At 42.2% G+C, this 57,671-nt stretch carries 55 protein-coding genes, 2 tRNA genes and 1 pseudogene (1 of these 58 running past the window's edge); 44 read left to right on the forward strand and 14 right to left on the reverse strand.

Annotation, left to right across the window (positions count from 1 at the left end):
- Positions 1-51: 51 nt before the first annotated feature.
- Positions 52-125 (forward strand) — tRNA-Pro (locus FBF73_RS02460).
- A 42-nt stretch (positions 126-167) separates the two neighbouring features.
- Here the strand turns inward: FBF73_RS02460 and FBF73_RS02465 are convergent.
- Positions 168-314: pseudogene (locus FBF73_RS02465) on the reverse strand (transposase); the annotation flags it as partial.
- A 315-nt stretch (positions 315-629) separates the two neighbouring features.
- On the opposite strand from FBF73_RS02465, the gene FBF73_RS02470 reads away from it, so the two are divergent.
- The 6 genes from FBF73_RS02470 to pepC all read left to right on the forward strand — a co-directional run bounded on the left by FBF73_RS02470 (position 630) and on the right by pepC (position 9,087).
- On the forward strand, positions 630-5,021 hold the full coding sequence (locus tag FBF73_RS02470; protein ID WP_136936879.1) for a PolC-type DNA polymerase III: 4,392 nt from the start codon (positions 630-632) through the stop codon (positions 5,019-5,021).
- A gap of 18 nt (positions 5,022-5,039) precedes the next feature.
- Positions 5,040-5,192 carry a hypothetical protein gene (locus FBF73_RS02475; RefSeq protein ID WP_033679623.1) on the forward strand — a complete coding sequence of 51 codons (153 nt, stop codon included), beginning with the start codon at positions 5,040-5,042 and terminating at the stop codon, positions 5,190-5,192.
- A 20-nt stretch (positions 5,193-5,212) separates the two neighbouring features.
- Positions 5,213-6,454, forward strand: coding sequence for an aminopeptidase (locus FBF73_RS02480; RefSeq protein ID WP_136936880.1), 1,242 nt, complete (start codon positions 5,213-5,215; stop codon positions 6,452-6,454).
- Between the two features lie 9 nt (positions 6,455-6,463).
- Positions 6,464-6,694, forward strand: coding sequence for a GlsB/YeaQ/YmgE family stress response membrane protein (locus tag FBF73_RS02485; protein ID WP_000901572.1), 231 nt, complete (start codon positions 6,464-6,466; stop codon positions 6,692-6,694).
- A 223-nt stretch (positions 6,695-6,917) separates the two neighbouring features.
- Complete coding sequence (locus FBF73_RS02495) at positions 6,918-7,640, forward strand: pseudouridine synthase (protein ID WP_136936882.1); 723 nt, start codon at positions 6,918-6,920, stop codon at positions 7,638-7,640.
- 112 nt (positions 7,641-7,752) lie between these two features.
- Positions 7,753-9,087: an aminopeptidase C gene (gene pepC, locus FBF73_RS02505; RefSeq protein WP_136936883.1), complete on the forward strand. Its 1,335-nt coding sequence runs from the start codon at positions 7,753-7,755 to the stop codon at positions 9,085-9,087.
- A gap of 159 nt (positions 9,088-9,246) precedes the next feature.
- Here pepC and FBF73_RS02510 read toward each other — a convergent pair whose 3' ends face one another.
- The 5 genes from FBF73_RS02510 to FBF73_RS02530 all read right to left on the reverse strand — a co-directional run bounded on the left by FBF73_RS02510 (position 9,247) and on the right by FBF73_RS02530 (position 14,352).
- Entirely contained in the window at positions 9,247-10,158 is a 912-nt protein-coding gene (locus FBF73_RS02510; RefSeq protein WP_136936884.1) for a PTS system mannose/fructose/sorbose family transporter subunit IID, read from the reverse strand.
- Between the two features lie 14 nt (positions 10,159-10,172).
- Positions 10,173-10,985 (reverse strand): PTS mannose/fructose/sorbose transporter subunit IIC, encoded by an 813-nt coding sequence (locus FBF73_RS02515; RefSeq protein ID WP_136936885.1) that lies wholly within the window; start codon positions 10,983-10,985, stop codon positions 10,173-10,175.
- Positions 10,986-11,059: 74 nt separating this feature from the next.
- Positions 11,060-12,049 carry a PTS sugar transporter subunit IIB gene (locus tag FBF73_RS02520; protein ID WP_125411342.1) on the reverse strand — a complete coding sequence of 330 codons (990 nt, stop codon included), beginning with the start codon at positions 12,047-12,049 and terminating at the stop codon, positions 11,060-11,062.
- 246 nt (positions 12,050-12,295) lie between these two features.
- Positions 12,296-13,315, reverse strand: coding sequence for an alcohol dehydrogenase AdhP (adhP, locus tag FBF73_RS02525; RefSeq protein ID WP_102210849.1), 1,020 nt, complete (start codon positions 13,313-13,315; stop codon positions 12,296-12,298).
- Positions 13,316-13,539: 224 nt separating this feature from the next.
- Positions 13,540-14,352, reverse strand: coding sequence for a Cof-type HAD-IIB family hydrolase (locus tag FBF73_RS02530; RefSeq protein ID WP_136936886.1), 813 nt, complete (start codon positions 14,350-14,352; stop codon positions 13,540-13,542).
- Between the two features lie 189 nt (positions 14,353-14,541).
- Here FBF73_RS02530 and FBF73_RS02535 point away from each other — a divergent pair, with 189 nt between their 5' ends.
- The 6 genes from FBF73_RS02535 to folK all read left to right on the forward strand — a co-directional run bounded on the left by FBF73_RS02535 (position 14,542) and on the right by folK (position 20,617).
- On the forward strand, positions 14,542-15,960 hold the full coding sequence (locus FBF73_RS02535) for an NCS2 family permease (RefSeq protein WP_084923165.1): 1,419 nt from the start codon (positions 14,542-14,544) through the stop codon (positions 15,958-15,960).
- Between the two features lie 52 nt (positions 15,961-16,012).
- Positions 16,013-16,720 (forward strand): CPBP family intramembrane glutamic endopeptidase, encoded by a 708-nt coding sequence (locus FBF73_RS02540; protein ID WP_169435160.1) that lies wholly within the window; start codon positions 16,013-16,015, stop codon positions 16,718-16,720.
- 93 nt (positions 16,721-16,813) lie between these two features.
- Entirely contained in the window at positions 16,814-17,788 is a 975-nt protein-coding gene (gene folP, locus FBF73_RS02545) for a dihydropteroate synthase (RefSeq protein WP_169435161.1), read from the forward strand.
- A gap of 1 nt (position 17,789) precedes the next feature.
- A complete protein-coding gene (locus FBF73_RS02550; RefSeq protein ID WP_136936888.1) occupies positions 17,790-19,112 on the forward strand; it encodes a bifunctional folylpolyglutamate synthase/dihydrofolate synthase in 1,323 nt (440 codons plus the stop codon).
- On the forward strand, positions 19,093-19,647 hold the full coding sequence (gene folE, locus FBF73_RS02555) for a GTP cyclohydrolase I FolE (RefSeq protein ID WP_050199387.1): 555 nt from the start codon (positions 19,093-19,095) through the stop codon (positions 19,645-19,647). Before FBF73_RS02550 ends, folE begins: the two co-directional genes overlap by 20 nt.
- Positions 19,648-19,804: 157 nt before the next feature.
- A complete protein-coding gene (gene folK, locus FBF73_RS02560) occupies positions 19,805-20,617 on the forward strand; it encodes a 2-amino-4-hydroxy-6-hydroxymethyldihydropteridine diphosphokinase (RefSeq protein WP_136936889.1) in 813 nt (270 codons plus the stop codon).
- Between the two features lie 160 nt (positions 20,618-20,777).
- Here folK and FBF73_RS02565 read toward each other — a convergent pair whose 3' ends face one another.
- Positions 20,778-21,095 (reverse strand): DUF960 domain-containing protein, encoded by a 318-nt coding sequence (locus tag FBF73_RS02565; RefSeq protein WP_000886035.1) that lies wholly within the window; start codon positions 21,093-21,095, stop codon positions 20,778-20,780.
- A gap of 237 nt (positions 21,096-21,332) precedes the next feature.
- Here FBF73_RS02565 and ccpA point away from each other — a divergent pair, with 237 nt between their 5' ends.
- Positions 21,333-22,343 (forward strand): catabolite control protein A, encoded by a 1,011-nt coding sequence (ccpA, locus tag FBF73_RS02570; RefSeq protein ID WP_001090628.1) that lies wholly within the window; start codon positions 21,333-21,335, stop codon positions 22,341-22,343.
- Between the two features lie 61 nt (positions 22,344-22,404).
- Entirely contained in the window at positions 22,405-22,551 is a 147-nt protein-coding gene (locus tag FBF73_RS10080) for a hypothetical protein (protein WP_169435159.1), read from the forward strand.
- Here the strand turns inward: FBF73_RS10080 and FBF73_RS02575 are convergent.
- Positions 22,548-23,510 (reverse strand): asparaginase, encoded by a 963-nt coding sequence (locus FBF73_RS02575; RefSeq protein WP_136936890.1) that lies wholly within the window; start codon positions 23,508-23,510, stop codon positions 22,548-22,550. The genes FBF73_RS10080 and FBF73_RS02575 overlap by 4 nt on opposite strands.
- Before the next feature lie 65 nt (positions 23,511-23,575).
- Between FBF73_RS02575 and FBF73_RS02580 the strand changes: the two genes are divergently transcribed.
- Positions 23,576-24,967, forward strand: coding sequence for a Cof-type HAD-IIB family hydrolase (locus FBF73_RS02580; protein WP_136936891.1), 1,392 nt, complete (start codon positions 23,576-23,578; stop codon positions 24,965-24,967).
- 146 nt (positions 24,968-25,113) lie between these two features.
- Here the strand turns inward: FBF73_RS02580 and FBF73_RS02585 are convergent, their stop codons facing one another.
- The gene (locus FBF73_RS02585; RefSeq protein ID WP_136936892.1) at positions 25,114-25,566 is read right to left on the reverse strand and encodes a universal stress protein; all 453 of its coding nucleotides are present in this window, start codon (positions 25,564-25,566) and stop codon (positions 25,114-25,116) included.
- A gap of 161 nt (positions 25,567-25,727) precedes the next feature.
- Here FBF73_RS02585 and FBF73_RS02590 point away from each other — a divergent pair, with 161 nt between their 5' ends.
- Positions 25,728-26,021, forward strand: coding sequence for a hypothetical protein (locus FBF73_RS02590; RefSeq protein WP_169435162.1), 294 nt, complete (start codon positions 25,728-25,730; stop codon positions 26,019-26,021).
- A 156-nt stretch (positions 26,022-26,177) separates the two neighbouring features.
- Positions 26,178-27,392 carry a pyridoxal phosphate-dependent aminotransferase gene (locus tag FBF73_RS02595; RefSeq protein WP_000666462.1) on the forward strand — a complete coding sequence of 405 codons (1,215 nt, stop codon included), beginning with the start codon at positions 26,178-26,180 and terminating at the stop codon, positions 27,390-27,392.
- A 270-nt stretch (positions 27,393-27,662) separates the two neighbouring features.
- Here FBF73_RS02595 and FBF73_RS02600 read toward each other — a convergent pair whose 3' ends face one another.
- Positions 27,663-28,829, reverse strand: a complete 1,167-nt coding sequence (locus FBF73_RS02600) for an IS30 family transposase (RefSeq protein WP_136936893.1) — start codon at positions 28,827-28,829, stop codon at positions 27,663-27,665.
- A gap of 250 nt (positions 28,830-29,079) precedes the next feature.
- Here FBF73_RS02600 and rpmH point away from each other — a divergent pair, with 250 nt between their 5' ends.
- The gene (rpmH, locus tag FBF73_RS02605; RefSeq protein ID WP_000831905.1) at positions 29,080-29,214 is read left to right on the forward strand and encodes a 50S ribosomal protein L34; all 135 of its coding nucleotides are present in this window, start codon (positions 29,080-29,082) and stop codon (positions 29,212-29,214) included.
- Positions 29,215-29,350: 136 nt separating this feature from the next.
- Positions 29,351-31,315 (forward strand): peptide ABC transporter substrate-binding protein, encoded by a 1,965-nt coding sequence (locus FBF73_RS02610; RefSeq protein WP_136936894.1) that lies wholly within the window; start codon positions 29,351-29,353, stop codon positions 31,313-31,315.
- A gap of 242 nt (positions 31,316-31,557) precedes the next feature.
- On the opposite strand, the gene FBF73_RS02615 is transcribed toward FBF73_RS02610, so the two are convergent.
- On the reverse strand, positions 31,558-33,402 hold the full coding sequence (locus FBF73_RS02615; RefSeq protein ID WP_136936895.1) for an APC family permease: 1,845 nt from the start codon (positions 33,400-33,402) through the stop codon (positions 31,558-31,560).
- Between the two features lie 157 nt (positions 33,403-33,559).
- Between FBF73_RS02615 and FBF73_RS02620 the strand changes: the two genes are divergently transcribed.
- The 11 genes from FBF73_RS02620 (at position 33,560) to pflA (ending at position 43,367) form a co-directional block, all read left to right on the forward strand.
- On the forward strand, positions 33,560-34,333 hold the full coding sequence (locus FBF73_RS02620; RefSeq protein ID WP_136936896.1) for a TatD family hydrolase: 774 nt from the start codon (positions 33,560-33,562) through the stop codon (positions 34,331-34,333).
- Positions 34,333-34,899, forward strand: coding sequence for a ribonuclease M5 (gene rnmV, locus FBF73_RS02625; protein WP_136936897.1), 567 nt, complete (start codon positions 34,333-34,335; stop codon positions 34,897-34,899). Before FBF73_RS02620 ends, rnmV begins: the two co-directional genes overlap by 1 nt.
- A 64-nt stretch (positions 34,900-34,963) precedes the next feature.
- Positions 34,964-35,836: a 16S rRNA (adenine(1518)-N(6)/adenine(1519)-N(6))-dimethyltransferase RsmA gene (gene rsmA, locus FBF73_RS02630; RefSeq protein WP_004255823.1), complete on the forward strand. Its 873-nt coding sequence runs from the start codon at positions 34,964-34,966 to the stop codon at positions 35,834-35,836.
- A 1-nt stretch (position 35,837) separates the two neighbouring features.
- Positions 35,838-36,716 carry a ribosome small subunit-dependent GTPase A gene (gene rsgA / locus FBF73_RS02635; RefSeq protein WP_136936898.1) on the forward strand — a complete coding sequence of 293 codons (879 nt, stop codon included), beginning with the start codon at positions 35,838-35,840 and terminating at the stop codon, positions 36,714-36,716.
- Between the two features lie 10 nt (positions 36,717-36,726).
- Complete coding sequence (gene rpe, locus FBF73_RS02640) at positions 36,727-37,383, forward strand: ribulose-phosphate 3-epimerase (protein WP_124788247.1); 657 nt, start codon at positions 36,727-36,729, stop codon at positions 37,381-37,383.
- Positions 37,346-38,008: a thiamine diphosphokinase gene (locus FBF73_RS02645; protein WP_124788248.1), complete on the forward strand. Its 663-nt coding sequence runs from the start codon at positions 37,346-37,348 to the stop codon at positions 38,006-38,008. Before rpe ends, FBF73_RS02645 begins: the two co-directional genes overlap by 38 nt.
- Before the next feature lies 1 nt (position 38,009).
- Positions 38,010-39,266 (forward strand): DNA recombination protein RmuC, encoded by a 1,257-nt coding sequence (gene rmuC / locus FBF73_RS02650; RefSeq protein WP_169435163.1) that lies wholly within the window; start codon positions 38,010-38,012, stop codon positions 39,264-39,266.
- Entirely contained in the window at positions 39,256-40,197 is a 942-nt protein-coding gene (locus FBF73_RS02655) for a 3'-5' exoribonuclease YhaM family protein (protein WP_101782481.1), read from the forward strand. The genes rmuC and FBF73_RS02655 overlap by 11 nt, the downstream gene beginning before the upstream one ends.
- 105 nt (positions 40,198-40,302) lie before the next feature.
- Positions 40,303-41,130, forward strand: a complete 828-nt coding sequence (gene purR / locus FBF73_RS02660; RefSeq protein ID WP_136936900.1) for a pur operon repressor — start codon at positions 40,303-40,305, stop codon at positions 41,128-41,130.
- A 66-nt stretch (positions 41,131-41,196) separates the two neighbouring features.
- A complete protein-coding gene (locus tag FBF73_RS02665) occupies positions 41,197-42,447 on the forward strand; it encodes a diaminopimelate decarboxylase (protein ID WP_136936901.1) in 1,251 nt (416 codons plus the stop codon).
- 125 nt (positions 42,448-42,572) lie between these two features.
- A complete protein-coding gene (pflA, locus tag FBF73_RS02670) occupies positions 42,573-43,367 on the forward strand; it encodes a pyruvate formate-lyase-activating protein (RefSeq protein WP_001288286.1) in 795 nt (264 codons plus the stop codon).
- A 180-nt stretch (positions 43,368-43,547) separates the two neighbouring features.
- Here the strand turns inward: pflA and yidC are convergent, their stop codons facing one another.
- The gene (gene yidC / locus FBF73_RS02675; protein ID WP_136936902.1) at positions 43,548-44,474 is read right to left on the reverse strand and encodes a membrane protein insertase YidC; all 927 of its coding nucleotides are present in this window, start codon (positions 44,472-44,474) and stop codon (positions 43,548-43,550) included.
- A 77-nt stretch (positions 44,475-44,551) separates the two neighbouring features.
- On the reverse strand, positions 44,552-44,830 hold the full coding sequence (locus FBF73_RS02680) for an acylphosphatase (protein ID WP_001174612.1): 279 nt from the start codon (positions 44,828-44,830) through the stop codon (positions 44,552-44,554).
- Between the two features lie 33 nt (positions 44,831-44,863).
- Between FBF73_RS02680 and FBF73_RS02685 the strand changes: the two genes are divergently transcribed.
- From FBF73_RS02685 to FBF73_RS02740, 11 genes are all read left to right on the forward strand, one after another.
- Positions 44,864-45,604, forward strand: coding sequence for a TrmH family RNA methyltransferase (locus tag FBF73_RS02685; protein ID WP_136936903.1), 741 nt, complete (start codon positions 44,864-44,866; stop codon positions 45,602-45,604).
- Positions 45,605-45,658: 54 nt separating this feature from the next.
- Positions 45,659-46,342 (forward strand): Bax inhibitor-1/YccA family protein, encoded by a 684-nt coding sequence (locus FBF73_RS02690; RefSeq protein WP_136936904.1) that lies wholly within the window; start codon positions 45,659-45,661, stop codon positions 46,340-46,342.
- Positions 46,343-46,453: 111 nt separating this feature from the next.
- Positions 46,454-47,446 carry an aspartate--ammonia ligase gene (gene asnA / locus FBF73_RS02700; RefSeq protein ID WP_045612763.1) on the forward strand — a complete coding sequence of 331 codons (993 nt, stop codon included), beginning with the start codon at positions 46,454-46,456 and terminating at the stop codon, positions 47,444-47,446.
- A 64-nt stretch (positions 47,447-47,510) separates the two neighbouring features.
- Positions 47,511-48,050: a 16S rRNA (guanine(966)-N(2))-methyltransferase RsmD gene (rsmD, locus tag FBF73_RS02705; RefSeq protein ID WP_124788155.1), complete on the forward strand. Its 540-nt coding sequence runs from the start codon at positions 47,511-47,513 to the stop codon at positions 48,048-48,050.
- Positions 48,040-48,528: a pantetheine-phosphate adenylyltransferase gene (gene coaD, locus FBF73_RS02710; RefSeq protein ID WP_136936905.1), complete on the forward strand. Its 489-nt coding sequence runs from the start codon at positions 48,040-48,042 to the stop codon at positions 48,526-48,528. Before rsmD ends, coaD begins: the two co-directional genes overlap by 11 nt.
- Positions 48,512-49,549: a SepM family pheromone-processing serine protease gene (locus tag FBF73_RS02715; protein ID WP_124788153.1), complete on the forward strand. Its 1,038-nt coding sequence runs from the start codon at positions 48,512-48,514 to the stop codon at positions 49,547-49,549. Before coaD ends, FBF73_RS02715 begins: the two co-directional genes overlap by 17 nt.
- A 57-nt stretch (positions 49,550-49,606) precedes the next feature.
- Positions 49,607-49,837 (forward strand): DUF1146 family protein, encoded by a 231-nt coding sequence (locus FBF73_RS02720; RefSeq protein ID WP_023943444.1) that lies wholly within the window; start codon positions 49,607-49,609, stop codon positions 49,835-49,837.
- Between the two features lie 23 nt (positions 49,838-49,860).
- Positions 49,861-51,144 (forward strand): UDP-N-acetylglucosamine 1-carboxyvinyltransferase, encoded by a 1,284-nt coding sequence (murA, locus tag FBF73_RS02725; RefSeq protein WP_136936906.1) that lies wholly within the window; start codon positions 49,861-49,863, stop codon positions 51,142-51,144.
- A complete protein-coding gene (locus tag FBF73_RS02730) occupies positions 51,137-51,325 on the forward strand; it encodes a DNA-directed RNA polymerase subunit beta (protein ID WP_004241151.1) in 189 nt (62 codons plus the stop codon). Before murA ends, FBF73_RS02730 begins: the two co-directional genes overlap by 8 nt.
- Positions 51,326-51,363: 38 nt before the next feature.
- Positions 51,364-52,188 (forward strand): DNA-entry nuclease EndA, encoded by an 825-nt coding sequence (gene endA, locus FBF73_RS02735; RefSeq protein ID WP_136936907.1) that lies wholly within the window; start codon positions 51,364-51,366, stop codon positions 52,186-52,188.
- A 267-nt stretch (positions 52,189-52,455) separates the two neighbouring features.
- Positions 52,456-53,787 carry a hemolysin family protein gene (locus FBF73_RS02740; RefSeq protein ID WP_136936908.1) on the forward strand — a complete coding sequence of 444 codons (1,332 nt, stop codon included), beginning with the start codon at positions 52,456-52,458 and terminating at the stop codon, positions 53,785-53,787.
- Between the two features lie 188 nt (positions 53,788-53,975).
- Here the strand turns inward: FBF73_RS02740 and FBF73_RS02750 are convergent.
- Positions 53,976-54,046: transfer RNA gene (locus FBF73_RS02750), tRNA-Cys, on the reverse strand.
- Positions 54,047-54,351: 305 nt separating this feature from the next.
- Between FBF73_RS02750 and FBF73_RS02755 the strand changes: the two genes are divergently transcribed.
- Together FBF73_RS02755 and FBF73_RS02760 are read left to right on the forward strand one after the other, a co-directional pair.
- The gene (locus FBF73_RS02755; protein ID WP_136936910.1) at positions 54,352-56,331 is read left to right on the forward strand and encodes a peptide ABC transporter substrate-binding protein; all 1,980 of its coding nucleotides are present in this window, start codon (positions 54,352-54,354) and stop codon (positions 56,329-56,331) included.
- A gap of 66 nt (positions 56,332-56,397) precedes the next feature.
- Positions 56,398-57,671 carry the 5' portion of an ABC transporter permease gene (locus FBF73_RS02760; RefSeq protein ID WP_124788148.1) on the forward strand. It continues 223 nt past the right edge of the window, so 1,274 of the gene's 1,497 nt are visible here — the first part of the coding sequence; the start codon lies at positions 56,398-56,400; its stop codon lies beyond the right edge, outside the window.

Genomic DNA, 57,671 nt, shown 5'->3' on the forward strand with positions numbered 1-57,671 from the left:
ATCAGGCGGTTAGAGGTTCGACTCCTCTAGGGTGCATTTTTCTTTTTAACTCGGGAAGTAGCTCAGCTTGGTAGAGTACTTGGTTTGGGACCAAGGTGTCGCAGGTTCGAATCCTGTCTTCCCGATTAATTGTAGCTCTTTGTTAACTGTAGTGGGTTGAAGAAAAGCTAAGCTAGAGAAAGGACGAGTTTCGTCCTTTCTTTTTTGATGTTCAGAGCGATAAAAATCCGTTTTTTGAAGTTTTCAAAGTTTCGAAAAACAAAGGCATTGCGCTTGATAAGTTTGATGAGATTATTGGTAGCTTCCAATTTAGAGATGATTTCTTTGTGTGCAATCCTATTAATAACACCGATAATTTGAGATTAGTATCTTCAATGTCAAGCAGTTTCGTGATAAAATGTAATAGTTCCATATGAATCTTTCTAATGAGTAGTCTAGTCGCTTTTCATTATAGATTTTTTGGAACTATTTTCTATACCTAAATTGGCCCTATAATATTTATAGGGGATTTACCCACTATAAATATTATAGAGTCATTTGTTAAAAGTAGCAGTCTTTAAGGAAAGATACTAGCTATATATTTTTTCTAAATATGGTAAAATAGTAGAAGAATAATGTGAGGAAAATGAATGTCAAACAGTTTTGAAATTTTGATGAATCAACTGGGGATGCCTGCTGAAATGAGACAGACCCCTGCTTTATCACAGGCTGATATTGAGCGAGTTGTGGTTCATAAAATTAGTAAGGTATGGGAGTTTCATTTCGTATTTTCTAATATTTTACCGATTGAAATCTTTTTAGAATTAAAGAAGGGTTTGAGTGAGGAATTTTCTAAGACAGGCAATAAAGCTGTTTTCGAAATCAAGGCTCTGTCTCAAGAATTTTCAAATCAACTCTTACAAGCCTATTATAGAGAGGCTTTTTCTGAAGGGCCGTGTGCTAGTCAAGGCTTTAAATCTCTTTATCAGAATTTGCAAGTTCGTGCTGAGGGCAATCAACTCTTTATTGAAGGCTCTGAGGCGATCGATAAGGAACATTTTAAGAAGAATCATCTTCCTAATTTAGCGAAACAACTTGAAAAGTTTGGTTTTCCAACTTTTAACTGTCAGGTGGAGAAGAATGATGTGCTGACTCAAGAGCAGGAAGAAGCCTTTCATGCTGAAAATGAGCAGATTGTTCAAGCTGCCAATGAGGAAGCGCTCCGTGCTATGGAGCAACTGGAACAGATGGCGCCACCTCCAGCGGAAGAGAAACCAACCTTTGATTTTCAAGCCAAAAAAGCTGCGGCTAAGCCAAAGCTAGATAAGGCGGAGATTACTCCTATGATCGAAGTGACGACGGAGGAAAATCGTCTGGTCTTTGAAGGGGTTGTTTTTGATGTGGAGCAAAAAGTGACCAGAACAGGTCGTGTTTTAATCAACTTTAAAATGACGGACTACACTTCAAGTTTTTCTATGCAAAAGTGGGTTAAAAATGAGGAAGAGGCTCAGAAATTTGATCTCATCAAGAAGAATTCTTGGCTCCGAGTTCGTGGGAATGTAGAGATGAATAACTTCACACGCGATTTGACAATGAATGTGCAGGATGTGCAGGAGGTTGTTCACTATGAGCGGAAGGATTTGATGCCAGAAGGTGAGCGTCGGGTTGAGTTTCATGCTCATACTAACATGTCGACCATGGATGCTTTGCCAGAAGTAGAGGAAATCGTTGCGACAGCTGCTAAGTGGGGACACAAGGCGGTTGCCATCACCGACCATGGAAATGTTCAATCTTTCCCACACGGCTATAAGGCGGCTAAGAAAGCGGGGATCCAGCTGATCTATGGTATGGAAGCCAATATCGTGGAGGACCGCGTTCCTATCGTTTATAACGAAGTGGAGATGGACTTGTCAGAAGCAACCTATGTGGTCTTTGACGTGGAAACGACGGGGCTATCAGCCATCTATAATGACTTGATTCAGGTTGCGGCTTCTAAGATGTACAAGGGCAATGTTATTGCTGAATTTGATGAATTTATCAATCCTGGACATCCCTTGTCAGCCTTTACTACTGAGTTGACTGGTATTACAGATGATCATGTAAAAAATGCCAAACCACTGGAACAAGTTTTGCAAGAATTCCAAGAATTTTGTAAAGACACGGTACTAGTTGCCCACAATGCGACCTTTGACGTTGGCTTTATGAATGCCAATTATGAGCGTCATGGTCTGCCAAAGATTAGTCAGCCAGTTATTGATACGCTGGAGTTTGCTAGAAATCTCTACCCTGAGTATAAACGTCATGGTTTGGGCCCTTTGACTAAGCGTTTCGGTGTGGCACTGGAACACCATCACATGGCCAATTACGATGCGGAAGCTACAGGTCGCCTGCTTTTCATCTTTATCAAAGAGGTGGCAGAAAAACATGGTGTGACCGATCTAGCTAGACTTAATATTGATTTGATTAGTCCAGATTCTTATAAAAAAGCTCGGATTAAGCATGCGACCATTTATGTCAAGAATCAAGTGGGGCTAAAAAATATCTTTAAGCTGGTTTCTTTGTCTAATACTAAGTACTTTGAAGGGGTGCCACGGATTCCAAGAACGGTTCTAGATGCCCATCGGGAGGGCTTGATTTTAGGTTCAGCTTGCTCTGAAGGTGAAGTTTTTGATGCAGTCGTTTCCCAAGGTGTGGATGCGGCGGTTGAGGTGGCCAAGTATTATGACTTTATCGAGGTCATGCCACCAGCTATCTATGCTCCCTTGATTGCCAAGGAGCAGGTCAAGGATATGGAAGAACTCCAGACCATTATCAAAAGTTTGATAGAAGTGGGAGACCGTCTTGGTAAGCCTGTTCTGGCTACCGGAAATGTTCACTATATCGAACCGGAGGAAGAGATTTACCGTGAAATTATCGTCCGTAGTTTGGGACAGGGGGCTATGATTAACCGAACCATAGGTCACGGCGAACATGCTCAACCTGCTCCTCTTCCAAAAGCTCATTTTAGAACGACTAATGAAATGTTGGATGAATTTGCCTTCTTGGGAGAGGCACTGGCACGCAAATTAGTCATTGAAAATCCAAATGCCTTGGCAGATATCTTTGAACCTGTTGAGGTAGTTAAGGGTGACTTGTACACGCCTTTCATTGACAAGGCTGAAGAAACGGTCGCTGAATTGACCTACAAGAAAGCTTTTGAGATTTATGGAAATCCGCTGCCAGATATTGTTGATTTGCGGATTGAAAAAGAATTAACATCCATTCTGGGGAATGGATTTGCTGTGATTTATCTGGCTTCCCAGATGCTAGTGCAACGTTCCAATGAACGGGGTTACTTGGTGGGTTCTCGTGGATCTGTCGGATCTAGTTTCGTTGCGACCATGATTGGGATTACGGAGGTTAATCCTCTATCTCCTCACTATGTCTGTGATCAGTGTCAGTACAGTGAGTTTATCACGGATGGATCTTACGGTTCAGGTTTTGATATGCCCAATAAGGACTGTCCAAACTGTGGCCATAAACTCAGCAAAAACGGACAGGATATTCCTTTCGAGACCTTCCTAGGTTTTGATGGGGACAAGGTTCCCGATATTGACTTGAACTTTTCGGGAGAGGATCAGCCTAGCGCCCACTTGGATGTGCGTGATATCTTTGGTGAGGAATATGCCTTCCGTGCAGGAACGGTTGGTACGGTAGCTGCCAAAACTGCCTATGGATTTGTCAAGGGTTACGAGCGGGACTATGGCAAGTTTTATCGTGATGCAGAGGTGGAACGCCTCGCTCAAGGTGCAGCTGGTGTCAAGCGGACAACGGGACAACACCCGGGGGGGATCGTTGTTATTCCTAACTATATGGATGTTTACGACTTTACGCCTGTCCAGTATCCAGCAGATGACGTGACGGCTGAATGGCAGACCACCCACTTTAACTTCCACGATATCGATGAGAACGTCCTCAAACTCGATGTACTGGGACATGATGATCCGACTATGATTCGAAAACTCCAGGACTTGTCTGGTATTGACCCTAATGAAATTCCAATGGATGACGAAGGTGTGATGGCCCTCTTTTCTGGGACGGATGTGTTAGGGGTAACACCTGAACAAATCGGAACACCTACGGGCATGCTGGGGATTCCAGAGTTTGGGACCAACTTTGTCAGAGGCATGGTAGACGAGACCCATCCGACGACTTTTGCAGAATTGCTTCAGTTGTCAGGGTTGTCCCACGGTACCGACGTTTGGCTGGGCAATGCTCAAGATCTGATTAAGCAAGGAATAGCAGACCTATCGACTGTTATCGGTTGTCGGGACGACATCATGGTTTACCTCATGCATGCTGGTCTCGAACCTAAGATGGCCTTTACCATCATGGAACGGGTACGTAAGGGCTTGTGGCTGAAGATTTCAGAAGAGGAACGCAATGGCTACATCGAAGCCATGAAGGCTAATAAGGTGCCAGAGTGGTATATCGAGTCCTGTGGGAAAATTAAGTACATGTTCCCTAAAGCCCATGCGGCAGCCTACGTTATGATGGCCTTGCGTGTAGCTTACTTCAAGGTTCACCATCCCATTTATTACTACTGTGCTTACTTCTCCATTCGTGCTAAGGCTTTTGATATCAAGACCATGGGTGCGGGCTTGGATGCTATCAAGCGCAGAATGGAAGAAATCTCTGAAAAACGGAAGAACAATGAGGCCTCTAATGTGGAGATTGACCTCTATACAACTCTTGAGATTGTCAATGAAATGTGGGAACGTGGTTTCAAGTTTGGTAAACTCGATCTCTACCGTAGTCAGGCGACAGAATTCCTCATTGATGGAGACACTCTCATCCCGCCATTTGTAGCTATGGATGGTCTGGGAGAGAACGTTGCCAAGCAACTGGTGCGAGCACGTGAAGAGGGAGAATTCCTCTCTAAAACTGAGTTACGCAAGCGTGGAGGACTTTCATCAACCTTGGTTGAAAAAATGGATGAAATGGGAATTCTGGGCAATATGCCAGAGGATAACCAGTTGAGTTTGTTTGATGAGTTGTTTTAAGGTCTTGGAGGAAAAAAGATGAAACTAAGAATTTTTGCGGAAGATAAGCCGGCTGAGAAGGTATTTGAATATCAATTAGAACTTGCTGATCAGACAATTCTTCTATCAACAGCACTCTTGTCAGGTACTATTGCACTAGCAGGGCTACTTTCTGCTTTGAAAGAAAAATAAAAATAGAAAAGAGAAACAACATGGTTCTACCAAATTTTAAAGAAAATCTAGAAAAATATGCGAAATTGTTGGTTGCAAATGGAATCAACGTGCAACCTGGTCACACTTTGGCTCTCTCTATCGATGTGGAGCAACGTGAGTTGGCTCACTTAATCGTCAAAGAAGCTTATGCCTTGGGTGCGCATGAGGTTATCGTTCAGTGGACAGATGATGTCATTAACCGTGAGAAATTCCTCCATGCGCCGATGGAGCGTCTGGACAATGTGCCAGAATACAAGATTGCTGAGATGAACTATCTCTTGGAAAACAAAGCTAGCCGTCTTGGAGTTCGTTCATCTGATCCAGGTGCCTTGAACGGTGTGGATGCTGACAAGCTTTCAGCTTCTGCTAAAGCTATGGGACTTGCCATGAAGCCAATGCGAATCGCAACTCAATCTAACAAGGTTAGTTGGACTGTAGCAGCCGCTGCTGGACTTGAGTGGGCTAAGAAAGTCTTTCCAAATGCTGCGAGCGACGAAGAAGCAGTTGATCTCCTTTGGGACCAAATCTTCAAAACTTGCCGTGTCTACGAAGAAGATCCTGTTAAGGCTTGGGAAGAGCATGCAGCTATCCTCAAGAGCAAGGCTGATATGCTTAATAAAGAGCAATTTTCAGCCCTTCACTACACAGCACCAGGGACAGATTTGACACTTGGTTTGCCAAAGAACCACGTTTGGGAATCAGCTGGTGCTATCAATGCACAGGGCGAAGGATTCTTGCCAAATATGCCGACAGAGGAAGTCTTCACAGCGCCTGATTTCCGTCGCGCAGATGGTTATGTCACTTCTACAAAACCGCTTAGCTATAATGGAAATATCATCGAAGGAATTAAAGTAACCTTTAAGGATGGACAAATTGTGGATATCACTGCAGAAAAAGGCGATCAAGTCATGAAAGACCTTGTCTTTGAAAATGCGGGTGCGCGTGCCTTGGGTGAATGTGCCTTGGTGCCAGATCCAAGCCCAATTTCTCAGTCAGGCATAACCTTCTTTAACACTCTTTTTGATGAGAATGCATCAAATCACTTGGCTATCGGTGCAGCCTATGCGACTAGCGTTGTTGGTGGAGCGGAGATGAGCGAAGAGGGGCTTGAAGCTGCGGGGCTTAACCGTTCAGATGTTCACGTAGACTTTATGATTGGTTCTGACCAAATGAATATCGATGGTATCCGTGAGGATGGGACACGTGTACCACTCTTCCGTAACGGAGATTGGGCAAATTAAGGAGATAATATGTTAGGAAGTATGTTCGTTGGTCTCCTAGTTGGATTTTTAGCAGGTACTCTGACCAATCGTGGAGAACGCATGGGATGTTTTGGAAAAATGTTTCTCGGATGGATTGGTGCCTTTATAGGCCATTTGCTTTTTGGGACTTGGGGACCGATAATAGCAGGAACTGCCATTATTCCGGCAGTACTAGGTTCCATGATTGTCTTAGCGATTTTCTGGAGACGAGGAAGTTAATTTCTTAAATCTGAGACTCAATGAAAATCAAAGAGCAAACTAGGAAACTAGCCGCAGGTTGCTCAAAGCACTGCTTTGAGGTTGTAGATAGAACTGACGAAGTCAGTAACATATATACGGCAAGGCGACGTTGCTGCGGTTTGAAGAGATTTTTGAAGAGTATGAAACGAAAAGGAGGTTGGTCATTGTACCAGCCTCCTTTTGAGTATGATATAATAGTTCTATGAGATTAGATAAATTTTTAGTTGCCTGCGCTGTGGGGAGCCGAACTGAGGTCAAAAACTTGCTCAAGGCTGGTCGCGTGACGGTAAATGGTAAAAAAGAAAAGTCAGCTAAATTGCAGATTGATGAAGAAAGAGATGAGATTCGCTTTGATGGGCAAGTGTTGGAGTATGAAGAGTTTGTCTACTACATGATGAACAAGCCCCAAGGAGTTATCTCAGCGACTGAGGATCCTAAGCACAGAACCGTTCTGGACTTGCTGGATGATATTGCTCGGAGCAAGGAAGTTTTCCCAGTAGGACGCTTGGATATTGACACGCATGGTCTTTTGATCTTGACCAATGATGGTCAGCTGGCTCATGCTCTTCTTTCACCTAAGCGTCATGTGGATAAGACCTATCTGGCCCAGGTCAAGGGAATCATGACTCAAGAAGATGTGGAGATATTTGCCAAGGGAATTCCTCTTAAAGACTTTACCTGTCAGCCTGCTATACTGGAGCTTGTGTCCATAGATACAGAAAAGAATCAAAGCCAAATCCGTGTGACCGTTGCAGAAGGGAAGTTTCATCAGGTCAAGCGTATGGTGGCCTACTGTGGCAAGGAAGTGGTGGACTTGCAACGTTTGACTATGGGACCTCTAGTATTAGATGAGAACCTAGAACGTGGAGAATGGCGTCGCTTGACCAAGGAGGAATTGGAAAATCTTCTTGCTAGTATTGCTTAATTTAGTTTGTATTCGAAAAAGGTGAGAGACAATGTCCTTGCCTTTTATGTTTTTCAGTTGCTTCCTTTGTGAAAAGAGTTATAATAGACTGTAGAATAAAAAGGAGGAATCTATGAACGCGATTCAAGAATCATTTACTGATAAACTATTTGCCAATTATGAAGCAAATGTCAAATACCAAGCGATTGAAAATGCTGCCAGCCACAACGGAATTTTTGCAACTCTAGAACGTCGCCAAAGCCACGTAGACAATACGCCTGTTTTCTCATTGGATTTGACCAAGGACAAGGTAACCAACCAGAAAGCGTCTGGTCGTTGCTGGATGTTCGCAGCCCTTAACACCTTCCGTCACAAACTCATCTCGCAATACAAATTGGAAAACTTTGAGTTGTCACAAGCCCATACTTTCTTCTGGGACAAGTATGAGAAATCAAACTGGTTCTTGGAACAAGTCATTGCGACTGCAGACCAAGACTTGACGAGCCGCAAGGTTAAGTTCCTACTTCAAACGCCACAACAAGACGGCGGTCAGTGGGATATGGTCGTTGCCCTCTTTGAGAAATATGGTGTCGTGCCTAAGTCTGTTTACCCTGAATCTGTTTCATCTAGCAGCAGTCGTGAGCTCAATGCCATTCTCAACAAATTGCTTCGTCAAGATGCTCAAATCTTACGTGACTTGCTTATTTCTGGTGCTGACCAAGCGGCTGTTCAAGCTAAGAAAGAAGACCTCTTGCAAGAAATCTTTAACTTCCTTGCCATGTCATTAGGGCTTCCACCACGAAAATTTGACTTTGCTTATCGTGATAAAGATAACAACTACCAAAGCGAAAAGGGCATTACACCACAAGAATTTTATAAGAAATATGTCAATCTTCCGCTAGAAGATTACGTTTCTGTTATCAATGCTCCAACTGCTGACAAGCCTTACGGCCAATCTTACACAGTTGAGATGTTGGGAAATGTGGTTGGTAGCCGTGCGGTTCGTTACATTAACGTTCCAATGGAGCGCTTGAAAGAATTGGCAATTGCTCAAATGCAAACAGGTGAGACTGTTTGGTTTGGTTCAGATGTCGGACAGCTCAGCAACCGTAAAGCTGGAATCCTTGCGACAGATGTTTATGACTTTGAATCAAGCATGGATATTCAACTCACTCAAGATAAGGCTGGACGTTTGGATTACAGTGAAAGCTTGATGACCCACGCCATGGTCTTGACAGGTGTGGATTTGGACGAAAATGGCAAGTCAACCAAGTGGAAGGTTGAAAACTCTTGGGGAGATAAGGTCGGTACAGATGGTTACTTTGTTGCCTCAGACGCTTGGATGGACGAATACACATACCAAATCGTTGTTCGTAAAGAATTATTAACAGCCGAAGAACAAGCGGTCTATGAAGCAGAGCCAATCGTACTTGCACCATGGGATCCAATGGGAGCCTTGGCAGAATAATACTCAATGAAAATCAAAGAGCAAACTAGGAAGCTAGCCGCAAGCTGTACTTGAGTACAGTAAGGCGACGCTAACGTGGTTTGAAGAGATTTTCGAAGAGTATAAAAGCATAGAAAAAAGGAATCAGATTTAGAACCTGGTTCCTTTTAAGTTGTTTGATTACATGATACCGAAGAAACGAGCTGCGATACCTACTGCAAAGAGTGCAAGGATGATTGAAATTGGTGATACTTTTTTCTTAAGCAACCACATGCAAAGGAAAGTAAGGAGAAGTCCCATCAATCCTGGAATCAATGAGTTCAACTGACCTTGCAGGGTTTGTGGTTGAACGCTATCCAAGCTCAATCCACCAAGTGCTTGACCAAGGATACCTTTCAATTCAGCACCTGATACAGGTCCTTCTGGGAAGTTGATGTAGGCACCTTCAGCCAATTGTTTACCTGGAAGGTTAACAGTGAAGTTGATCGATACCCAACGTTGTACAAGAACGGCAAGGATGAACATACCAAGGATAGAAGCACCTTTAGTGATGTCTTTCAAGATACCACCAGACATGTCTTTAGTGATTTCAGATCCAGCCTTGTAACCAAATTCTTGTGTGTACCATAGGAAGGCCATACGGATAGCATTCCATCCGAAGAAGAAGAGAAGTGGACCAACCAAGTTACCAGATGCAGCAAGTGATGCACCAAGAGCACCAAGGATAGGACGAACTGTAAACCAGAATACTGGGTCACCGATACCAGCAAGAGGTCCCATCATACCGATTTTAACCCCTTGGATAGCAGCGTCGTCGATTTCAACACCGTTCGCACGTTCTTCTTCAAGTGCAAGAGTAACCCCCATGATTGGAGCAGCTACGTATGGGTGAGTGTTGAAGAACTCAAGGTGGCGCTCAAGAGCAGCAGCTTGGTCTTCTTTAGTAGTGTACAATTTTTTGATAGCTGGGATCAATGAGTAAGCCCAACCCAAGTTTTGCATACGCTCGTAGTTCCAAGAACCTTGAAGGAATTGTGAACGCCACCAAACTTTTTTACGATCTGATTTTGATAATTGAAGTTTTTCAGTCATGATTGTTCCCCTTTCTAGTAGTCTTCTAGGATATCACCGATTGGGTCGTTAGAGGTCGCAGCTCCTCCGCCACCGTTACCACCTTGTTTTGAAAGGTTAAGGTAGATGAAGGCAAGGGCAACACCGATTACACCAAGGGCAATCAAAGTCAATTGAGAAATGGCAGCAAAAGCAAAACCGATTGCGAAGAATGGCCATACTTCACGAGTTGCCATCATGTTGATAACCATAGCGTAACCAACGGCAACGACCATAGCACCACCGACAGCCATACCACCGTTCAACCAGTCTGGCATCAATTTAAGAGCATCTTGAACGGCAGAAGCTGGGATAGCGATAAGGAAGGCTGCAGGGATAGCAATACGAAGACCTTGAAGAAGAAGTGCGATAAAGTGAGCACGTTCAACAGCTGCAATATTTCCTTCTTTAGCAGCAGCATCTGCAGTGTGAACCAAACCAACTGAGATTGTACGAACAATCATTGTCAAGAAAAGTCCAGCTACGGCAAGAGGGATAGCTGTTGCTGTTGCAACGGCGATACCTTCAGTAGTAAAGTTACCACCTTTGATCAAGATGATTGCTGCGGCAACAGATGCAAGAGCAGCGTCAGGAGCTACGGCAGCTCCGATGTTTGCCCAACCAAGGGCGATCATTTGAAGTGATCCACCAAGCATAACCCCTGCTTCGAGGTTACCAGTTGCAAGTCCGATAAGCGTACATGCGACGATTGGTTGATGGAATTGGAATTGGTCGAGGATACCTTCAAGACCTGCAAGGAAGGCAACAACTACAACCAAGACAGCAGAAATAATTGAAATATCTGACATGGTTTTATTCCTTTTCTATTTAATGATAATAAAGTGAAAAAATTTCTTAGAATTCTTCTATAGTTTGATATTTGTTATTGAACGTTGGCTTTGTTAATCAAGTCAAACAAATCTTTTTTGGTGTCGTTTGGTACTTTACGTACGTCAAATTCAACACCGAGGTCACGCATTTTTTCAAATGTAGCAACGTCTTCTTTGTCCATAGACAAAACGTTGTTGACCATTGTTTTACCTGTTGAGTGAGCCATTGATCCTACGTTAAGGGTCTTGATTGGCACGCCACCTTCGATTGCACGAAGGGCATCTTGAGGTGTTTCAAACAAGATAAGGGCATGTGTTTCTCCAAAGCGTGGGTCTTTTGAAACCTCGATCAACTTTTGAATTGGAACCACATTGGCTCTGACATTATTCGGAGCTGCTTGTTTAATTAATTCTTTACGAAGGTCGTCGCTGGCAACGTTATCTGAAGCAACGATAATACGGTCTGCTTTTGAATCTGGAGTCCAAGCAGTTGCAACCTGACCGTGAAGTAAACGAGTGTCTAGACGGGCAAGATTGATTTTCAGTTTACCGTCACCGATAACTGTTCCTTCTGGGATAGCAGTTTGGGCAACTGGAGCAGATGCAGCACTTGCAACTTCTTCAACTGGATTTAACTCTTCTGGAAGAGCTTTGATGCCATCTTTGGCTTCTTTAATAATATTCGCAGCGACTTTTTCCACACCTGCTGTGGCGTCCATGAGGCGTTCTGTATAGGCCTGGATTAACATCGGTAAGTTAAGTCCTGTGATGATGGCAAACTGACGATCAGGGTTTTCTCCCATCACGCGACTAGCTTGGTTGAATGGAGAGCCACTCCAAAGGTCAGCCAAAACTAGCACCTCATCTTCTGCGTCAAATGTAGCCACAGCGTTGTTAAATTTAGCATATAGGTCATCTGGACCTTCATTTGGCATAAAGGTTACAACTTGAACCTTTTCTTGTTCACCAAAAATCATAGATCCTGACTGATGAATACCTGCAGCAAATTCACCGTGGCTCGCAATAATGATTCCGATACTCATTATTGTCATTCCTCCTTATAAAATGTTGTGCCCATTGTTTAAGAAAACTTTAAGACTAGATTAGTATAAACCGTTTTCATAAAAAAATCAACTATTTGATATAGAATTTTTTAAAAAATAAAATACAGATTTTTTAAAATGTTGATATATAAATGTTTTTGAGAAGAGAATAATTTTCATTTTAAAAAGTTAATATAAAAAAAGTTGGAAGAAGCATCCAACTTTTTTATATAGATTTTTATTGAATTAGTTTGTGAAGTCGAGTACCATACGTCCTTGGATTTGACCTTTTTCCATTTCGTCGAAAATGGCTACAGCATCTTCTACTGGACGTTTTTGAACAACTGGAACTACTAAACCTTCTGCACCGAATTGGAAGGCTTCTTCCAAGTCTTTACGAGTTCCTACAAGAGAACCTATGACTTGGATTCCATCTAGAACGGTTTTGACGATGCTGAGTTCCATCATTTCAGAAGGAAGGCCGACAGCGACAACGCGACCACCAGCACGAACTGAGTCAACAGCCTGGTTGAAGGCAACTTTAGATACAGCAGTTACGACAGCTGAATGAGCTCCACCATCAGTTTTTTCCTTGATGAGTCCAGGTACATCTTCAACTTCGAGGCCGTTAATCACAATGTCAGCACCTACTTCTTTTGCAAGGGCAAGTTTGTCATTGTTGATATCAACTGCGATGACATGAGCATTGAATACTTTTTTAGCATATTGAACAGCTAGGTTACCAAGTCCACCAGCACCGTAAAGAACAACCCATTGGCCTGGCTCAACTTTTGCTTCTTTAATAGCCTTATAGGTTGTTACACCAGCACATGTGATAGAAGAAGCTTGGGCTGGATCAAGTCCGTCAGGAACTTTGACAGCATAGTCTGCAGTTACGATACATTGTTCAGCCATACCACCATCTACTGAGTAGCCAGCATTTTTCACTGTACGGCAAAGGGTTTCACGGCCAGTTGTACAGTATTCACAAGTGCCACATCCTTCAAAGAACCAAGCAACGCTGACGCGGTCGCCAACTTTAAGGCTTTTAACATCTGGGGCAATTTCTTTAACGATACCAACACCTTCGTGACCTAGGACACGTCCTGGTACTTGACCAAAGTCACCATGGGCAACGTGGAGGTCAGTGTGGCAAACACCACAGTATTCAATTTCTACAAGTGCTTCTCCAGTTTCAAGTGGACGGAGTACTTTTTCTTCAACAGCAACACCAGTGCTTTCTGGATTTACAACAACAGCTTTCATAGCTATCCTCCTTGATATTAACTGAGAGCAGGAGAAACGGGACTGGATTGATTTTGTGTCAACAGAGTCGAGTGTGACGAGCTCTCTTGTATTTATATGTGAAGTATATCACAAAAGAAAGCCTTTTCCAAGGTTTTGGATGCAAAAAGTAGAACAATCGATTAACTGGTTGATGAGACTGTGAAAAGAGCACAAAGACCAGCTTGCAAGCTGGTCAGAATGGACTATAAGAATAAATCTTGCAGGGTTTTGGCAACCCCGTCTTGGTCATTTGTCAAGGAAATTTGCTCATCTGCATAGGGGAGTAGCTCAGGATTGGCATTTTTCATTGCATAACCTTTCCCAGCAAAAGCAAGCATTTCGGTATCATTGTTTTCATCTCCAAAAGCAATCAAATCTTTTTTGTCACGGTTCATTACCTTGAGCAAGTAGTCCAAGGCGAAGGCCTTATTGACTCCTTTTGGGGTACACTCAAGGATATTGAGCGGACCACCCCAAGTATTAATAGAAAGTTGATGCTGGTAGAAGGCGTTCATTTCTTTTGCCAAGGCATACTTGTCACTGGCTCTGGTCTGCAACAGGATACAGTTAGGGTCCTTGGTCACCAACTCAGGCTGGAATTGATCTTCAGGCTGGAAAGCTTCTACACCAAATAGTTTGGGATTGGCAATTTCTTCATTAGGATTTGTAATGTAGAATTTTTTACGGTATTCTCCAGCGATAAAATCGGCTTGAATGTCCTCTGAACGTCGAACCATGTCTAGCAGATATTTTTTGTCTACGGTTAAACACTTTTCAAAGTTCCAAACTTGGTCTGGTAAATGAGTGAGGGAACCGTTGAAATTAATCATAGGAGTGTTTAAGCCTAGTTCACGGTAAAAATCTTTTGACATACGGTAAGGGCGCCCCGTTGTAATAATAACCTGATGCCCTTTTTCAGCAACTTTTTTAATGGTTTCTTTGGTAAAGTCAGAAATTTGACTGTCTGAGTTGAGCAGGGTTCCATCCAAGTCAACTGCAATAATTTTTTTCGTCATATAAACCTTTCTAGTGTCTTTCCAGATAAGATGTCTTCTATTATAACAAAAAGCAGGCAGAAAAGCAGATTCCAAACAAAAAATGAAATTGGATCAATTTTTTAAATAAATCAAACAAAGATATTGAAAAAGTGAATGATAAATGATATAATTCTATTATTGTTCGTAAAAATTAAAAGGAGATTGATAATGGACAAATTATTTAAACTAAAAGAGAACGGTACAGACGTTCGTACAGAGGTTCTCGCTGGTTTAACAACTTTCTTTGCAATGAGTTATATTCTCTTTGTAAACCCACAAATTCTTTCGCAAACAGGAATGCCTGCTCAGGGTGTATTCCTAGCGACGATCATTGGTGCAGTAGCGGGTACCTTGATGATGGCCTTCTATGCTAACTTACCTTATGCCCAAGCGCCAGGTATGGGTCTTAATGCCTTCTTTACCTTCACAGTCGTATTTGGACTTGGTTATTCTTGGCAAGAAGCCCTAGCTATGGTCTTCATCTGTGGAATTATCTCACTGATTATTACCTTGACAAATGTTCGTAAAATGATCATTGAATCGATTCCAAATGCTCTTCGCTCAGCTATTTCAGCTGGTATCGGTGTCTTCCTTGCCTACGTAGGAATTAAGAATGCTGGATTTTTGAAATTTACGATCGATCCAGGTAACTATACTGTTGTAGGAGAAGGGGCTGACAAAGCTAAAGCAACGATTGCAGCAAACTCTTCAGCAGTTCCAGGATTGGTTGACTTTAATAACCCAGCTGTTTTGGTGGCACTTGCAGGACTGGCCATTACAATCTTCTTTGTTATCAAAGGAATTAAAGGGGGAATTATCCTCTCTATCTTGACAACAACTATTCTTGCTATCGCAGTTGGTTTGGTAGATTTGTCAAGCATCGATTTTGCTAATAACCATGTTGGTGCAGCCTTTGAAGACTTGAAGACAGTCTTTGGTGCAGCTCTTGGTTCAGAAGGTTTGGGAGCTTTGATTTCAGATACAGCTCGCTTGCCTGAAACTCTGATGGCTATTCTTGCCTTCTCATTGACAGATATTTTTGACACAATTGGTACCTTGATCGGTACGGGTGAAAAAGTTGGTATCGTAGCGACAAATGGTGAAAATCACCAATCAGCTAAGTTGGATAAGGCTCTTTATTCAGACTTGATTGGTACTTCAATTGGTGCCATCGCAGGTACTTCAAACGTAACGACTTATGTTGAGTCTGCTGCTGGTATTGGTGCAGGTGGACGTACTGGTTTGACAGCCTTGGTTGTAGCTATCTGTTTTGCGATCTCAAGCTTCTTTAGCCCACTTCTAGCGATTGTACCAACAGCCGCTACAGCTCCAATCTTGATTATAGTTGGGATTATGATGTTGGCTAGCTTGAAAAATATCCATTGGGACGATATGTCTGAAGCGGTTCCTGCTTTCTTCACATCTATCTTTATGGGATTCAGCTACTCTATCACTCAAGGGATTGCAGTTGGTTTCTTGACTTACACTTTGACTAAGCTTGTCAAAGGTCAAGCTAAAGATGTTCATGTCATGATTTGGATTTTGGATGCCTTGTTTATCCTTAACTACATCAGCATGGCCTTATAATAGGATAACCCAGGGGGAATTTCCCCCTTTTTTAATACAAAGGAGATAGGTGATGAAAGAGAAAAGTATCTGGAAAGAATTATTGAATCGTGCAGGTTGGCTGTTAATCTTTCTGCTAGCGACAATTTTATATCAGATTCCTATAGGGGTTACTGCTATTTTAACTTTAAATGCAGTACCATTGTTACAGTCAGGACTGATAGTTGCTGGTATTTCAATTGTAGTTTTAGTACTATTTATTTTTGGAGCTCGTAAAACGCAATTAGCAAGTTTTAATTTTTCTTTTTTTAGAGCTAAGGATTTGGCACGCTTGTGCTTAAGTTATCTAGTCATTATCGGATCAAATATACTTGGTTCTATCTTGTTGCAACTGTCAAATGAGACGACAACAGGGAATCAGTCTCAGGTTAATGATATGGTTCAAAATAGTTCTTTAATTTCCAGTTTCTTCTTGTTGGCCTTGCTTGCTCCAATTTGTGAGGAAATCTTGTGTCGGGGAATTGTTCCTAAAAAGATTTTCCGAGGAAAAGAGAACTTGGGATTTGTAGTCGGTACGATTGTGTTTGCTTTATTGCATCAACCAAGTAATTTACCTTCTTTATTGATCTATGGAGGTATGTCAATCGTTCTATCTTGGACGGCTTACAAGACCCAACGTTTGGAAATGTCTATCTTACTTCATATGATTGTGAATGGGGTTGCTTTCTGTTTGTTGGCTCTTGTGGTGATCATGAGTCGGACATTAGGGATTTCTGTTTAAGATTTTTGACAATTGCTTACTTGTTTCTACTGGGAAAAAGATGAATGCAATCGTGTCCATCTTTTTCTTTTTATGGTAAAATAGAGAAATAATATGATGAAAAGCCTTGAGGGAGTGACCGATATGTCAAGTAAAGCCAATCATGCAAAGACAGCTATTTGCGGAATTATCAATGTAACCCCAGACTCCTTTTCGGACGGTGGTCAATTTTTTGCTCTTGAGCAAGCACTCCAGCAGGCTCGTAAATTGATAGCAGAAGGTGCTAGTATGCTAGATATCGGCGGAGAATCGACTCGGCCGGGAAGTAGCTATGTTGAGATAGAAGAGGAAATCCAGCGTGTTGTTCCAGTGATCAAAGCTATTCGCAAGGAAAGTGATGTCCTTATCTCTATTGATACTTGGAAGAGTCAGGTAGCAGAAGCTGCTTTGGCTGCTGGTGCCAATATAGTCAATGATATCACTGGTCTTATGGGTGATGAGAAAATGGCGGATGTGGTTGCTAAGGCTGGTGCGAAAGTAGTCATTATGTTTAATCCAGTCATGGCGCGACCTCAGCATCCTAGCTCGCTCATCTTTCCTCATTTTGGTTTTGGACAAGCTTTTACAGAGGAAGAGTTAGCTAACTTTGAAAAATTGCCAATCGAAGACTTGATGGAGGCTTTCTTTGACAGAGCTTTAGCTAGAGCGAATCCAGCTGGAATCGCAAAAGAAAATATCATGTTGGATCCAGGAATTGGCTTTGGTCTGACCAAGAAAGAAAATCTGCTTCTTTTACGGGATCTGGATAAACTACATCAGAAGGGCTATCCAATCTTTCTTGGAGTGTCGCGCAAGCGCTTTGTCATCAATATTCTTGAAGAAAATGGTTTTGAAGTCAATCCTGAGACAGAACTTGGTTTCCGCAATAGGGACACGGCTTCGGCTCATGTAACCAGTATCGCTGCGAGACAGGGTGTGGAAGTGGTGCGCGTGCATGATGTAGCTAGTCACAAGATGGCGGTTGAAATTGCATCAACCATCCGATTGGCTGAAGATGCGGAAAATCTAGATTTAAAACAATATAAGTAAGATGAAAGAAATTGAAAACAATCAGTGGATTGCTAACTACCGGACTGACCAACCGCATTTTGGCTTGGAACGAATGGTGGAACTATTAGCTTTGCGTGGCAATCCCCATCTCAAACTCAAGGTCATCCATATCGGAGGGACCAATGGCAAGGGTTCGACCATTGCTTTTTTGAAAAATATGCTAGAAAAGATGGGGCTGAGAGTTGGCGTGTTTAGCTCGCCCTATCTCATTCATTACACAGATCAGATTAGCATCAATGGGGAATCTATCCCAGAGGCTAGACTAGAAGCCCTCATGGCAGACTATCAGTCTTTGCTTGAGGGGGAATCGGCTGCCAATTTGGAGGGGACAACTGAGTTTGAGATAATCACAGCCATAGCCTATGACTACTTTGCTTCAGAGCAAGTAGATGTGGCCATCATGGAAGTGGGTATGGGAGGACTCTTGGATAGTACCAATGTCTGTCAGCCCATTTTGACAGGAATTACAACTATTGGATTGGACCATGTAGCCCTACTTGGTGACACCTTGGAAGCCATAGCAGAGCAGAAGTCTGGTATTATCAAACAAGGAATTCCCTTGGTAACAGGTCGCATTGCTTCAGAAGCGCTAGCTGTGATTGACTCTATTGCAGCAACTAAAAATGCGCCGAGACTTGCCTATGGGAGTAATTATCAGGTTCGTCATAAAGAAAGTGTGGTGACAGGTGAAGTCTTTGACTATACCAGTGCTGTCAGACAAGATCGCTTTCAGACTGGCCTACTTGGTTTGCACCAGATAGAGAATGCTGGGATGGCCATAGCTTTACTTGATACTTTTTGTCAAGAAGATGGTCGAGAACTAGCAAGCAATGACTTGCTTGCTCAGGCCTTGGAAGAAACAGGTTGGCCAGGGCGTTTGGAAATTGTGTCAAGAGATCCCTTGATGATTTTGGATGGGGCTCACAATCCCCATGCCATAAAGGCTTTAATAGCAACCTTGCAAGAACGCTTTGCGGATTATCGTAAGGAAATCCTCTTTACTTGTATCAAAACCAAGGCCTTGGAGGATATGTTGGACTTGCTGGGGGCCATGCCAGATACCGAGCTTACCCTGACACACTTTGATGATAGTCGGGCGACTGATGAAAGCATGCTGGAAGAGGCGGCTAAGTCTAGAAATCTCAACTACCAAGGTTGGCAGGATTTTCTAGAGCAGAAATTGACATATAAAAAAGAAGAGAAACAAACAGTTAGGATTGTCACAGGTTCCTTGTACTTTTTGAGCCAAGTGAGAGCCTATCTGATGGAGAGGAAGAACGAGAATGGATACACAAAAGATTGAAGCAGCTGTAAAAATGATTATCGAGGCTGTAGGAGAGGACACTAACCGCGAGGGCTTGCAGGAAACACCTGCTCGTGTGGCTCGTATGTACCAAGAGATTTTTTCAGGTCTTGGTCAAACAGCGGAGGAACATTTGTCAAAATCTTTTGAGATTATTGACGATAATATGGTGGTAGAAAAGGATATCTTTTTCCATACCATGTGTGAACACCACTTCTTGCCATTTTATGGTAGAGCGCATATTGCCTATATTCCAGATGGCCGTGTAGCAGGTTTATCTAAGCTAGCCCGTACGGTTGAAGTTTATTCGAAAAAACCACAAATTCAAGAACGTTTGAATATCGAAGTGGCCGATGCCTTGATGGAGTATCTAGGTGCTAAAGGAGCCTTTGTTGTCATTGAGGCGGAGCATATGTGTATGAGTATGCGTGGAGTGAGAAAACCAGGAACTGCAACCTTGACGACAGTAGCTAGAGGTCTATTTGAAAAAGATAAGGACCTCCGAGACCAGGCTTATCGTTTAATGGGGCTATAATACTCTTCGAAAATCTCTTCAAACTACGTCAGCTTCCATCTGCAACCTCAAAACAGTGTTTTGAGCAGCCTGCGGCTAGCTTCTTAGTTTGCACTTTGATTTTCATTGAGTATAAAAAGAATCTGCTTTGGGCGGATTTTTCTAGAAAGGAATCATTATGGATCAACTGCAGATTAAGGATTTGGAAATTTTTGCCTATCATGGTCTTTTTCCTAGTGAGAAGGAATTGGGGCAGAAGTTTGTCGTTTCAGCTATCCTATCCTATGATATGACCAAGGCGGCTACAGACTTGGATTTAACGGCTTCTGTCCATTATGGAGAACTGTGTCAGCAGTGGACGACTTGGTTTCAGGAAACAACTGAGGACTTGATTGAAACGGTAGCCTACAAACTGGTAGAACGTACCTTTGAGGCCTATCCTCTTGTCCAAGAAATAAAGCTGGAACTGAAAAAACCTTGGGCGCCAGTGCATTTGCCACTAGATACTTGCTCGGTAACCATTCATCGCCGCAAGCAACGAGCCTTTATCGCCCTAGGAAGCAATATGGGAGATAAACAAGCAAACTTGAAACAAGCCATTGAGAAAATGCGAAATCAAGGTATCCATATTCTCAAAGAGTCTAGTGTCTTAACGACGGAGCCTTGGGGTGGTGTTGAGCAGGATAGCTTTGCCAATCAAGTGGTTGAGGTGGAAACCTGGTTGCCGGCCCCAGTTCTATTAGAGACCTTGTTAGCCATTGAGTCAGAGATGGGACGGGTGAGAGAAGTGCATTGGGGACCTCGTTTGATTGATTTGGACTTGCTCTTTGTGGAGGACCAGATCCTTTATACAGATGACCTTATCTTGCCTCATCCTTACATAGCGGAACGCCTTTTTGTCCTTGAGTCCTTACAGGAAATTGCGCCTCATTTTATCCATCCGACATTAAAGCAACCTGTCCGTAACTTGTATAATGCTTTGAAAAAATAAAAAAAGCTCTAGTTTTCAGTCACTGGCAACTGAAGGCTAGAGTTTTTATACTCTTCGAAAATCTCTTCAAACCACGTCAGCTTCCATCTGCAACCTCAAAACAGTGTTTTGAGCAGCCTGCGGCTAGCTTCCTAGTTTGCTCTTTGATTTTCATTGAGTATTAAAATAGGTCATTTTCTTCTGGGAGGAGGATAGTTTCTCTACCGTCCATATCTAAAACCAGTACTCTTGGCGGATAAAGAGGGTCAAAAGGATGGTTAAAGTCAAAATCAATAGCTGTAGGGAGGTGTTGACTTGAAAAATGGAAGGTAATTTTTCCTTGGTTATTAAGCAATTGAAACTCGAGTTCTTCTTCCAATTCAAAGACATTTTTTAAGAAGTGGTCAATAATATACCAAAAAGAGTCAATGACATCATCAGGCAAGCTGGTAACAATGCCAAAACTAGCCGACCGCATGTGGGTATTGGTAAAAGCCATATCTTTGCCTCCTTTCTTTTCCCTTATCATACAGCAAATAGGATTAAAAATCAAGAAAAGGTGATTTTTTCTTCATAAACATAGTTTTCTATGAAATTTTTTTCAAACAATCTTCAAAAAATGCTTGAAAGTGTTTACAAATAGTGATAAAATGGAATAAGTAGAATCATGAAAACGAAATTTTCATGCCGTCTCTTTTTTGGAGTCTCGTGAGGTATGATATAGAAAGGAAATGGAATGAATACAGACGATACAGTAACGATTTATGATGTCGCCCGTGAAGCAGGAGTTTCAATGGCGACGGTTAGCCGTGTAGTCAATGGCAATAAGAATGTAAAAGAGAATACTCGAAAAAAAGTGCTTGAGGTGATTGACCGTTTGGATTACCGTCCAAATGCAGTGGCGCGTGGTCTGGCAAGTAAAAAGACAACCACTGTCGGTGTCGTGATTCCAAATATTACTAATGGCTATTTTTCAACGCTTGCTAAAGGGATTGATGATATCGCTGAAATGTACAAGTATAACATCGTCCTTGCCAATAGTGATGAGGATGATGACAAGGAAGTTTCAGTGGTTAATACACTGTTTTCTAAGCAAGTGGATGGTATCATCTTTATGGGCTACCACTTGACTGAAAAAATTCGTTCAGAGTTTTCTCGCTCTCGGACACCAGTTGTTCTTGCAGGAACTGTGGATGTAGAACATCAGCTTCCAAGTGTCAATATTGACTACAAACAAGCAACGATTGATGCAGTAACCTACCTTGCTAAAGAAAATGAGCGCATTGCTTTCGTAAGCGGTCCATTAGTGGATGACATCAATGGTAAGGTTCGCTTGGTTGGCTACAAGGAAGCCTTGAAAAAAGCAGGTATTTCTTATAGCGAAGGATTGGTATTTGAGTCTAAATACACTTATGAAGATGGCTATGCCTTGGCAGAGCGTTTAATTTCATCAAACGCAACTGCAGCAGTTGTAACAGGTGATGAACTGGCAGCAGGTGTCTTGAACGGCCTTGCTGATAAGGGTGTATCAGTACCAGAAGAGTTTGAAATTATTACTAGTGATGATTCGCAAGTCTCACGCTTTACCCGTCCAAACTTGACAACTATCGCCCAACCTCTTTATGACCTTGGTGCTATTAGTATGCGTATGTTGACTAAGATTATGCACAAGGAAGAGTTGGAAGAACGTGAAGTTCTCTTACCTCATGGTTTGACAGAACGTCGTTCAACACGAAAACGGAAATAGAAAAAGATCAGGGAATCGTGAAGATTTCCTGATTTATTTTTAGAGGAGGGAATTATACTTAATGAAAATCAAAGAGCAAACTAGGAAGCTAGCCGCAGGTTGCTCAAAGCACTGCTTTGAGGTTGTAGATGAAACTGACGAAGTCAGTAACCATATGTACGGTAAGGTGAAGCTGACGTGGTTTGAAGAGATTTTCGAAGAGTATTAGCCTTCCATATAGTCCTTTAAAGCCTGTCCTGTTAGTCCGGCATTGAGAGCGATGAGGAGTTTCAAGCGGGCTTTTTGGGCGTTAAGTTCTTTGACAAAGAAAACACCTGCCTTTTGCAACTGCACGCCCCCACCTTGGTAGGCATAAACAGGCTCCGCTATACCGTTAAAGCATCGTGAAACCAGGGCGACTGGGATTCCTTTTTGCAGAAGGCTTTCTAATTTTTGAGCCGTTTCTTTGGGAATATTACCAGCTCCGAAGGCTTGGATAATCAAACCGTCCAATTGTTCCAAATCCAGCATATCAATCAGCTCATCTGTCATACCAGCATAAGCCGAGATGATAGGGACTAAGCCTTGTATGTGATCAAGGTCAAAGCGGACACGAGGCTCCGCTGTTTTGAAGTAGAGTATTTCCTGTTTCATGATGAGACCAAGTGGCCCGTGTGTTGGGGTCTGGAAGGTGCCGACGTTGGTCGTATGTGTTTTGGTAACATACTTGGCAGCATGGATTTCATCGTTCATAACAACCAAAACTCCTTTGTCAGCAGCCCTGTCATCGCTAGCTACCCGCAAAGCACTCAGATAATTATAAACACCGTCACTACCGAGTTCGTTAGAGCTGCGCATGGCCCCTGTTAGAACGATAGGCATACGGGGAACTTCCATGGTATCAAGGAAATAGGCTGTTTCCTCTAGAGTATCGGTCCCGTGTGTGATCACCACTCCATCGTAGTTAGCAGCTTCCTCTTTAATTTTCTGGTAGAGGGCCAGCATATGCTTGGGTTTGATATGGGGACTTGGCAGATTAAAAAAATCTAAGGCATGGACTTGGATTCCTTCAAGTGGGTTGGATACATGGTTCATGGGATTATCTGAACTCGTCACAACAGCGCCAGAAGCATCGGCTTGCATGGAAATAGTTCCGCCCGTATGTAAAACAAGGATTTTCTTAGGCATGATTTAGTCACTCTTTCTGAAATGTGGTATAATCATTGTATCACAAAAGGGGAGATTGGGATAGGATGGAAGTCAAAGCTGTTTTTTTTGATATCGATGGAACCTTGGTCAACGATCGCAAGAGTGTTTTGAAATCCACTAAGGACGCGATTAAGATTGTCAAAGAACAAGGGGTGCTTGTCGGCGTAGCGACAGGACGAGGACCTTTTTTTGTTAGGGAATTGATGGACGATTTGAACCTGGATTTTGCGGTAACCTACAATGGCCAGTATATCTTTACTAAAGACAGAGTCTTGTTCACGAGTCCTATTTCCAAGTTACATTTGCGCCAGCTAATTAGCTATGCTAAAAAAGAGGGCAAGGAGATTGCCCTAGGGACTAAGGATGCCATGTTGGGTTCTAAAATCATGTCCTTTGGTCTGGGTTCTTTTTCCCAACGAATCAGTCGCTTCATTCCCTCTGTTTTAACTCGTACGGTGAGTCATTCCTTTAATTGTATGGTCAGTAAGGTTGTTCCCCAAAAGGAAGAAGACCTACTTGAACTAATGAATCAGCCCATCTACCAAGTTTTGATGCTGATGACACCAGAAGAATCTGAGAAGGCGGCAGCTGATTTTGAAGACTTGAAATTGACACGTAGCAATCCTTTTGCAGCGGATGTCATCAATCAAGGAAACTCTAAGTTGGAAGGCATTCGACGAGTTGGGAAAGAATATGGTTTTGATCTCAACCAAGTCATGGCCTTTGGTGACTCAGATAACGACCTAGAAATGCTGGCGGGTGTCGGTATGTCAGTCGCTATGGGAAATGGTAGCAGCAGTGTTAAGGAAGTAGCCAAGCACATCACTACCAGCAATCAGCAAGACGGAATCCACAAGGCCCTGGAACATTTTGGTGTTCTGGCTTCAGAAAAAGTCTTTGTCAGCCGTGACTATCATTTCAATAAGGTCAAGACCTTCCACCACATGATGGATGAACGAACCCAAGAAGAACCTCGAGCTTGGGATTTAGAAGGTGCAACCCACAGGGCTGGCTTTAAAATAGAAGAATTGGTGGAATTTGTTAGAGCTGCCAGTCCTTCTGAAGAGGACTTTGGTCAAGCTTTATCGCAACTTCATCAAGCTCTTGATAAGGCGGCAGATAAAGTAGCTAAGAAGACGCCTGCTCAGCAAGATTTGATAGGTCAGGTAGATGCCCTGATTGACACGCTTTACTTCACCTACGGTAGTTTTGTCTTGATGGGAGTGGACCCAGAACGTATTTTTGATATTGTTCATCAGGCCAATATGGGGAAAATTTTCCCTGACGGCAAGGCTCATTTTGATCCAGTGACCCACAAAATCTTAAAACCAGATGATTGGGAAGAAAAATATGCTCCAGAACCTGCTATTAAAAAGGAACTGCAGCGCCAACTCAAGGCTTATGAACGCCATAAAGAGAGAAATAACACTCAATGAAAATCAAAGAGCAAACTAGGAAACTAGCCGCAGGCTGCTCAAAACACTGTTTTGAGGTTGTAGATGGACGTTGACGTGGTTTGAAGAGATTTTCGAAGAGTATAAATAGTAAACAAAAAGGAGCTCTGGGCTCCTTTTCTTCGTGATTATAAGGTTTTTTCTTGTTCTCTCACAACCAGCAAATCGACCTTAGCATGGCGGAGGATGTATTCAGATGAAGAACCGACCAAGAGGCGTTCAAAGGCGTTGAGACCAGTTGCGCCAACGAGGATGAGGTCCACTTCCTCAGAATCTGGAATAGTACGTGCCAAGAGGGTCTTTGGATTTCCCATTTCAATGACGATATGAACATCTGCCACACCAGCATCTTTAGCACGTTTTTCGTACTCTTTCATCAGACTTTCAGCGTCGACTTGGAGTTCTTCGTAAACTTCAGCATCAAAGGTGGATACACTTTGTAGAGCGCGTGTGTCAATGACATGTGCGATGGTGAGTTTAGCGTCGTTTCGTAGAGCAGAATGAACTCCCTTGACAAAAGCCAAGTCTGCTTCTTTAGAACCATCGATTGCGACCATAATATTTTGGTAACGTTGTGCCATAATGAAACCTCCTGAAATTTTCTTACTATAATTGTAAACCTTTTCACTATAGAAGTAAAGCAAAAAAGGTATTTTTTAAAAGAATGTTAGCGCTCAAAATCTATATAAATATATGATAAAATAAAAGAAAGGATAGCAGGAAAGAAGTGAAGGGAGGGAGAATGATGAAAAACTCTTTTCAAAAATCAAATTTCCTTTATTATGCAATCATCCTAGTTTCAGTCTTGGTAGAAATTGTCATGATCTGGCAATTAGAGAGACTGATTCCCCTTCTTTATCTAGGTTTTATCGGCTTTTTAGTCTTTCATGTACTCTATCATCTGTTTTTATTCCTAGTTGCTAAACGAAGTGGGCGTTGGGATTACTTGACGATATGGGGGCTTTTCCTCATGTTCAATCTTCTTTATGACTCCTTTTTAGGCTTGCTTTTTCTAGGTTTATCTTTTGGTATGTGATCTGTCTTTGGCAAAATTCCTGCTATTTCACCTGTCTTGACCTCGCTTTTAGTGAAGTTTTTATCCTATACGAATCTAGTAACACATTTCAGTAAACTTGTCGCATTCTCTTTCTAGTGGTATAATGTTACTATCCTGAAGAATTGAGGAAACAAGATGAAAGAATATAATAAATCTAGTAAGTTAGAGCATGTTGCTTATGATATCCGTGGTCCTGTTTTGGAAGAAGCCATGCGGATGCGAGCAAATGGAGAAAAGATTTTACGTCTGAATACAGGAAATCCAGCAGAATTTGGCTTCACAGCGCCAGACGAGGTCATTCATGACTTGATTATGAATGCGCGTGATAGTGAGGGTTATTCTGACTCCAAAGGGATTTTCTCAGCCCGTAAGGCTATCATGCAGTATTGCCAATTGAAAAAATTCCCAAATGTAGATATTGATGATATCTATCTTGGAAATGGTGTCAGTGAGTTGATAGTCATGTCCATGCAGGGGCTTTTGGACAATGGGGATGAAGTCTTAGTGCCAATGCCAGACTATCCTCTCTGGACGGCCGCTGTCAGCCTAGCTGGAGGAAATGCCGTTCACTATATCTGTGATGAAGCTGCAGAATGGTACCCAGATATTGACGATATCAAGTCAAAAATTACTTCCAATACCAAGGCAATCGTCCTTATCAATCCAAATAACCCAACTGGAGCCCTTTATCCGAAGGAACTCTTGCTGGAGATTATTGAGATTGCCCGTCAAAACGATTTGATTATCTTTGCGGATGAAATTTACGACCGCATGGTCATGGATGGGCATGTGCATACGCCTGTGGCGAGCTTGGCACCAGATGTCTTCTGTGTCAGCATGAATGGTCTATCAAAATCCCACCGTATTGCTGGTTTCCGTGTGGGTTGGATGGTCTTGTCTGGCCCTAAGACACACGTTAAAGGCTATATCGAAGGGCTCAATATGTTGTCCAATATGCGCCTTTGCTCTAATGTTTTGGCCCAGCAAGTCGTACAAACTTCCTTGGGTGGCCACCAATCAGTCGATGAATTGCTTCTTCCAGGTGGACGGATTTACGAGCAAAGAAATTTCATCTACAATGCCATTCAAGAGATTCCAGGTTTATCTGCGGTTAAACCCAAGGCGGGACTCTATATCTTCCCTAAAATCGACCGCAATATGTACCGTATCGATGATGATGAGCAGTTTGTCCTTAATTTCTTGAAACAGGAAAAGGTTCTCTTGGTTCATGGTCGAGGTTTTAACTGGCAGGAACCAGACCACTTCCGTATCGTTTACCTTCCTCGTGTTGATGAACTAGCCCAAATACAAGAAAAGATGACTCGTTTCTTGAAACAGTATCGTAGATAGGGCTTACATTCGAAAAAGGCTAAATTCGCAAACTAAGTTCCACCGCTAGTAGAAGTGGAAGTTAGTCTGATAAAAATCATAAAAACCAGTGGAATTCCGTGTCAGGGTAAGTTCCACTGGTTTTACTCATGCTTGATTTGATAGCTTTTGTAACCAAAATGAATCGAAAAAAAGAGCGCACAACCCCCCCTCATCTGAAAGCGTTTCAGATTAAGTTCCGCTATGGTGGAAGTTAGTGTGAGACGTTTGAATGGGTTTTTTGGTTAGTTTTTAGATTTTATGTTGGAGTAATGTAGAAGACTGACAGACATCTTCTGCAGGTATTTTAGAAATGCCAAGAAGCTTAGGAATCTCTTCTCCGTAAGTAAACTCAAAAAGTTCATAGGCTGATTTTCCATTCAAAGCAGCACGTTTGACACTGTTGACATGAGAACAAACGAGATTGATGTCCTCTTGAGTTAAATTGTCAAAAGAAGTTCCTTTAGGTAGAATATCGCGAATTAGCGTGTGATTTTTCTCAATTCTCCCTTTCTGGTCAGAGCGATTAGGGTCACAAAAGAAGAGTTTACTCTCTCCTCGAACATCCATTTCGATGTCATCAACCCTGGCAAACTCTCCACCATTATCTGTTAGGATGACAGGAAAGAGTTGACAGAAATCTTTATCCGCTTGGTGAAGGGTGTTCTTGATATCATAGAGGTGTTTGGTAACCTCAAGGGCAGTTTTATTATCCAGAAGTCTAGCGAAGATAAAGTTACAGAAAGACAGGTTGAAGGTCAGTAGGACTTTACCTCCCATTCTGCCCATAACCGTATCCATTTCCAGCCAAGAGTCTAGTTGATTAAGGGATAAATAGTTTTGGAAATCCTCATAGGAACGGCCTTTTTTAGCTTCTTTAGGGATGGAAGGTAGCTTACTTTTCCGTCTTTCTTTGAATTTAACAGCTCTGGCTAAGTCAATAGGAGCGATAGATAGGTATCCTTTTCGGATATGTCGATAGACAGTTGAGGAGCTAACATCGAGGTTATGAGTTTTGAGAATATGATAGATGTGTTGTCCCTTTTTAACACCATCAGAAATGACTTTGTCCATGTTCCAGAAGGTTTTGGAATTGAGAGGAGTTCCTTCACGAGCTTCTACAAGAGTTTGTTCGTACTGTTTTTGAGCTTGTTTAGCGAGGTAGAAGATTTTCTGATAGCCACAGTTTTGTCTTCTTTTAGGGCACCCGTTACAGACAAAGGGAGCCTTATCGAGTAAAGGGCAAGGGAGGTTATCACACGTAGACTCTCTAGCTTGTCTGTTTCGTTTCACTTCTTTGGAGACAGTGGTAGGGTCTTTTAGAATAAGTTGCCCGATAGCTTTGAAGGTTTCACCGCGCTCTAAGCCTAATTGGATATCGTTACGGTCTGAAAGGGTAAGGTGCTTATGTTTTGTCATAGTGGACCTCATTTCTAACTCAAACGTCTCACACTTAATTCCACCATAAAAATCCGTTTTAGACTAATTTCCACTTTGGTCAGGCAAGTGGAAGTTACTTTGAGAAGTTACTCATTCGAAAAAGCTGGAAACATTTGCCTTGAGCTATTGACAAAAGTAAAAGAATCAGATAGAATAGTAAAGTATGTTTAGTAACTGATCACTTTATAGCCGGCTAAACGAATACAAAATCTATGAGGAGGTATTCATCGTGAAACGTACTTATCAACCAAGTAAACTTCGTCGTGCGCGCAAACACGGATTCCGTAACCGTATGTCAACTAAAAACGGTCGTCGCGTATTGGCAGCTCGTCGTCGTAAAGGACGCAAAGTTTTGGCTGCATAATCCAAACGAACCATATCAAAAATCAGTAGGAACTCGAGTCTACTGATTTTTATTTTTGTAAAAAAGTACAAAAAGCTTTATATTTTTGCTCAAATGGTGTATAATATTTCACATACTGTAAAAATGGAGAATAATCATGAAGAAATCAAAAGTTATGCTTTTTGGAGCTATGGCTTTGACAGCAGGTCTAGCTCTAGCAGCATGTGGGTCTTCCCAATCAAGTAATGCAGACAAGACTTACTCTTATATCTTTGTCAATAACCCAGATACCTTGGATTATATTACTTCTACCCGAGACTCTACATCTAGTATCACAACCAACTTGATTGATGGGTTGTTGGAAAACGACCAGTATGGCAATCTCATCCCATCTATGGCTGAGTCGTGGACTGTGTCAAAAGATGGTTTAACCTACACTTATAAGATCCGTCAGGGGGCAAAATGGTACACTTCTGAAGGAGAAGAGTATGCGGATGTAACCGCTCATGACTTTGTGACTGGTCTTAAGTATGCGGCTGATAAAAAGGCTGAAAACTTGTACTTGGTACAAGACTCTATCAAAGGGCTAGCAGACTATGTTGAAGGGAAATCATCCGATTTTGGAACTGTTGGTGTTAAGGCGGTGGATGATTACACATTACAATACACCCTCAACCAACCTGAAACTTATTGGAACTCTAAAACAACAGCAAGTATCCTTAGTCCGGTAAACGAAGCTTTCTTGAAGTCTAAGGGGGATGACTTTGGAAGTGTGACGCCATCAAGTATCTTGTCAAATGGTCCTTACTTGTTTAAGTCCTTCACATCAAAATCTTTGATTGAATTTGATAAAAATCCTAACTATTGGGATAAGGACAAGGTCAAAATCGAGAAAGTGAAACTTTCTTTCTTTGACGGTTCTGACCAAGATAGCATTACAAGAGGATTTTTGGAAGGTAACTACACAGATGGTCGTATCTTCCCAACAAGTTCAGTCTTTGCTGAACTCAAGAAGGGGAATGAGGACAAGATTACCTATACACCACAAAACTCAGTTACTTTCTATTATCTTTTCAACGTGAATCGTCAAAGCTACAAGCAGACTATGAAACAGTCTGATAAGGAAAAGACGGATTCACGCGCAGCTATGCAAAATAAAGATTTCCGTCAGGCTATCAACTTTGCCTTTGACCGTCATGCCTATGCAGCGCAGACAAATGGTGAAGATGGAGCAGACCGTATCTTGCGTAACACGATTACACCAAGTAACTTTGTCCAAGTTGGCGATAAGAACTTCGGTGATATTGTCAATGAAAAAATTGTCAACTACGGTAAAGATTGGGCAAATATCAACCTAAACGATGGTAAGCAAGCCTTCTTGAACCCTGACAAGGCCAAAGAGAAATTTGCTAAGGCTAAAGAAAGTCTGCAAGCTCAGGGAGTAACCTTCCCAATTCATTTGGATATGCCAGTTGACCAGACTGCTAAGTTAGATGTGCAACAGGCTGGTTCTTTCAAGCAAACAGTAGAAGCCACTCTTGGTAAGGAGAATGTAGTTATCGATGTTATCCAACTTTCTCCAGATGAAAAAGATCAGGCAACCTACTTTGCAGATACAGCAGAACAAAAAGACTACGATATTGACGTCTCAGGATGGGGTGGAGACTACTCAGATCCTAAGACTTACCTAGCTATCCTTGATCCAGAGACAGGTTCTCAGTTGAAAAACATGGGCTTGTCTGAAGGAAAAGACAAGGAAGTTAAGGATAAGATTGGTCTTGCTGACTACAAGAAACTCTTGGATCAGGCAGACGCTGAAATCACAGATACTCAGGCTCGCTATGAAAAATATGCTGAAGCCCAAGCTTGGTTGACAGATAGTGCCCTCTTCCTACCAGTTCAAAGTGGCGGAGCCAACCCAATCTTCCGTAAGACTGTACCGTTTACAGGTCCATTCTCATTCGTTGGTCATAAGGGAAATGCAGACAACTACAAATATGTTGAATTGCAAAAAGAGCCAGTAACAGCTAAACAGTACCAAGAACTCTATGAAAAATGGCTGAAAGAAAAAGCTGAGTCAAATAAAAAAGCTCAGGAAGCTTTAGCTAACCACATTCAATAGTATTCCTAGTCATGCTTTTCAGTAAATACTCTTCGAAAATCTCTTCAAACCACGTCAGCTTCACCTTGCCGTAGGTATGTTACTGACTTCGTCAGTTTCATCTACAACCTCAAAGCAGTGCTTTGAGCAGCCTGCGGCTAGCTTCCTAGTTTGCTCTTTGATTTTCATTGAGTATAAGCCTAGTGACTGGATTCATAAAAAGGCCTTACCAGATACTTCTTGGTTCTGGTAGGGCCTTTTCTTTATTCTTTTAAGTGATAAGAGTAGCTAGCAACAACGACGTCTTGGTGCCAACGAAGGGCGTATTTGAGTTTGAGACTCATCTGATTGTGCAGGATATTCTGCCAAGGTTTATTAGGGATAAACTGGGGGACGAGGACAGTGACTGTATAGTTCTTTTTCTGTGCTTCCTCGGAAATCCGTTTGACATACTTGACAGTAGGGGTGATGATGTCACGATAGCTGGTCTTGATGTTTTTCAGAGTAATGGTTGGGAAATAATCGGCAAATTCTTGGAGAATTTCTTGGTCTTTTTCTGCTGTTTCCTTGGTAGAAATATGCATGGCTAGGACTTCGTCACCGATACTTTGAGCGTAGTTAATGGCTCCGACGCTGACTCGGGTGACATTTCCTACTAGGACCAGAACCAGATTGCCGTCGTAAGTACGTTTTTCGATTCCTTCATAGAGTCGCAGTTGTTGGGCTACTTTTTGGTAATGACTGTGAATTGCCAAGAAGAGTAGGGTGAGAACGAGAATAATCGGGAAGAAGGGCCAGATATCACTGAGACGGAAAAAGAGCAAGATTAGTACAATCGCGTAGCAAATGATTGCCCCAAGGATATTAGCAAGAGCAGGTTTTAAGAAGTTGGCCCCTTTTTCCTTTTTCCAATGACGAATCATCCCAGTCTGAGATAGGGCGAAGGGAACGAAGACCCCGATAGTATAAAGAGGAATCAAGCGTTCTGTATTGCCATTAAAAATGAGAAGAAGAATCATAGCCCCAAAAGCCAGAGTTAAAATTCCATTGGAGTAGCCTAGGCGGTCTCCTTTTTCCATAAAGAGATGGGGCATGTATTTGTTTTTAGCCATATTGTAAGCCAGCATAGGGAAGGCCGAAAAGCCAGTATTTGCAGCTACGGCCAAAATCAAGGCTGTGGAGAATTGGAAGATATAATACCCAAGGTGACCTAAGAAGGAAGTACCAAGGATACCCTGAGCCATCTGTGAAAGAATAGTTTCTCCGTGTTGAGGCATAATCCCCATCCAGTAGTTTAGGAAGGTGATACCAGCAAAAAGAAAACCTAAAATCAGTGACATAATGGTCAAGGTTTGAGCGGCATTCTTTTCTTTTGGAGCCTTGAAAAAGGGAACCGCATTTGAAATAGCTTCAACCCCTGTCAGAGAGGCAGATCCGCTGGTAAAAGCTCTTAGAACGAGAACGATAGACAGGCTCGGAACAGCATGCCCAATAGGTGAAGTTGCCTGATAGCTGAGAGAACCTGTCACTAGTTGAAAGATTCCATAGAGCAAGAGAAAGACAGTGCTGATGATAAAGAGATAGACAGGAATCATCAGTGAACTGGCAGATTCTTTTAAGCCCCGTAAGTTCAAGAGCATGAGCAAGCAAACCAGAAAAATGGAGATGTGGAGGTTGTAAGGGTGAAGAGCAGGGAGAGCTGCTGTGATAGCGTCAGCTCCAGATGCAACAGATACCGCTACGGTCAGCATATAGTCAATCAGAAGACTACCTCCAGCGATCAAGCCAAGTTGGGGAGATAGATTTTCTCGAGTAACCATATATGCCCCTCCCCCTTGAGGGTAGGCATGGATGATTTGACGGTAGGAAACGGTCAGGCTAGCTAGGAGAAGGAGGACAAAGAGGCCGATAGGAAGGCTCCACCATATAGCTAGAGGAGAGAGACTAGCCAAGACGAGGACTACTTGCTCAGGTCCATAGGCGATGGAGGACAGAGCGTCGCTTGACAACATGGCCAGTGCCTGCATTTTTCCCAGTAGTCCCCCTTCTCCTTCGGTTAAGGATTTAAGAGGACGACCGATAAAGGTCTGTTTTAATTTTGTAAACATAGTTGTTTCCTTTGTTGAAAAATTCAATAAGTGTTATTATACTGCTTTGGAAAAAGAGCGTCAAGAGATGATAATGGGTTTTAGAATATTTTTTTCAGATGAGGAGAGAGGTCAGTTTTTTTGCTATAATAGTAGATAGAAAACGAGGTTAGAAGAGATGATTTTTGATACACATACACACTTGAATGTAGAAGAATTTGCAGGTCGTGAGGCAGAAGAAATTGCCTTGGCTGCTGAGATGGGTGTGACACAGATGAATATTGTGGGTTTTGATAAACCGACGATTGAGCGTGCCTTGGAGTTGGTAGACGAGTATGAGCAACTTTACGCGACTATTGGTTGGCATCCTACAGAAGCTGGAACTTACACAGAGGAGATTGAAGCCTACTTGCTTGACAAGCTCAAGCATCCAAAGGTAGTTGCCTTGGGTGAGATTGGTTTGGACTACCATTGGATGACAGCGCCAAAAGAGGTGCAGGAGCAGGTTTTTCGCCGTCAGATTCAGTTATCTAAGGACTTGGATTTGCCTTTTGTAGTTCATACCCGTGATGCGCTGGAAGATACCTATGAGATCATTAAGAGCGAGGGAGTTGGTCCTCGAGGTGGTATCATGCATTCATTTTCAGGGACGCTTGAATGGGCAGAGAAGTTTGCCGAGCTTGGCATGACTATTTCTTTCTCAGGAGTGGTGACTTTTAAGAAGGCAACTGACATCCAAGAAGCAGCTAAAGAGTTACCTTTGGACAAGATTTTGGTAGAGACAGATGCGCCCTACCTAGCTCCTGTTCCTAAACGGGGTCGCGAAAACAAAACAGCCTACACTCGCTATGTAGTGGACTTTATCTCTGACTTGCGTGGCATGACGGCAGAAGAGCTAGCGGCGGTAACAACTGCAAATGCAGAACGAATTTTTGGATTGGACAGCAAGTAATGAGAGAGAAAATTTCCCAAGTCATCGTGGTTGAAGGGCGTGATGATACGGCCAATCTCAAACGCTATTTCAATGTAGAGACCTATGAGACTCGAGGTTCTGCCATCAATGACCAGGATATAGAGCGGATTCAGCGTCTGCACCAACGTCATGGGGTCATTGTCTTTACAGACCCAGATTTTAATGGGGAGCGGATTCGGCGCATGATTATGACGGCCATTCCAACGGTTCAGCATGCCTTCCTCAAACGAGATGAAGCTCTTCCTAAGTCCAAAACCAAGGGGTGTTCTCTGGGAATTGAGCATGCCAGTTATGAAGACCTGAAAACGGCTCTAGCTCAGGTAACAGAACAATTTGAACATGAGAGTCAGTTTGATATCAGTCGTAGCGACTTGATTCGCCTTGGTTTTCTAGCAGGGGCAGATAGCCGTAAGCGACGAGAATATCTAGGAGAGGCTCTCCGAATTGGCTATTCTAACGGCAAGCAACTCCTCAAGCGCTTAGAGTTGTTTGGGGTCACCTTGGCAGAAGTGGAAGAAGCTATGAAATCTTATGAGGATAGCTAAGCAGACACAAAATGTAAGGGGAATGTGTTACAATAGTAGTAACAGATAATAGAAAAGAGAATAAATGAGAATTGCAGATTATAGCGTGACCAAGGCAGTGCTGGAGCGTCACGGATTTACCTTTAAAAAGTCCTTTGGGCAAAATTTCTTGACAGATACCAATATCCTTCAAAAAATCGTGGATACAGCTGAAATTGATGACCAGGTTAATGTTATCGAAATTGGGCCAGGTATTGGTGCCTTGACGGAGTTTTTGGCTGAGCGTGCAGCTCAAGTTATGGCCTTTGAAATCGACCACCGTTTGGTACCGATTTTGGCAGATACCTTGCGTGATTTTGACAATGTGACCGTGGTTAACGAGGACATTCTCAAGGTTGATTTGGCGCAACATATCCAGAATTTTAAAAATCCTGACCTGCCCATCAAGGTAGTGGCTAATTTGCCTTACTACATCACGACGCCCATTCTCATGCACTTGATTGAAAGTGGGATTCCTTTTAGTGAGTTTGTGGTCATGATGCAAAAGGAAGTGGCGGACCGCATTTCCGCTCAACCGAATACCAAGGCTTATGGTAGCTTGTCGATTGCGGTTCAGTACTACATGACTGCCAAGGTTGCCTTCATCGTACCTCGTACGGTATTTGTGCCAGCGCCAAACGTGGACTCTGCTATTTTGAAAATGGTACGTCGTCCAGAACCAGCTGTAGCAGTGGAAGACGAGAACTTTTTCTTTAAGGTTTCTAAGGCTAGTTTCACCCATCGCCGCAAGACCTTGTGGAATAACTTGACAGGTTACTTTGGCAAGACTGAGGAAGTCAAGGACAAGCTGACCAAGGCCTTGGACCAAGCGGGCTTGTCACCAAGTGTACGTGGGGAAGCTCTCAGCTTGGCAGAATTTGCCAGCCTAGCAGATGCGCTTAAAGGGCAAGGACTCTAAGATGCAGGGACAAATCATTAAAGCCTTGGCGGGGTTCTACTATGTAGAAAGTGATGGTCAGGTTTATCAAACACGCGCGCGTGGGAATTTCCGTAAAAAAGGCCATACTCCCTACGTTGGGGATTTGGTCGACTTTTCTGCCGAGGAAAATTCAGAGGGCTATATCCTCAAGATTCACGAACGGAAAAATAGTCTGGTCCGTCCGCCTATTGTCAATATTGACCAAGCTGTAGTGATCATGTCTGTCAAGGAACCGGACTTCAACAGCAATTTGCTGGATCGCTTCTTGGTTCTTTTGGAACACAAGGGCATCCATCCCATTGTCTATATTTCCAAGATGGATTTGTTGGAAGATAGAGGAGAATTGGATTTTTATGAACAGACTTATGGTGACATCGGCTATGACTTTGTGACCAGTAAAGAGGAACTCCTGCCTTTGTTAACAGGAAAGGTTACGGTCTTTATGGGGCAGACAGGTGTTGGGAAGTCAACTCTTCTCAATAAAATCGCACCAGACCTTAATCTTGAAACAGGAGAAATTTCAGACAGTCTGGGTCGTGGTCGTCATACCACTCGAGCTGTTAGTTTTTACAACCTTAATGGGGGTAAAATCGCGGACACACCAGGTTTTTCATCACTGGATTATGAAGTGTCAACGGCTGAAGAACTTAATCAGGCCTTTCCAGAGATTGATAGTGTCAGTCGAGACTGCAAATTCCGTACTTGTACCCATACCCACGAGCCGTCCTGTGCAGTGAAGCCAGCAGTCGAGGAGGGAGTCATTGCGTCCTTCCGTTTTGACAACTACCTGCAATTCCTTAGCGAAATTGAAAATCGTAGAGAAACCTACAAAAAAGTCAGCAAAAAAATTCCAAAATAAGGAGAAACCTATGTCTCAATACAAGATTGCTCCGTCAATTCTGGCAGCAGATTATGCCAACTTTGAACGTGAAATCAAACGCCTAGAAGCAACTGGGGCAGAGTATGCCCATATCGATATCATGGATGGTCATTTTGTGCCACAAATCAGTTTTGGTGCGGGTGTGGTCGAATCTCTTCGTCCCCATAGCAAGATGGTCTTTGACTGCCATTTGATGGTAGCTAATCCAGAGCATCATCTGGAAGACTTTGCGCGTGCGGGAGCAGATATCATCAGCATCCATGTAGAAGCAACGCCTCATATTCATGGTGCCCTCCAAAAAATTCGTTCACTCGGTGTCAAGCCATCTGTTGTTATCAATCCTGGTACGCCTGTTGAAGCTATCAAGCACGTCCTTCATCTAGTTGACCAAGTCCTAGTCATGACAGTTAACCCTGGATTTGGTGGTCAAGCCTTTCTGCCAGAAACCATGGATAAGGTTCGTGAGCTGGTTGCCCTTCGTGATGAAAAAGGTTTGAACTTTGAGATTGAAGTGGATGGTGGGATTGATGATAAAACGATTGCTCAAGCCAAAGAAGCTGGTGCGACCGTTTTTGTAGCAGGTTCCTATGTCTTTAAGGGAGATGTCAATGAGCGAGTACAAACTCTCAGAAAACAACTGGACTAGGGTTGCCGTTTTTGCAGGCGGAGACCGCGGTCATTATCGGACAGATTTTGATGCTTTTGTTGGTGTGGATAGAGGCTCGCTCTGGGTCTTGGAAGAAGATTTGCCTCTTGCTCTAGCAGTTGGAGATTTTGATTCTGTGACCGAAGAAGAGCGACAGGTGATTCAAAAACGTGCCCAGCATTTTGTTCAAGCCCGACCAGAAAAAGATGATACTGATTTGGAATTGGCTCTCTTAACCATCTTTGAACAAAATCCTCAGGCTCAAGTCACTATTTTCGGTGCTTTGGGTGGTCGTATTGACCATATGTTGGCTAATGTCTTTCTGCCTAGTAATCCCAAGTTGGTGCCCTATATGCGCCAGATAGCGATTGAGGATGGACAAAACTTGATTACTTATTGTCCAGAAGGGACCAGTCAGCTAGAACCTCGTTCAGACTACGACTATCTAGCCTTTATGCCAGTTCGGGATAGCCAGCTGACCATTCTCGGAGCTAAGTATGAGTTGACAGAGGACAATTTTTTCTTTAAAAAAGTGTACGCTTCTAACGAATATATAGATAGGGAAGTGTCAGTGACTTGCCCAGATGGCTATGTGGTTGTACTGCATAGCAAGGACAGGAGGTAAGATGGAAAGTTTACTTGTTCTATTATTAATTGCCAACCTAGCTGGACTCTTTCTGATTTGGCAGAGGCAGGATAAGCAGGAAAAACATCTCAGTAAGAGCTTGGAGGATCAGGCAGATCACTTGTCAGACCAGTTGGATTACCGCTTTGAACAAGCCAGACAAGCCAGCCAGTTAGATCAAAAAGACTTGGAAGTAGCTGTCAGCGACCGTTTGCAAGAAGTTCGAATCGAATTGCACCAAGGTTTGACGCAAGTCCGTCAAGAAATGACAGATAGTCTCCTCCAAACTAGAGACAAGACTGACCAACGTCTCCAAGCCTTGCAGGAATCAAATGAGCAACGTCTAGAACAAATGCGCCAAACGGTCGAGGAAAAACTAGAAAAGACCTTGCAGACGCGCTTACAAGCTTCCTTTGAGACAGTTTCCAAACAACTGGAGTCTGTCAATCGTGGCCTTGGAGAAATGCAGACAGTTGCCCGTGATGTTGGAGCCCTCAATAAGGTTCTCTCAGGAACCAAGACGCGAGGGATTCTGGGGGAATTGCAACTGGGGCAAATCATCGAGGACATTATGACCCCTGCCCAGTACGAACGAGAATATGCAACGGTTGAAAACTCCAGTGAACGAGTGGAGTATGCCATTAAGTTGCCTGGACAGGGTGACCAGGAATATGTCTACTTACCGATTGACTCCAAGTTTCCACTGGCAGATTATTATCGCTTAGAAGAAGCCTATGAAGCGGGTGACAAGGACGAGATCGAACGCTGTCGTAAGTCACTCTTAGCAAGCGTCAAGCGCTTTGCCAAGGATATTAGGAACAAGTACATAGCACCACCTCGGACGACCAATTTTGGAGTTTTGTTTGTTCCGACAGAAGGGCTCTACTCAGAAATCGTCCGCAATCCGGTCTTCTTTGATGATTTGAGACGGGAAGAGCAGATTATTGTTGCAGGTCCAAGTACCCTGTCAGCTCTGCTCAATTCCCTATCAGTTGGATTCAAAACTCTCAATATCCAAAAGAGTGCCGACCATATCAGCAAGACTCTTGCTAGCGTCAAGACTGAGTTTAGCAAGTTTGGTGGTATTCTGGTCAAGGCACAAAAGCATCTTCAACATGCCTCTGGCAATATTGATGAATTATTAAACCGTCGCACTACAGCTATCGAGCGAACGCTCCGTCACATTGAGTTGTCAGAAGGTGAGCCTGAGCTTGATCTACTCCATTTCCAAGAAAATGAGGAAGAATATGAAGATTAGTCACATGAAAAAAGATGAGCTGTTTGAAGGCTTTTACCTAATCAAATCAGCTGACCTGAGGCAAACTAGAGCTGGGAAAAACTACCTAGCCTTTACCTTCCAAGATGATAGTGGCGAGATTGAAGGGAAACTCTGGGATGCCCAACCTCATAATGTTGAGGCCTTTACAGCAGGTAAGGTTGTCCACATGAAAGGACGCCGAGAAGTTTATAACAACACCCCTCAGGTTAACCAAATTACTCTCCGCCTGCCTCAACCTGGTGAACCCAATGACCCAGCTGATTTCAAGGTCAAGTCACCAGTTGATGTCAAGGAAATCCGTGACTACATGTCGCAAATGATTTTTAAAATTGAAAATCCTGTTTGGCAACGGATTGTCCGAAAGCTCTACACCAAGTATGATAAGGAATTTTACTCCTATCCAGCTGCCAAGACTAATCACCATGCCTTTGAAACGGGTTTGGCTTATCATACGGCGACCATGGTGCGTTTGGCAGATGCTATTAGTGAAGTCTATCCTCAGCTCAATAAGAACCTGCTCTATGCAGGGATTATGCTGCATGACTTGGCTAAGGTCATTGAGTTGACGGGGCCAGACCAGACTGAGTATACAGTGCGAGGCAATCTTCTTGGACATATCGCTCTGATTGATAGCGAAATTACTAAGACAGTGATGGAACTCGGTATCGATGATACCAAGGAAGAAGTCGTTCTGCTCCGCCACGTCATCCTCAGTCACCATGGCTTACTTGAGTATGGAAGTCCAGTCCGTCCACGCATTATGGAAGCAGAGATTATCCATATGATTGACAATCTAGATGCTAGTATGATGATGATGTCAACAGCTCTTGCTTTGGTAGACAAAGGAGAGATGACCAATAAAATCTTCGCTATGGACAATCGTTCCTTCTATAAACCAGATTTAGATTAATAATTTAAGAAAAACGAGCATTTTTTAGGATAAGAATGTTCGTTTTTTTATGTGAATATGGTATAATAGATAAAATATCAAAATTAAATGAAGTGGGAAATAGAAATGAAATTAAGAAGAAGTGATCGGATGGTTGTCATTTCCAACTATTTGATTAATAATCCTTATAAACTAACTAGTCTCAATACTTTTGCTGAAAAGTATGAATCTGCTAAATCATCCATCTCAGAAGATATCGTGATTATCAAACGAGCCTTTGAGGAAATTGAAATTGGTCATATCCAGACAGTAACTGGTGCTGGTGGTGGTGTCATTTTCACACCATCAATCTCAAACCATGATGCCAAGGAAATGGTTGAAGATTTGCGTGCCAAGTTGTCAGAAAGTGACCGTATCTTGCCAGGTGGCTATATCTACCTGTCTGATTTGCTTAGTACACCAGCCATCTTGAAAAATATTGGTCGTATTATTGCCAAGAGCTTTATGGACCAAAAGATTGATGCGGTTATGACAGTAGCGACCAAGGGGGTTCCACTTGCAAATGCAGTTGCCAATGTCCTCAATGTTCCTTTTGTTATTGTGCGCCGTGACCTGAAAATTACCGAAGGTTCAACTGTCAGCGTCAACTATGTTTCAGGTTCAAGTGGTGACCGTATTGAGAAAATGTTCCTTTCAAAACGCAGTCTCAAGGCAGGAAGTCGTGTCTTGATTGTGGATGACTTCTTGAAAGGCGGAGGAACTGTCAACGGGATGATCAGTCTCTTGCGTGAGTTTGATTCAGAATTGGCAGGTGTAGCGGTCTTTGCGGACAATGCCCAAGAAGAACGTGAAAAGCAGTTTGACTACAAGTCACTCTTGAAGGTAACCAATATTGATGTCAAGAACCAAACTATCGATGTTGAGGTTGGTAATATCTTTGACGAAGATAAATAAGAGATAGAACTAAAGGTTGGAACGATTGTCCCAGCCTTTCTTTGCAAATAGAATAGAAGGAAGCTTATGAAGACACCATTTATCAATAAAGAAGACTTAGAAGCGATTGTTGCTGAGTTCCCGACTCCCTTTCACTTGTATGATGAGAAGGGGATTCGTGAAAAGGCAAGATCCGTCAACCAAGCATTTTCGTGGAACAAGGGCTTTAAGGAATATTTTGCAGTTAAGGCTACTCCAACCCCAGCTATTTTGAAAATTCTCCAAGAGGAAGGCTGTGGCGTGGACTGCTCTAGTTATGTAGAACTTTTGATGAGCCATAAACTGGATTTCCCTGGTTCTGAGATTATGTTCTCTTCAAACAACACACCAGATAAGGAATACGCCTATGCGCGTGAATTGGGTGCGACGATTAACTTGGATGCCTTTGAAGATATTGAACATCTAGAGCTTGCAGCAGGTATTCCAGAAATCATCTCTTGTCGTTACAATCCTGGAGGCGTTTTTGAGCTAGGAACAGATATCATGGACAATCCTGGAGAAGCCAAGTTTGGCATGACTAAGGACCAGCTCTTTGAAGCCTTTGCCATCTTGAAGGAAAAAGGAGCCAAGACTTTTGGGATTCACTCCTTCCTAGCGTCCAATACCGTGACCCATCTCTATTATCCAGAGTTGGCGCGTCAGCTTTTTGAATTGGCTGTTGAAATCAAGGAAAAGTTGGGTATTTCGCTAGACTTTATCAATCTTTCTGGCGGTATTGGTGTTAACTATCGTCCTGAGCAGGAGCCAAATGATATTGCTTTGATTGGTGAGGGGGTTCGTAAGGTGTATGAAGAGGTTCTTACGCCAGCAGGTCTTGCTCAGGTTAAGATTTTCACCGAATTGGGTCGTTTTATGCTAGCCCCTCACGGTGCTTTGATCACAAGAGTCACTCATAAGAAGAGAACTTACCGTACCTATCTAGGTGTGGATGCGTCAGCAGTCAACCTCATGCGTCCGGCTATGTACGGAGCTTACCATCATATTACTAACGTGACCCATCCAGATGGACCAGCTGAAGTGGTAGATGTGGTTGGTTCACTCTGTGAAAACAATGATAAATTTGCAGTGAATCGCGAACTGCCTCATACAGAAATCGGTGATTTGCTGGTAATTCATGATACAGGTGCCCACGGTTTTTCAATGGGCTATCAGTACAATGCTAAACTTCGTTCTGCGGAAATCCTTTATACTGAAGAAGGAAAAGCCCGTCAAATCCGCCGTGCAGAGCGTCCTGAGGACTATTTTGCAACCTTGTATGGTTTTGATTTTGAAGAATAATCTGAGAATTAATTGAAAATGAAATTGAAAAACAGATTGCTTTCTAAAAAATAGACAAAAATCTTGTTTTTCCTTCAAGTCATGATATAATAAAACTATAAAACGTTTTCAAGGAAGGTAACGATATGTCTGAAGAAACAATTGATTATGGACAAGTGACAGGAATGGTGCATTCGACAGAAAGCTTTGGGTCAGTAGATGGACCTGGTATTCGCTTTATTGTCTTTTTGCAGGGCTGTCACATGCGTTGCCAGTATTGCCACAACCCGGATACTTGGGCCATGGAGTCCAATAAATCACGTGAACGGACGGTAGATGATGTCTTGACAGAGGCCTTGCGCTATCGCGGTTTCTGGGGAAATAAGGGTGGGATTACAGTCAGTGGAGGAGAAGCCCTCTTGCAGATTGATTTCCTGATTGCTCTCTTTACCAAGGCCAAAGAACACGGAATCCACTGTACCTTGGATACCTGTGCCCTTCCATTCCGTAATAAACCACGTTACCTTGAAAAGTTTGACAAACTCATGGCTGTCACTGACTTGGTTCTCTTAGATATCAAGGAAATCAACGAAGAACAGCACAAGATTGTTACTAGCCAAACCAATAAAAATATCTTGGCTTGTGCCCAGTATCTATCAGATATTGGAAAACCTGTCTGGATTCGCCACGTGCTAGTCCCAGGATTGACAGACAGAGATGATGACTTGATTGAACTTGGTAAGTTCGTTAAGACCCTCAAAAATGTTGATAAGTTTGAAATTCTACCTTATCACACCATGGGTGAGTTCAAATGGCGTGAATTGGGAATTCCTTATTCCCTCGAAGGGGTCAAACCACCAACAGCAGACCGCGTCAAGAACGCTAAAAAACTCATGGATACCGAAAGTTATCAAGACTATATGAAACGTGTACATGGATAAAAAAGAAGCCTGATGGAAACATCGGGCTTTTGATACTCAATGAAAATCAAAGAGTAAACTAGGAAGCTAGCCGCAGGCTGTACTTGAGTACGGCAAGGCGAAGCTGACGTGGTTTGAAGAGACTTTCGAAGAGTATGACTTGCAAAAAAGACTTAGCAAACCAGCTAAGCCTTTTTCTTCTTATCTCGAACGTTGTTTTCCAGCGTTGCGATTTTTGTGTTTTTTCTTGCTTGTGATAGCAGTTGGTTGTTCAGGGGTAACGTCTTTTCGTCCACTTGGTGTAGAGAAAGCACGTGCTTTTGGTGGGTTCTTGGCTAGTTCTTCACGGACTTTTTTGCGAAGTTTTGGACGAACGATATAGTTGACGATAAACTGTTGGAGAATCATCATGAAACCACCGACAACCCAGTAAAGAGTAACACTGGCTGGTGAGAAGAGGGAGAAGACGACGATCATGAGTGGGCTCATGTAAATCATTTTCTTAAGTTGTTCACGTTGCATTTCATCTTCTACTCCGTGAAGTGAAAGGAGCGATTGAAGATAGTAAAGAATACCAGCAAAGGCAACCAAAATCATACTTGGAGAACCTAGAGGAATTCCTAGGTAGCTTGCTTGAGCAACACCTTCAGTATGTTGGGCAGCAAAGTAGATAGCAGAGAAGAAAGGCATTTGAAGGAGTACAGGGAAACATCCTACACCACCAAACATGCTGATGCCGTGCTCTTTTTGAGCGGCAAAGAGAGCTTGTTGGGCTTCGAGTTTTTCTTCTTGAGTAGTTGCTTCTTTGAGACGTGTTTGGTGTGGCTCAAGGACGTGCTTGAGGGCGTTCATCTTTTCAGAGTGAAATGTTGCCTTCCATGATTGGTAGATACCAAGTGGCAAGATAATCAAGCGAACAATAATGGTTACGATGATGATACCAACCCCAAAACCAAGCCCCTTGTCATTGGCGAAGTACTTGATAGCTTCAGCCATAGGAGCTCCAATCGTATTCCAAATAAATCCTGTTGGCTGGCCTGTGGCTTTATCGACATTGACACAGCCAGTTAAGACTAGCAACATAGCCACTCCCATAGCTGAGAGTGCAAAACGTTTAATAGATTTCACTGTTTTTATTCCTTCTTTAAAAATTATACCTTTCTATTCTACTGTTTTTTTACAAAATATACAATAGTTCTAGAGACCTAATTTGCGATTTTAAAGTCAGGGTAAGGAGGAAAGTTGCTCAGTTTGACATCTAAGTAGCTGACTTTTGAAAAAGGTGTGGGTCCTTTTCGGATTTCTTGGATAAATTTTGCCATGATAGCAGATGAGTCTGCTTGGGCTAAGATTTCGACTGTGCCATCGTCGTTATTCCATACCCGACCTGTGATGCCACCAATTTCAAGTGCCAGGCTGTAAACACCCCAACGAAAGCCGACTCCCTGCACCCTACCTTGGGCAATCATTCTAACCTTTTGCATACCAAACCCCTTTGATTGTGTTATAATATTTCTATGACTATTATAACCTCAAAAGCCAATTCTGTGGTAAAAAATGCCAAGAAATTACACCAAAAAAAATATCGCAAGTCTGCCTATTTGATTGAAGGCTGGCACTTGTTTGAAGAAGCTGTTCAAGCTGGGGTGACGATTGAGAAAATCTTTGCCTTAGAAAATTACCGAGATCAGTTAGCCTCGTTTCCGCAAACTGTCTGGGTCTCAGAGGACATTTTGCTAGATTTGGCGGATTCTCAGACTCCACAGGGAATTGTTTCCGTGGTTCAAAAAGAAGAAGTAGGGCAAGCTGACTTTAGCCAGGGCAAGTTCTTGTTTTTGGAAGATGTGCAAGATCCTGGTAATGTGGGAACGATCATTCGGACTGCGGATGCAGCAGGTTTTACTGGAGTAATTGTTTCAGATAAATCGGCAGATATCTACAGTCTCAAGACCTTACGTTCGATGCAAGGCAGTCATTTTCATCTGCCTATTTACAGGATGTCTAGTCAAAGGCTTCTCGAGGGAGCTAAAGAAGCAGGTATCCCAGTGCTGGCAACAACTCTATCTAAAGATTCTGTTGATTACAGAGAACTGCCTCCTATAGAAAATTTTGTACTAGTCATGGGAAATGAGGGTCAAGGAATTAGTCCCCTCATGGCTGAAAGTGCAGACCAGTTGGTTCACATTAGTATGAAGGGACAGGCGGAGAGTTTGAATGTTGCCGTTGCAGCCGGTATTTTAATTTTCCATTTAAGCTAATTTTAACTTTCTTTGTTATAATCAAGGAAAGATGTTTATAGAAAAGGAGAAAAGATGAATCACACTATTATTCATGACCGTGCAGGTCTCAATCAATTTTACGCTAAAATTTATGCCTTTGTTGGTCTGGGAATCGGACTATCTGCTTTGGTATCAGGCCTTATGTTGACTGTCTTTCAGTCTCAGTTGGTTTACTTTTTGATGCAGGGGCGTCTCTGGTTGACCGTTGCAACCTTTGCAGAGCTAGCTCTGGTCTTTGTTGCCAGCAGTATGGCTTCAAAGAATAGTCCAGCTGCTCTTCCAGTATTTTTACTTTACTCTGTTTTAAACGGCTTTACCCTTAGTTTTGTGGTGGCCTTCTATACTCCAGGTACAGTTTTATCTGCCTTTGTGTCGAGTGCCCTTCTCTTCTTTGTCATGGCGGCAGTTGGCATGTTCACCAAGAAAGATTTGAGTGGTCTTGGTCGGGCTATGATGGCAGCGCTTATCGGTTTGCTGATTGCTATGGTAGTCAATATTTTCTTGGCTAGCGGTTTCTTTGATTATATGATTAGTGTAGCCATGGTCTTGGTCTTCTCTGGTCTGATTGCTTGGGACAACCAAAAAATTCGCCGTGCCTATGAACAATCACAAGGTCGTGTAGCGACAGGCTGGGTTGTGTCAATGGCTCTCAGTATCTATCTTGATTTTATCAATCTTTTCCTAAGTATTCTACGTATCTTCGGTCGCAATGACTAGAAGGTCCCTGACATCAGTGTTCGAAGGAGCACTGATTTTTTTATATTTGCTCTTTTCTTTTCTTGGAAATAGGTGTATAATGCTTTTAATTAATTTTTTGAGGAGTAGTTTATGAAGAAAAGTTTTATTCATCAACAAGAAGAGATTTCCTTTGTCAAAAACACTTTTACTCAGTATTTGAAAGACAAGCTAGAAGTCGTCGAAGTTCAAGGTCCTATCTTGAGTAGGGTCGGTGACGGGATGCAGGACAACTTATCAGGTGTGGAGAATGCCGTATCGGTCAAGGTTCTCCAAATCCCTGATGCTACTTATGAAGTGGTACATTCCCTTGCCAAATGGAAACGCCATACCTTGGCTCGTTTTGGTTTCGGTGAGGGAGAAGGCCTTTTTGTCCACATGAAGGCCCTTCGTCCAGACGAAGATTCGCTGGATGCGACCCACTCTGTTTATGTTGACCAGTGGGACTGGGAAAAAGTCATTCCAAATGGACAACGCAACATTGCCTACCTAAAAGAAACAGTTGAGAAGATTTACAAGGCCATTCGCTTGACTGAGCTAGCTGTTGAAGCTCGCTATGATATCGAATCCATCTTGCCAAAACAAATCACTTTCATCCATACAGAAGAGTTGGTAGAACGCTACCCAGACTTGACACCGAAAGAACGTGAAAATGCTATCTGTAAAGAATTTGGTGCGGTTTTCTTGATTGGTATCGGTGGTGAATTACCAGACGGTAAACCGCACGATGGACGTGCACCAGACTATGATGACTGGACAAGTGAGTCTGAAAATGGCTACAAGGGTCTAAATGGTGATATTCTTGTCTGGAATGAGTCTTTAGGTGGAGCCTTTGAGTTGTCTTCTATGGGGATTCGTGTAGATGAAGAAACGCTTCGCCGTCAGGTTGCCATCACAGGTGATGAAGACCGCTTAGAATTGGAATGGCACAAGGCTTTGTTGAATGGCCTATTCCCATTGACAATCGGTGGAGGAATTGGACAATCTCGTATGGCCATGTTCCTACTTCGTAAGAAACATATCGGAGAAGTGCAAACAAGTGTTTGGCCTCAAGAAGTCCGCGATACTTACGAAAATATTTTATAGAGAATCGAACCGCAAGGTTCGGTTTTCTTTCTCTTTTCGCCCATAATTTGGTATAATAAACGGTATGAAAATCGTATCAGGAATCTATGGGGGACGTCCCCTCAAGACACTAGAAGGCAAGACAACAAGACCTACTTCGGATAAGGTTAGGGGAGCCATTTTTAATATGATTGGTCCCTACTTTGAAGGGGGACGAGTCTTGGACCTGTATGCAGGTAGTGGTGGTTTATCTATCGAGGCAGTATCGCGTGGCATGTCCAGCGCTGTTTTGGTGGAGCGAGACCGTAAGGCTCAGGCTATCGTGGTTGAAAATATTCAGATGACTAAGGAAGTTGGAAAATTTCAACTCCTCAAGATGGATGCAGAAAGGGCATTGGAACAGGTATCTGGGGAATTTGACCTCATTTTCTTAGACCCTCCTTATGCCAAGGAACAAATCGTAGCAGATATTGAAAAAATGGCTGAGAGAGAGCTTTTTTCTGAAGATGTCATGGTCGTGTGTGAGACGGATAAAGCTGTTGAACTTCCAGAAGAAATTGCCTGTCTGGGCATATGGAAGGAAAAGATTTATGGAATTAGTAAGGTGACAGTCTATGTCAGATAAGATTGGCTTATTCACAGGCTCATTTGATCCGATGACAAATGGGCATCTGGATATCATTGAGCGAGCTAGCAAACTTTTTGATAAGCTCTATGTCGGTATTTTTTTTAACCCCCATAAACAAGGATTTCTTCCTATCGAAAATCGTAAACGGGGGCTAGAAGAGGCTGTGAAACATTTGGGAAATGTTGAAGTCGTGTCTTCTCATGATGAATTGGTGGTTGATGTTGCAAAAAGACTGGGGGCTACTTGCCTAGTGCGGGGCTTGAGGAATGCGGCGGATTTGCAATATGAAGCCAGTTTTGATTACTACAACCATCAGCTGTCTCCTGATATAGAGACCATTTATTTACATAGCCGACTTGAACATCTTTATATCAGTTCATCAGGAGTTAGAGAACTTTTGAAGTTTGGTCAGAATATTACTTGCTATGTTCCCGAGAGTATTTTGGAGGAAATAAGAAATGAAAAAAAAGATTAGATGGCCCTTATATGTCATTGCGACCTTAATTGTGACTTTCTTGGCATTTGTAGTGCCCTTGCCCTACTATATAGAAGTTCCAGGTGGTTCGGAAGATATTCGCCAAGTCCTCAAGGTCAATGATACAGAAGATAAGGAAGCTGGAGCCTATCACTTCGTTACGGTTGGTGTCCAACATGCCACTTTAGCCCATATGATTTATGCGTGGTTGACGCCTTTTACAGATATTCGTAGTGCCCAAGAGACTACAGGTGGCTCTTCCGATATTGAATTTATGCGGATCAATCAATTCTACATGCAGACATCGCAAAATATGGCCAAATATCAAGGACTAAAGACAGCTGGTAAGGATATTGAACTTAAATACCTTGGGGTTTATGTTTTGACGGTGACGGATAATTCGACCTTTAAAGGGATTCTTAACATCTCTGATACGGTCACAGCAGTCAATGATCAGACCTTCGACAGTTCCAAAGACTTGATTGATTACGTCAATTCTCAAAAATTAGGGGACTCCGTCAAGGTCACCTATGAAGAGGATGGGCAAACCAAGTCTGCAGAAGGAAAGATTATCACCTTGGAAAATGGCAAAAATGGGATTGGAATCGGTTTGATTGACCGTACGGAAGTGACCAGTGATGTCCCAATTCGCTTTTCAACAGCTGGTATTGGCGGTCCAAGTGCAGGTCTCATGTTTAGTCTGGCCATCTATACCCAAATAGCTGACCCTGGCCTTCGTAATGGCCGTATTGTTGCTGGTACAGGTACCATTGACCGTGATGGTAATGTGGGGGACATTGGAGGTATTGATAAGAAAGTTGTAGCTTCGGCTAGAGAAGGTGCCGCGATTTTCTTTGCCCCTGATAACCCTGTTAGTGAAGAAGAACAAAAAGCGCATCCAGATGCCAAAAACAACTACCAGACAGCCTTAGAAGCAGCTAAAACAATCAAGACAGATATGAAAATTGTGCCAGTTAAAACTCTACAAGATGCAATTGATTACTTGAAAAACAATCCCTAGTTTTTGAGTGAAGTTTCCAAACTAGCGCACAAACATAGAAGATGGTATAATAGTCAAATGGTTCAATTATTATTCACTCTAAGCAGTCACATGCTCTTTATTTATGTGAGTTTTTACCTTTTAAAGAATCTTGTTAGATGGGAAAAGGTTTTAAAAGTGACAGCTGAGAATACAGGAAAAGTTCGTTTATTAGTAGCCCTTTTCAGTATTGTAATGGGCTACATCATGAGTTCTTTCTTTATCAGCCTATATCAGTTGTGGCAAGAAGCGCTTAGAGGATTATTATAAAATCAAGAGTAAAGGAAATAAGTATGGAAAAAATTGTGGTTCAAGGTGGCGATAATCGTCTGGTAGGAAGTGTTACTATTGAAGGAGCAAAGAATGCAGTCTTGCCCTTGTTGGCGGCGACTATTCTAGCCAGTGAAGGAAAGACCGTCTTGCAGAATGTTCCTATCTTGTCAGATGTTTTCACTATGAATCAGGTGGTTCGTGGTTTGAATGCCAAGGTAGATTTTGATGAGGAGGCTCATCTTGTTGAGGTGGACGCAACTGGCGATATCACTGAAGAAGCCCCTTACAAGTATGTCAGCAAGATGCGCGCATCCATCGTTGTCTTGGGACCAATTCTTGCCCGTGTAGGTCATGCCAAGGTATCCATGCCAGGAGGTTGTACGATTGGTAGCCGCCCTATTGATCTTCATTTGAAAGGTCTAGAAGCTATGGGGGCTAAGATTAGTCAGACAGCTGGTTACATTGAAGCCAAGGCTGATCGCTTGCATGGCGCTCATATCTACATGGACTTCCCAAGTGTTGGTGCTACGCAGAACTTGATGATGGCAGCGACGCTGGCTGATGGGGTCACAGTGATTGAAAATGCTGCGCGTGAGCCTGAGATTGTTGACCTAGCCATTCTCCTCAATGAAATGGGAGCCAAAGTCAAAGGTGCTGGGACAGAGACTATTACCATTACCGGTGTTGAGAAACTTCATGGTACAACTCACAATGTAGTCCAAGACCGTATCGAAGCAGGAACCTTTATGGTAGCTGCTGCCATGACTGGTGGTGATGTCTTGATTAAAGACGCTGTCTGGGAGCACAACCGTCCCTTGATTGCCAAATTGCTTGAAATGGGAGTAGAAGTGACGGAGGAGACTGAAGGAATTCGAGTTCGTTCTCAACTAGAAAATCTAAAAGCTGTTCATGTGAAAACCTTGCCCCACCCAGGATTCCCAACGGACATGCAGGCCCAATTTACAGCCTTGATGACCGTCGCAAAAGGGGAATCAACCATGGTGGAGACAGTTTTCGAAAATCGTTTCCAACATCTAGAAGAAATGCGTCGCATGGGCTTGCACTCTGAGATTATCCGTGATACAGCTCGTATTGTTGGTGGTCAACCTTTGCAGGGGGCAGAAGTTCTTTCAACTGACCTTCGTGCCAGTGCTGCCTTGATTTTGACAGGTTTGGTAGCACAAGGAGAAACTGTAGTTGGTAAATTGGTTCACTTGGATAGAGGTTACTACCGTTTTCATGAGAAGTTGGCGCAGCTAGGCGCTAAGATTCAGCGGATTGAGGCAAGTGATGAAGATGAATAAGAAATCAAGCTATGTAATCAAGCGTTTACTTCTAGTCATTTTGGTACTGTTTTTAGGTGCTCTAGCCCTAGGTATCGGCTTAATGGTAGGTTATGGAATCTTGGGAAAGGGTCAAGATCCATGGGCTATCCTGTCTCCAGCAAAATGGCAGGAATTGATTCATAAATTTACAGGAAATTAGGCTGGAGAACCAGTCTTTTTCTAAAAATAAGGAGAAAAATGGATAAAAAAACAAGACAGACACTGATTGGACTGCTAGTGTTATTACTTTTATCTGCAGGAAGCTATTATATCAAGCAGATGCAGTCGACAGCTAATAGTCCTAAAACCAAGCTTAGTCAGAAAAAACAAGCGTCTGAAGCTCCTAGTCAAGCATTGGCAGAGAGTGTCTTAACAGACGCAGTCAAGAGTCAAATAAAAGGGAGTCTGGAGTGGAATGGCTCAGGTGCTTTTATCGTCAATGGCAATAAAACAGATCTAGATGCCAAGGTTTCAAGTAAACCCTACGCTGATAATAAAACAAAGACAGTGGGCAAGGAAACGGTGCCAACTGTAGCTAATGCCCTCTTGTCTAAGGCTACTCGCCAGTACAAGAATCGTGAAGAAACTGGAAACGGTTCGACTTCTTGGACTCCACCAGGATGGCATCAGGTCAAGAATCTAAAGGGGTCTTATACCCATGCAGTCGATAGAGGTCACTTGTTAGGCTATGCCTTAATCGGTGGCTTAGATGGTTTTGATGCCTCGACAAGCAATCCTAAAAACATTGCTGTTCAAACAGCCTGGGCAAATCAGGCGCAAGCCGAGGATTCGACTGGTCAAAACTACTATGAAAGTATGGTACGTAAAGCCTTGGACCAAAACAAGCGTGTCCGTTACCGTGTAACTCTTTATTATGCTTCAAACGAGGATTTAGTTCCTTCAGCTTCACAGATTGAAGCCAAGTCTTCAGACGGAGAATTGGAATTCAATGTTCTGGTTCCCAATGTTCAAAAAGGGCTTCAACTGGATTACCGAACTGGAGAAGTAACGGTTACTCAGTAAAAGATAACATAAACTCCTATGTCATTTGTGGATATAGGAGTTCTTTCTTACTAGTTTAAGCAGGGTTACAATAGACACTGATACTCAATGAAAATCAAAGTGCAAACTAGGAAGCCAGCTGCAGGTTGCTCAAAGCACAGCTTTGAGGTTGCAGATAAAGCTGACGTGGTTTGAAGAGATCTTCGAAGAGTATGAGAAAAAATAATATGTACTGGACTATATTTTGTGATATAATAAAGGATAAGATACTATTTTAGGAGAAGAACTATGGAAGACCCAAGTAGTCAGAATTTGTTGCTACAATTTGTTTTATTGTTTATTTTGACGATATTAAATGCCTTTTTCTCAGCCACAGAAATGGCCATGGTTTCACTTAACCGTGCGCGTGTTGAACAAAAGGCAGAAGAAGGAGATAGACGCTATATCCGTCTGTTGAAGGTACTAGAAAATCCTAACCACTTTTTATCAACCATTCAAGTAGGGATTACCCTGATTACGATCTTATCAGGGGCGAGTTTGGCAGACGCTCTGGGACGAGAAATTACATCTTGGCTTGGAAATGGCGAAACAGCTTATGCCGTTGCAAGTTTTCTATCTTTAGCATTTTTGACTTATATTTCCATCGTTTTTGGGGAATTGTATCCTAAGAGAATCGCTCTTAATCTAAAGGATTCCTTGGCGATTCGTACAGCGCCAGTTATTATTGGATTGGGGAAACTAGTTAGTCCCTTTGTTTGGCTCTTGTCTGCATCTACCAATCTCTTGAGTCGCTTGACTCCTATGACCTTTGACGATGCTGACGAAAAAATGACCCGTGATGAAATTGAGTACATGTTGACAAAAAGTGAAGAAACACTAGATGCTGACGAAATTGAGATGTTACAAGGGATCTTTTCACTGGACGAATTAATGGCCAGAGAAGTCATGGTTCCTCGAACGGATGCCTTTATGGTGGATATTCAGGATGATAGTCAAACTATCATCCAAAGTATTTTAAAACAAAATTATTCTCGTATCCCTGTCTATGATGGAGACAAGGATAACGTGATTGGAATTATTCACACCAAGAGTCTTCTTAAGGCAGGCTTTGTGGACGGTTTTGACAATATTGTTTGGAAGAAAATCTTACAAGATCCACTTTTTGTTCCTGAAACTATTTTTGTGGATGACTTGTTAAAAGAATTGCGCAATACCCAAAGACAAATGGCAATCTTGCTAGATGAATACGGTGGGATGGCTGGTTTGGTGACCCTGGAAGACCTCTTAGAGGAAATCGTTGGGGAAATCGATGACGAAACAGATAAAGCGGCAATAGATGTTCATCAAATCGGTGAGGATACTTACATTGTTCAAGGTACCATGAATCTCAATGATTTTAATGACTACTTTGATGTTGAACTGGAAAGTGATGACGTTGATACCATCGCTGGTTACTATTTGACAGGAGTGGGGACCATTCCAACGACTGAGAAACTCAGTTATGAATTAGTCAGCCAAAACAAACAGCTTATCCTAACCAATGATAAAGTGAAAAATGGACGTGTTACCAAGGTAAAAGTCCAAATTACCGAAGTTGAAATAGAAGAAGAAACAGAGTAAACTAGAGGCTTTTGTCACCAGGCGTGACGAAGCTTTTTTCAGTTGATTTCAAAAGGGGGAATTGTGTCCTCGAAAAAACTTAGTCTCAAAAGTTTTTTAAAATCATGCTTATTTATCAGAAGACAAAGAAAAAAGCCCCTTAAATTGGGCTTTCTGTTCATTTGAAACCTGATAAATCAAGTTATAGAAGGCGGTAGACGGATTTGAACCGACGATCAAGCTTTTGCAGAGCCGTGCCTTACCACTTGGCTATACCGCCATAACTCTTACTATTATACCTTGAAAATTTCTCTACGTCAATAGTTTCTTAATCAAAAAAATAGTTTCCAAAAATGAGTTTTATGTCTATAAATAAAAATGTAAGGAAAGTATGAATTTAAAGGTTTTTAGGTAGCTATTTCTAGAGTAACTTTTTCATGAAATGAAATGAAAAAGTGAAAAAACTTGACAAATAAAATTTTTTTGGTAGAAATGCGCCTAAATATTCTGAAAATTCGTTTACTTTTTAGAAGATATATGTTATAATTTCCAATATGCTAAAATTTTTCAATAGGAGTTACAAACATGAAAAAAAGTAGAGTATTTGTTGCAGCAGGAGTTGCTTTACTAGCAACAGGTGTGTTAGTTGCTTGTGGAAATTCGAAATCATCTGATTCGACAGCTCCAAAAGCCTATGGCTATGTTTATTCAGCTGATCCAGAAACATTGGACTATCTTATCTCTGGAAAACAGAGTACGAAAGTGGCTACTTCAAACGGAATCGATGGCCTTTTTACAAATGACAAATACGGGAACTTGACTCCTGCGGTTGCAGAAGACTGGTATGTATCAAAAGATGGATTGACTTATACCTACAAAATTCGTAAAGGTGTAAAATGGATGACATCTGATGGCGAAGAATATGCTGAAGTGACTGCTAAAGATTTCGTGAATGGATTGAAACATGCGGCAGATAAAAAATCAGAAGCGCTTTACCTAGCTGAAACTTCTGTTAAAGGTTTATCTGACTATTTGACAGGTAATTCAAAAGATTTCTCTACAGTAGGTATTAAAGCTGTTGATGATTATACTCTTGAGTATACTTTGAACCAACCAGAACCATACTGGAATTCTAAGATGGCTTACTCAATTTTCTGGCCGTTAAACGAAGAATTTGAAAAATCAAAAGGTTCTGATTTTGCTAAAGCAACAGATCCTACATCCTTACTTTATAACGGACCTTTCTTGCTTAAAGGTTTGACTGCTAAATCTTCTATCGAATTTGCTAAGAATGAGCAGTACTGGGATAAAGAGAATGTTCATTTAGATACAGTCACACTTGCATACTTTGATGGTTCAGATCAAGAATCACTTGAACGTAATTTTACAAGTGGAGCTTATAGTTTTGCTCGTCTTTACCCAACAAGTTCAAACTTCTCAAAAGTAGAGGAGTCATACAAGGAGAATATTTTCTACACTCCATCAGGAGCTGGTGTTGGAGGTTTAGGTGTAAATATCGATCGTCAAAATTACAAATATACCTCTAAAACAACAGATGATGAGAAAACATCTACTAAGAAAGCTCTTCTTAACAAAGACTTCCGCCAAGCCTTGAACTTTGCCTTTGATCGTACAGCTTATTCTGCTCAAGTTAACGGTAAAGAAGGTGCTCCTCTAGCAGTTCGTAACTTATTTGTGAAACCGGACTTTGTTTCTGCAGGTGAAAAAACTTTCGGTGACTTGGTTGCTGAAAAAGTTACGACTTATGGAGACGAGTGGAAAAATGTAAACTTTGCTGATGGTCAAGACGGTCTCTTTAACGCTGACAAAGCTAAAGCAGAATTTGCTAAAGCTAAAACTGCTCTGGAAGCAGAAGGTGTGAAATTCCCTATCCATTTGGATGTTCCAGTAGACCAAACGTCTAAAAACTATATCGCACGTATTCAGTCGTTCAAACAATCAGTTGAAAAAGTTTTAGGCGAAGCAAATGTTGTCGTCGATATTCAACAAATTTCTAAAGATGAATTCTTTAATGTGACTTATTATGCTGCTAATGCGGCGGCTGAGGATTGGGATCTTTCAGGTGCTGTTGGATGGAATCCTGACTATGAAGATCCATCAACTTATCTTGACATCCTTAAATCAACTAATAGTGAGCAAACGAAAACTTATATGGGCTATGATGACCCATCAAATGCAGCTGCAGCAAAAGTTGGTATGAAAGATTACGATAAATTGCTCGATGAAGCTGGAAAAGAAACAAGTGATCTTAACAAGCGTTATGAAAAATATGCTGCTGCTCAAGCTTGGTTGACAGACAGCTCACTCTTCTTACCAGCTATGTCTTCTAGTGGTGCTGCACCATTTATTTCTCGTGTTGTACCATTCTCAGCTTCTTATAGCCAATCTGGAGATAAAGCTTCAGATGTCTACTTCAAATATGTTCAGTTACAAGATAAGGTTGTAACAAAGGCTGATTATGAACAAGCTCGTGAGAAATGGCTCAAAGAGAAAAAAGAATCAAACGAAAAAGTTCAAAAAGAATTGACTAAACACGTTAAATAAATAACTCTCAAGAGAACTTTCTCTCCATGAGGAGAAGGTTCTTTTGGGATTTAAAAAGGAAACGATATGAAGAAATATATTTTTATGCGTGTCTTGCGTTCATTGTTGTCTATTTTCTTGGTGACAACTTTAACCTACACGATTATCTATACGATGGTACCTCGTAAATTGATTTTTAAACAGGATACCAACTATAATAAGATTGCAACCACTCCAGATAAACGGGATAATTATGAAAATACTGTTTATGAGCGTATGGGCTATATCGAGTACTACGATACCAAGGAGCTGCAAGAAAAAGCTAGTAAATTAGATTCATCGGTAACAGTTGATGCTAATGATAGCAATAAAGCGATTTATGAGAAATACATTAACCAATTAGGTAATGGCTGGACACTAGGTGTATTTTCAGAGAGTGGTCAGTTCTATGCTACGCGTGAAATTCCGATTTTTGAACGTGTTTTCAAATTCTATGCTAATTTGCTTGATATTGATCATACAAACAAGATTCAAGACCCTGAAAATCCAAACTTAGAACGCTATCTTCGCTTTGAAAATGACCCTGCTATCGGCTGGTCGTTGGTTGGTTCAGGTACAAAACATAAGTATCTGTTGTATTTTAACAACCAATTCCCATTTGTACACCAAAACTTTGTGAATGTTAATTTAGGTGATTCTTACCCAACTTATGCAAACACTCCCGTACTTCAAGTTATTACACAAGGTCAAGGACAAACAAAGACTGGACAAGTTCAATTCCCTACTGGTAAGAAGACTTCATCTGTAGATATTTACTCACGTACTTATAAATCACCTAGTCAGGCAGACGCTCGTGAGGTAGCCAACTATGGTAAAAATGATCCGTATACAGCTACAGAAAGCAACTATCAGTATCCATCAATGATTGCAAGCTCTGCTGTTGCTGGATTAATTGGTTTGATTATTTCGTATGCTATTGCAATCCCTCTTGGGTCTGCTATGGCTCGCCACAAGAATACTTGGATTGACAGTTTCTCGACAGGTGCTTTGACTTTCTTGCTTGCTCTTCCAACGATTGCTTTGGTTTATATCGTTCGTTTGATTGGATCATCTATTGGTCTTCCAGATTCGTTCCCTATCTTGGGTGCTGGAGATTGGCGTTCTTATGTTTTGCCAGCAGTTATTCTAGGATTGCTAGGAGCACCAAGTACAGCTATCTGGATTCGTCGTTACATGATCGATTTGCAATCTCAAGACTTCGTTCGTTTTGCTCGTGCCAAAGGTTTGTCTGAAAAAGAAATTTCAAACAAACATATCTTTAAAAACGCAATGGTTCCTTTGGTTTCAGGTATTCCTGGTGC

The sequence above is a fragment of the Streptococcus mitis genome (genome assembly GCF_005144795.1).
Taxonomy (GTDB): domain Bacteria; phylum Bacillota; class Bacilli; order Lactobacillales; family Streptococcaceae; genus Streptococcus; species Streptococcus mitis_BB.

Bases quoted from the DNA above. Each gene is read 5' to 3' on its own strand.
- FBF73_RS02470 (WP_136936879.1), top strand. From the start codon at position 630: ATGTCAAACAGTTTTGAAATTTTGATGAATCAACTGGGGATGCCTGCT.
- FBF73_RS02475 (WP_033679623.1), top strand. From the start codon at position 5,040: ATGAAACTAAGAATTTTTGCGGAAGATAAGCCGGCTGAGAAGGTATTT.
- FBF73_RS02480 (WP_136936880.1), top strand. From the start codon at position 5,213: ATGGTTCTACCAAATTTTAAAGAAAATCTAGAAAAATATGCGAAATTG.
- FBF73_RS02485 (WP_000901572.1), top strand. From the start codon at position 6,464: ATGTTAGGAAGTATGTTCGTTGGTCTCCTAGTTGGATTTTTAGCAGGT.
- FBF73_RS02495 (WP_136936882.1), top strand. From the start codon at position 6,918: ATGAGATTAGATAAATTTTTAGTTGCCTGCGCTGTGGGGAGCCGAACT.
- pepC (WP_136936883.1), top strand. From the start codon at position 7,753: ATGAACGCGATTCAAGAATCATTTACTGATAAACTATTTGCCAATTAT.
- FBF73_RS02510 (WP_136936884.1), bottom strand. From the start codon at position 10,158: ATGACTGAAAAACTTCAATTATCAAAATCAGATCGTAAAAAAGTTTGG.
- FBF73_RS02515 (WP_136936885.1), bottom strand. From the start codon at position 10,985: ATGTCAGATATTTCAATTATTTCTGCTGTCTTGGTTGTAGTTGTTGCC.
- FBF73_RS02520 (WP_125411342.1), bottom strand. From the start codon at position 12,049: ATGAGTATCGGAATCATTATTGCGAGCCACGGTGAATTTGCTGCAGGT.
- adhP (WP_102210849.1), bottom strand. From the start codon at position 13,315: ATGAAAGCTGTTGTTGTAAATCCAGAAAGCACTGGTGTTGCTGTTGAA.
- FBF73_RS02530 (WP_136936886.1), bottom strand. From the start codon at position 14,352: ATGACGAAAAAAATTATTGCAGTTGACTTGGATGGAACCCTGCTCAAC.
- FBF73_RS02535 (WP_084923165.1), top strand. From the start codon at position 14,542: ATGGACAAATTATTTAAACTAAAAGAGAACGGTACAGACGTTCGTACA.
- FBF73_RS02540 (WP_169435160.1), top strand. From the start codon at position 16,013: ATGAAAGAGAAAAGTATCTGGAAAGAATTATTGAATCGTGCAGGTTGG.
- folP (WP_169435161.1), top strand. From the start codon at position 16,814: ATGATGAAAAGCCTTGAGGGAGTGACCGATATGTCAAGTAAAGCCAAT.
- FBF73_RS02550 (WP_136936888.1), top strand. From the start codon at position 17,790: ATGAAAGAAATTGAAAACAATCAGTGGATTGCTAACTACCGGACTGAC.
- folE (WP_050199387.1), top strand. From the start codon at position 19,093: ATGGATACACAAAAGATTGAAGCAGCTGTAAAAATGATTATCGAGGCT.
- folK (WP_136936889.1), top strand. From the start codon at position 19,805: ATGGATCAACTGCAGATTAAGGATTTGGAAATTTTTGCCTATCATGGT.
- FBF73_RS02565 (WP_000886035.1), bottom strand. From the start codon at position 21,095: ATGGCTTTTACCAATACCCACATGCGGTCGGCTAGTTTTGGCATTGTT.
- ccpA (WP_001090628.1), top strand. From the start codon at position 21,333: ATGAATACAGACGATACAGTAACGATTTATGATGTCGCCCGTGAAGCA.
- FBF73_RS10080 (WP_169435159.1), top strand. From the start codon at position 22,405: ATGAAAATCAAAGAGCAAACTAGGAAGCTAGCCGCAGGTTGCTCAAAG.
- FBF73_RS02575 (WP_136936890.1), bottom strand. From the start codon at position 23,510: ATGCCTAAGAAAATCCTTGTTTTACATACGGGCGGAACTATTTCCATG.
- FBF73_RS02580 (WP_136936891.1), top strand. From the start codon at position 23,576: ATGGAAGTCAAAGCTGTTTTTTTTGATATCGATGGAACCTTGGTCAAC.
- FBF73_RS02585 (WP_136936892.1), bottom strand. From the start codon at position 25,566: ATGGCACAACGTTACCAAAATATTATGGTCGCAATCGATGGTTCTAAA.
- FBF73_RS02590 (WP_169435162.1), top strand. From the start codon at position 25,728: ATGATGAAAAACTCTTTTCAAAAATCAAATTTCCTTTATTATGCAATC.
- FBF73_RS02595 (WP_000666462.1), top strand. From the start codon at position 26,178: ATGAAAGAATATAATAAATCTAGTAAGTTAGAGCATGTTGCTTATGAT.
- FBF73_RS02600 (WP_136936893.1), bottom strand. From the start codon at position 28,829: ATGACAAAACATAAGCACCTTACCCTTTCAGACCGTAACGATATCCAA.
- FBF73_RS02610 (WP_136936894.1), top strand. From the start codon at position 29,351: ATGAAGAAATCAAAAGTTATGCTTTTTGGAGCTATGGCTTTGACAGCA.
- FBF73_RS02615 (WP_136936895.1), bottom strand. From the start codon at position 33,402: ATGTTTACAAAATTAAAACAGACCTTTATCGGTCGTCCTCTTAAATCC.
- FBF73_RS02620 (WP_136936896.1), top strand. From the start codon at position 33,560: ATGATTTTTGATACACATACACACTTGAATGTAGAAGAATTTGCAGGT.
- rnmV (WP_136936897.1), top strand. From the start codon at position 34,333: ATGAGAGAGAAAATTTCCCAAGTCATCGTGGTTGAAGGGCGTGATGAT.
- rsmA (WP_004255823.1), top strand. From the start codon at position 34,964: ATGAGAATTGCAGATTATAGCGTGACCAAGGCAGTGCTGGAGCGTCAC.
- rsgA (WP_136936898.1), top strand. From the start codon at position 35,838: ATGCAGGGACAAATCATTAAAGCCTTGGCGGGGTTCTACTATGTAGAA.
- rpe (WP_124788247.1), top strand. From the start codon at position 36,727: ATGTCTCAATACAAGATTGCTCCGTCAATTCTGGCAGCAGATTATGCC.
- FBF73_RS02645 (WP_124788248.1), top strand. From the start codon at position 37,346: ATGAGCGAGTACAAACTCTCAGAAAACAACTGGACTAGGGTTGCCGTT.
- rmuC (WP_169435163.1), top strand. From the start codon at position 38,010: ATGGAAAGTTTACTTGTTCTATTATTAATTGCCAACCTAGCTGGACTC.
- FBF73_RS02655 (WP_101782481.1), top strand. From the start codon at position 39,256: ATGAAGATTAGTCACATGAAAAAAGATGAGCTGTTTGAAGGCTTTTAC.
- purR (WP_136936900.1), top strand. From the start codon at position 40,303: ATGAAATTAAGAAGAAGTGATCGGATGGTTGTCATTTCCAACTATTTG.
- FBF73_RS02665 (WP_136936901.1), top strand. From the start codon at position 41,197: ATGAAGACACCATTTATCAATAAAGAAGACTTAGAAGCGATTGTTGCT.
- pflA (WP_001288286.1), top strand. From the start codon at position 42,573: ATGTCTGAAGAAACAATTGATTATGGACAAGTGACAGGAATGGTGCAT.
- FBF73_RS02680 (WP_001174612.1), bottom strand. From the start codon at position 44,830: ATGCAAAAGGTTAGAATGATTGCCCAAGGTAGGGTGCAGGGAGTCGGC.
- FBF73_RS02685 (WP_136936903.1), top strand. From the start codon at position 44,864: ATGACTATTATAACCTCAAAAGCCAATTCTGTGGTAAAAAATGCCAAG.
- FBF73_RS02690 (WP_136936904.1), top strand. From the start codon at position 45,659: ATGAATCACACTATTATTCATGACCGTGCAGGTCTCAATCAATTTTAC.
- asnA (WP_045612763.1), top strand. From the start codon at position 46,454: ATGAAGAAAAGTTTTATTCATCAACAAGAAGAGATTTCCTTTGTCAAA.
- rsmD (WP_124788155.1), top strand. From the start codon at position 47,511: ATGAAAATCGTATCAGGAATCTATGGGGGACGTCCCCTCAAGACACTA.
- coaD (WP_136936905.1), top strand. From the start codon at position 48,040: ATGTCAGATAAGATTGGCTTATTCACAGGCTCATTTGATCCGATGACA.
- FBF73_RS02715 (WP_124788153.1), top strand. From the start codon at position 48,512: ATGAAAAAAAAGATTAGATGGCCCTTATATGTCATTGCGACCTTAATT.
- FBF73_RS02720 (WP_023943444.1), top strand. From the start codon at position 49,607: ATGGTTCAATTATTATTCACTCTAAGCAGTCACATGCTCTTTATTTAT.
- murA (WP_136936906.1), top strand. From the start codon at position 49,861: ATGGAAAAAATTGTGGTTCAAGGTGGCGATAATCGTCTGGTAGGAAGT.
- FBF73_RS02730 (WP_004241151.1), top strand. From the start codon at position 51,137: ATGAATAAGAAATCAAGCTATGTAATCAAGCGTTTACTTCTAGTCATT.
- endA (WP_136936907.1), top strand. From the start codon at position 51,364: ATGGATAAAAAAACAAGACAGACACTGATTGGACTGCTAGTGTTATTA.
- FBF73_RS02740 (WP_136936908.1), top strand. From the start codon at position 52,456: ATGGAAGACCCAAGTAGTCAGAATTTGTTGCTACAATTTGTTTTATTG.
- FBF73_RS02755 (WP_136936910.1), top strand. From the start codon at position 54,352: ATGAAAAAAAGTAGAGTATTTGTTGCAGCAGGAGTTGCTTTACTAGCA.